The organism is Rhizobium sp. M10 (assembly GCF_002531955.1).
GTDB lineage: Bacteria > Pseudomonadota > Alphaproteobacteria > Rhizobiales > Rhizobiaceae > Rhizobium > Rhizobium etli_C.
In genome coordinates, this window is the sequence record NZ_NWTA01000003.1 from 281,015 (window position 1) to 336,279 (window position 55,265).

At 62.4% G+C, this 55,265-nt stretch carries 57 protein-coding genes and 1 riboswitch (2 of these 58 running past the window's edge); of the genes, 17 read left to right on the forward strand and 40 right to left on the reverse strand.

Going from position 1 to position 55,265, the window contains the following annotated elements:
• The 3 genes from CO671_RS06630 to CO671_RS06640 form a co-directional block, all read right to left on the reverse strand.
• Positions 1–749 carry the 5' portion of a carbohydrate ABC transporter permease gene (locus CO671_RS06630; RefSeq protein ID WP_097605440.1) on the reverse strand. 184 nt of this gene lie to the left of the window's left edge, so the window shows 749 of its 933 coding nt (coding positions 1–749); its start codon is at positions 747–749; its stop codon lies beyond the left edge, outside the window.
• Between the two features lie 4 nt (positions 750–753).
• Complete coding sequence (locus CO671_RS06635; RefSeq protein WP_097605273.1) at positions 754–1,659, reverse strand: sugar ABC transporter permease; 906 nt, start codon at positions 1,657–1,659, stop codon at positions 754–756.
• 208 nt (positions 1,660–1,867) lie between these two features.
• Positions 1,868–3,103 carry an ABC transporter substrate-binding protein gene (locus CO671_RS06640; protein WP_010030972.1) on the reverse strand — a complete coding sequence of 412 codons (1,236 nt, stop codon included), beginning with the start codon at positions 3,101–3,103 and terminating at the stop codon, positions 1,868–1,870.
• A gap of 454 nt (positions 3,104–3,557) precedes the next feature.
• Here CO671_RS06640 and CO671_RS06645 point away from each other — a divergent pair, with 454 nt between their 5' ends.
• The 3 genes from CO671_RS06645 to CO671_RS06655 all read left to right on the forward strand — a co-directional run bounded on the left by CO671_RS06645 (position 3,558) and on the right by CO671_RS06655 (position 6,426).
• On the forward strand, positions 3,558–4,601 hold the full coding sequence (locus CO671_RS06645) for a LacI family transcriptional regulator (protein WP_097605274.1): 1,044 nt from the start codon (positions 3,558–3,560) through the stop codon (positions 4,599–4,601).
• Between the two features lie 101 nt (positions 4,602–4,702).
• Positions 4,703–5,317: a C39 family peptidase gene (locus CO671_RS06650; protein ID WP_097605275.1), complete on the forward strand. Its 615-nt coding sequence runs from the start codon at positions 4,703–4,705 to the stop codon at positions 5,315–5,317.
• A gap of 32 nt (positions 5,318–5,349) precedes the next feature.
• Positions 5,350–6,426: a D-alanine--D-alanine ligase family protein gene (locus tag CO671_RS06655; protein ID WP_097605276.1), complete on the forward strand. Its 1,077-nt coding sequence runs from the start codon at positions 5,350–5,352 to the stop codon at positions 6,424–6,426.
• A 36-nt stretch (positions 6,427–6,462) separates the two neighbouring features.
• Here CO671_RS06655 and CO671_RS06660 read toward each other — a convergent pair whose 3' ends face one another.
• The 3 genes from CO671_RS06660 to CO671_RS06670 all read right to left on the reverse strand — a co-directional run bounded on the left by CO671_RS06660 (position 6,463) and on the right by CO671_RS06670 (position 8,201).
• Positions 6,463–7,080 carry a class I SAM-dependent methyltransferase gene (locus CO671_RS06660; protein ID WP_010029777.1) on the reverse strand — a complete coding sequence of 206 codons (618 nt, stop codon included), beginning with the start codon at positions 7,078–7,080 and terminating at the stop codon, positions 6,463–6,465.
• 93 nt (positions 7,081–7,173) lie between these two features.
• Positions 7,174–7,683, reverse strand: a complete 510-nt coding sequence (locus CO671_RS06665) for a GNAT family N-acetyltransferase (RefSeq protein ID WP_097605277.1) — start codon at positions 7,681–7,683, stop codon at positions 7,174–7,176.
• 23 nt (positions 7,684–7,706) lie between these two features.
• A complete protein-coding gene (locus CO671_RS06670) occupies positions 7,707–8,201 on the reverse strand; it encodes an N-acetyltransferase (protein ID WP_097605278.1) in 495 nt (164 codons plus the stop codon).
• A gap of 236 nt (positions 8,202–8,437) precedes the next feature.
• On the opposite strand from CO671_RS06670, the gene CO671_RS06675 reads away from it, so the two are divergent.
• Complete coding sequence (locus CO671_RS06675) at positions 8,438–8,815, forward strand: VOC family protein (protein WP_010026636.1); 378 nt, start codon at positions 8,438–8,440, stop codon at positions 8,813–8,815.
• 73 nt (positions 8,816–8,888) lie between these two features.
• On the opposite strand, the gene CO671_RS06680 is transcribed toward CO671_RS06675, so the two are convergent.
• Complete coding sequence (locus CO671_RS06680) at positions 8,889–9,653, reverse strand: carbon-nitrogen hydrolase family protein (RefSeq protein WP_097605279.1); 765 nt, start codon at positions 9,651–9,653, stop codon at positions 8,889–8,891.
• Positions 9,654–9,738: 85 nt separating this feature from the next.
• On the reverse strand, positions 9,739–11,190 hold the full coding sequence (gene gndA, locus CO671_RS06685; protein ID WP_170964937.1) for an NADP-dependent phosphogluconate dehydrogenase: 1,452 nt from the start codon (positions 11,188–11,190) through the stop codon (positions 9,739–9,741).
• 209 nt (positions 11,191–11,399) lie between these two features.
• Between gndA and CO671_RS06690 the strand changes: the two genes are divergently transcribed.
• The 3 genes from CO671_RS06690 (at position 11,400) to CO671_RS06700 (ending at position 13,019) form a co-directional block, all read left to right on the forward strand.
• Positions 11,400–12,191 carry a helix-turn-helix domain-containing protein gene (locus CO671_RS06690; protein ID WP_097605281.1) on the forward strand — a complete coding sequence of 264 codons (792 nt, stop codon included), beginning with the start codon at positions 11,400–11,402 and terminating at the stop codon, positions 12,189–12,191.
• Between the two features lie 69 nt (positions 12,192–12,260).
• The gene (locus CO671_RS06695; protein WP_097605282.1) at positions 12,261–12,659 is read left to right on the forward strand and encodes a polyketide cyclase; all 399 of its coding nucleotides are present in this window, start codon (positions 12,261–12,263) and stop codon (positions 12,657–12,659) included.
• A complete protein-coding gene (locus tag CO671_RS06700; protein ID WP_004669769.1) occupies positions 12,660–13,019 on the forward strand; it encodes a VOC family protein in 360 nt (119 codons plus the stop codon).
• A gap of 358 nt (positions 13,020–13,377) precedes the next feature.
• On the opposite strand, the gene CO671_RS06715 is transcribed toward CO671_RS06700, so the two are convergent.
• The 7 genes from CO671_RS06715 to CO671_RS06745 all read right to left on the reverse strand — a co-directional run bounded on the left by CO671_RS06715 (position 13,378) and on the right by CO671_RS06745 (position 19,748).
• A complete protein-coding gene (locus CO671_RS06715) occupies positions 13,378–14,067 on the reverse strand; it encodes a PAS domain-containing protein (RefSeq protein ID WP_170964938.1) in 690 nt (229 codons plus the stop codon).
• 185 nt (positions 14,068–14,252) lie between these two features.
• On the reverse strand, positions 14,253–15,185 hold the full coding sequence (locus CO671_RS06720) for a lipid A biosynthesis lauroyl acyltransferase (RefSeq protein WP_097605284.1): 933 nt from the start codon (positions 15,183–15,185) through the stop codon (positions 14,253–14,255).
• Between the two features lie 6 nt (positions 15,186–15,191).
• Positions 15,192–16,220, reverse strand: coding sequence for a zinc-binding dehydrogenase (locus tag CO671_RS06725; protein ID WP_097605285.1), 1,029 nt, complete (start codon positions 16,218–16,220; stop codon positions 15,192–15,194).
• Positions 16,221–16,371: 151 nt separating this feature from the next.
• On the reverse strand, positions 16,372–17,658 hold the full coding sequence (locus CO671_RS06730) for a beta-ketoacyl-ACP synthase (protein ID WP_097605286.1): 1,287 nt from the start codon (positions 17,656–17,658) through the stop codon (positions 16,372–16,374).
• Between the two features lie 10 nt (positions 17,659–17,668).
• Positions 17,669–18,874, reverse strand: coding sequence for a beta-ketoacyl-ACP synthase (locus CO671_RS06735; RefSeq protein ID WP_097605287.1), 1,206 nt, complete (start codon positions 18,872–18,874; stop codon positions 17,669–17,671).
• A complete protein-coding gene (locus CO671_RS06740; protein ID WP_088673672.1) occupies positions 18,871–19,353 on the reverse strand; it encodes a 3-hydroxyacyl-ACP dehydratase FabZ family protein in 483 nt (160 codons plus the stop codon). The genes CO671_RS06735 and CO671_RS06740 overlap by 4 nt, the downstream gene beginning before the upstream one ends.
• A 116-nt stretch (positions 19,354–19,469) precedes the next feature.
• A complete protein-coding gene (locus CO671_RS06745) occupies positions 19,470–19,748 on the reverse strand; it encodes an acyl carrier protein (protein ID WP_003540486.1) in 279 nt (92 codons plus the stop codon).
• Between the two features lie 367 nt (positions 19,749–20,115).
• Here CO671_RS06745 and CO671_RS06750 point away from each other — a divergent pair, with 367 nt between their 5' ends.
• Positions 20,116–20,835, forward strand: coding sequence for a Crp/Fnr family transcriptional regulator (locus tag CO671_RS06750; protein WP_077989426.1), 720 nt, complete (start codon positions 20,116–20,118; stop codon positions 20,833–20,835).
• Between the two features lie 134 nt (positions 20,836–20,969).
• Here CO671_RS06750 and CO671_RS06755 read toward each other — a convergent pair whose 3' ends face one another.
• The 8 genes from CO671_RS06755 to CO671_RS06790 form a co-directional block, all read right to left on the reverse strand.
• Positions 20,970–21,398, reverse strand: a complete 429-nt coding sequence (locus CO671_RS06755; protein WP_077989320.1) for a L,D-transpeptidase — start codon at positions 21,396–21,398, stop codon at positions 20,970–20,972.
• Positions 21,399–21,547: 149 nt separating this feature from the next.
• Complete coding sequence (locus CO671_RS06760; RefSeq protein WP_077989321.1) at positions 21,548–21,748, reverse strand: hypothetical protein; 201 nt, start codon at positions 21,746–21,748, stop codon at positions 21,548–21,550.
• A gap of 87 nt (positions 21,749–21,835) precedes the next feature.
• A complete protein-coding gene (gene cbiB, locus CO671_RS06765) occupies positions 21,836–22,816 on the reverse strand; it encodes an adenosylcobinamide-phosphate synthase CbiB (RefSeq protein ID WP_077989322.1) in 981 nt (326 codons plus the stop codon).
• Complete coding sequence (locus CO671_RS06770; RefSeq protein ID WP_097605288.1) at positions 22,813–23,898, reverse strand: threonine-phosphate decarboxylase; 1,086 nt, start codon at positions 23,896–23,898, stop codon at positions 22,813–22,815. Before CO671_RS06770 ends, cbiB begins: the two co-directional genes overlap by 4 nt.
• Positions 23,895–25,202, reverse strand: a complete 1,308-nt coding sequence (locus CO671_RS06775) for a cobyrinate a,c-diamide synthase (protein WP_097605289.1) — start codon at positions 25,200–25,202, stop codon at positions 23,895–23,897. The genes CO671_RS06770 and CO671_RS06775 overlap by 4 nt, the downstream gene beginning before the upstream one ends.
• Positions 25,199–26,038, reverse strand: coding sequence for a uroporphyrinogen-III C-methyltransferase (gene cobA / locus CO671_RS06780; protein ID WP_077989325.1), 840 nt, complete (start codon positions 26,036–26,038; stop codon positions 25,199–25,201). The genes CO671_RS06775 and cobA overlap by 4 nt, the downstream gene beginning before the upstream one ends.
• 299 nt (positions 26,039–26,337) lie before the next feature.
• The gene (locus CO671_RS06785) at positions 26,338–27,288 is read right to left on the reverse strand and encodes a nucleoside hydrolase (RefSeq protein ID WP_097605290.1); all 951 of its coding nucleotides are present in this window, start codon (positions 27,286–27,288) and stop codon (positions 26,338–26,340) included.
• Between the two features lie 69 nt (positions 27,289–27,357).
• The gene (locus CO671_RS06790) at positions 27,358–27,777 is read right to left on the reverse strand and encodes a cobalamin biosynthesis protein (RefSeq protein WP_097605291.1); all 420 of its coding nucleotides are present in this window, start codon (positions 27,775–27,777) and stop codon (positions 27,358–27,360) included.
• Between the two features lie 98 nt (positions 27,778–27,875).
• Between CO671_RS06790 and CO671_RS06795 the strand changes: the two genes are divergently transcribed.
• A complete protein-coding gene (locus tag CO671_RS06795; protein WP_097605292.1) occupies positions 27,876–28,661 on the forward strand; it encodes a TSUP family transporter in 786 nt (261 codons plus the stop codon).
• A gap of 21 nt (positions 28,662–28,682) precedes the next feature.
• Here the strand turns inward: CO671_RS06795 and cobO are convergent, their stop codons facing one another.
• From cobO to cobU, 4 genes are read right to left on the reverse strand one after another with little or no spacing between them, the layout of a single operon-like run.
• Positions 28,683–29,318: a cob(I)yrinic acid a,c-diamide adenosyltransferase gene (gene cobO / locus CO671_RS06800; protein WP_097605293.1), complete on the reverse strand. Its 636-nt coding sequence runs from the start codon at positions 29,316–29,318 to the stop codon at positions 28,683–28,685.
• Complete coding sequence (cobN, locus tag CO671_RS06805) at positions 29,315–33,250, reverse strand: cobaltochelatase subunit CobN (RefSeq protein ID WP_097605294.1); 3,936 nt, start codon at positions 33,248–33,250, stop codon at positions 29,315–29,317. Before cobN ends, cobO begins: the two co-directional genes overlap by 4 nt.
• Positions 33,251–33,253: 3 nt before the next feature.
• Entirely contained in the window at positions 33,254–34,300 is a 1,047-nt protein-coding gene (gene cobW, locus CO671_RS06810) for a cobalamin biosynthesis protein CobW (RefSeq protein ID WP_097605295.1), read from the reverse strand.
• Positions 34,301–34,306: 6 nt separating this feature from the next.
• On the reverse strand, positions 34,307–34,831 hold the full coding sequence (gene cobU / locus CO671_RS06815; protein ID WP_097605296.1) for a bifunctional adenosylcobinamide kinase/adenosylcobinamide-phosphate guanylyltransferase: 525 nt from the start codon (positions 34,829–34,831) through the stop codon (positions 34,307–34,309).
• 348 nt (positions 34,832–35,179) lie between these two features.
• A riboswitch (cobalamin riboswitch) is annotated at positions 35,180–35,576 on the reverse strand.
• 251 nt (positions 35,577–35,827) lie between these two features.
• On the opposite strand from cobU, the gene CO671_RS06825 reads away from it, so the two are divergent.
• Positions 35,828–37,618, forward strand: coding sequence for a chloride channel protein (locus CO671_RS06825; protein ID WP_097605297.1), 1,791 nt, complete (start codon positions 35,828–35,830; stop codon positions 37,616–37,618).
• 4 nt (positions 37,619–37,622) lie between these two features.
• On the opposite strand, the gene CO671_RS06830 is transcribed toward CO671_RS06825, so the two are convergent.
• Both CO671_RS06830 and CO671_RS06835 read right to left on the reverse strand, forming a co-directional pair.
• On the reverse strand, positions 37,623–38,858 hold the full coding sequence (locus CO671_RS06830) for an adenylate/guanylate cyclase domain-containing protein (protein WP_245424954.1): 1,236 nt from the start codon (positions 38,856–38,858) through the stop codon (positions 37,623–37,625).
• A 125-nt stretch (positions 38,859–38,983) separates the two neighbouring features.
• Complete coding sequence (locus tag CO671_RS06835) at positions 38,984–40,438, reverse strand: cobyric acid synthase (protein WP_010034670.1); 1,455 nt, start codon at positions 40,436–40,438, stop codon at positions 38,984–38,986.
• Between the two features lie 690 nt (positions 40,439–41,128).
• Here CO671_RS06835 and CO671_RS06840 point away from each other — a divergent pair.
• On the forward strand, positions 41,129–42,133 hold the full coding sequence (locus tag CO671_RS06840) for a glycine betaine ABC transporter substrate-binding protein (RefSeq protein WP_170964939.1): 1,005 nt from the start codon (positions 41,129–41,131) through the stop codon (positions 42,131–42,133).
• A gap of 32 nt (positions 42,134–42,165) precedes the next feature.
• Positions 42,166–42,513, forward strand: coding sequence for a hypothetical protein (locus CO671_RS06845; RefSeq protein WP_010034672.1), 348 nt, complete (start codon positions 42,166–42,168; stop codon positions 42,511–42,513).
• Between the two features lie 122 nt (positions 42,514–42,635).
• On the opposite strand, the gene CO671_RS06850 is transcribed toward CO671_RS06845, so the two are convergent.
• Positions 42,636–42,791: an entericidin A/B family lipoprotein gene (locus tag CO671_RS06850; RefSeq protein ID WP_097605299.1), complete on the reverse strand. Its 156-nt coding sequence runs from the start codon at positions 42,789–42,791 to the stop codon at positions 42,636–42,638.
• Positions 42,792–42,890: 99 nt separating this feature from the next.
• Entirely contained in the window at positions 42,891–43,832 is a 942-nt protein-coding gene (locus CO671_RS06855) for a LysR family transcriptional regulator (RefSeq protein ID WP_170964940.1), read from the reverse strand.
• 71 nt (positions 43,833–43,903) lie between these two features.
• Here CO671_RS06855 and CO671_RS34125 point away from each other — a divergent pair, with 71 nt between their 5' ends.
• Positions 43,904–44,113 carry a hypothetical protein gene (locus tag CO671_RS34125; protein WP_097605300.1) on the forward strand — a complete coding sequence of 70 codons (210 nt, stop codon included), beginning with the start codon at positions 43,904–43,906 and terminating at the stop codon, positions 44,111–44,113.
• Positions 44,114–44,262: 149 nt separating this feature from the next.
• Here the strand turns inward: CO671_RS34125 and CO671_RS06865 are convergent, their stop codons facing one another.
• On the reverse strand, positions 44,263–44,871 hold the full coding sequence (locus CO671_RS06865) for a LysE/ArgO family amino acid transporter (protein WP_097605301.1): 609 nt from the start codon (positions 44,869–44,871) through the stop codon (positions 44,263–44,265).
• A gap of 101 nt (positions 44,872–44,972) precedes the next feature.
• On the opposite strand from CO671_RS06865, the gene CO671_RS06870 reads away from it, so the two are divergent.
• Complete coding sequence (locus tag CO671_RS06870; protein ID WP_097605302.1) at positions 44,973–45,902, forward strand: LysR family transcriptional regulator ArgP; 930 nt, start codon at positions 44,973–44,975, stop codon at positions 45,900–45,902.
• A 26-nt stretch (positions 45,903–45,928) separates the two neighbouring features.
• Here CO671_RS06870 and CO671_RS06875 read toward each other — a convergent pair whose 3' ends face one another.
• Positions 45,929–46,288 (reverse strand): hypothetical protein, encoded by a 360-nt coding sequence (locus CO671_RS06875; protein ID WP_097605303.1) that lies wholly within the window; start codon positions 46,286–46,288, stop codon positions 45,929–45,931.
• Between the two features lie 128 nt (positions 46,289–46,416).
• Positions 46,417–46,899, reverse strand: coding sequence for a transcription elongation factor GreA (greA, locus tag CO671_RS06880; RefSeq protein WP_097605304.1), 483 nt, complete (start codon positions 46,897–46,899; stop codon positions 46,417–46,419).
• Positions 46,900–47,141: 242 nt separating this feature from the next.
• On the opposite strand from greA, the gene CO671_RS06885 reads away from it, so the two are divergent.
• Positions 47,142–47,858: an MgtC/SapB family protein gene (locus tag CO671_RS06885; RefSeq protein WP_097605305.1), complete on the forward strand. Its 717-nt coding sequence runs from the start codon at positions 47,142–47,144 to the stop codon at positions 47,856–47,858.
• A gap of 13 nt (positions 47,859–47,871) precedes the next feature.
• On the opposite strand, the gene CO671_RS06890 is transcribed toward CO671_RS06885, so the two are convergent.
• The 6 genes from CO671_RS06890 to CO671_RS06915 form a co-directional block, all read right to left on the reverse strand.
• Entirely contained in the window at positions 47,872–48,057 is a 186-nt protein-coding gene (locus tag CO671_RS06890; protein ID WP_038689520.1) for a DUF3008 family protein, read from the reverse strand.
• A 32-nt stretch (positions 48,058–48,089) separates the two neighbouring features.
• On the reverse strand, positions 48,090–48,299 hold the full coding sequence (locus CO671_RS06895; protein WP_097605306.1) for a DUF2945 domain-containing protein: 210 nt from the start codon (positions 48,297–48,299) through the stop codon (positions 48,090–48,092).
• A gap of 134 nt (positions 48,300–48,433) precedes the next feature.
• On the reverse strand, positions 48,434–48,667 hold the full coding sequence (locus CO671_RS06900) for a DUF2171 domain-containing protein (RefSeq protein ID WP_010033775.1): 234 nt from the start codon (positions 48,665–48,667) through the stop codon (positions 48,434–48,436).
• A 118-nt stretch (positions 48,668–48,785) separates the two neighbouring features.
• Positions 48,786–49,829 carry a DUF2955 domain-containing protein gene (locus CO671_RS06905; RefSeq protein WP_097605307.1) on the reverse strand — a complete coding sequence of 348 codons (1,044 nt, stop codon included), beginning with the start codon at positions 49,827–49,829 and terminating at the stop codon, positions 48,786–48,788.
• Positions 49,819–50,925, reverse strand: a complete 1,107-nt coding sequence (locus CO671_RS06910; protein ID WP_097605308.1) for an HlyD family secretion protein — start codon at positions 50,923–50,925, stop codon at positions 49,819–49,821. The genes CO671_RS06905 and CO671_RS06910 overlap by 11 nt, the downstream gene beginning before the upstream one ends.
• Positions 50,926–51,072: 147 nt before the next feature.
• Positions 51,073–51,333, reverse strand: a complete 261-nt coding sequence (locus CO671_RS06915) for a hypothetical protein (RefSeq protein ID WP_010033769.1) — start codon at positions 51,331–51,333, stop codon at positions 51,073–51,075.
• A gap of 143 nt (positions 51,334–51,476) precedes the next feature.
• Here CO671_RS06915 and CO671_RS06925 point away from each other — a divergent pair, with 143 nt between their 5' ends.
• On the forward strand, positions 51,477–53,297 hold the full coding sequence (locus CO671_RS06925) for an adenylate cyclase (protein ID WP_097605309.1): 1,821 nt from the start codon (positions 51,477–51,479) through the stop codon (positions 53,295–53,297).
• 160 nt (positions 53,298–53,457) lie between these two features.
• Positions 53,458–55,265: the 5' portion of a mechanosensitive ion channel family protein gene (locus CO671_RS06930; RefSeq protein ID WP_097605310.1), read on the forward strand. Its footprint extends 352 nt past the window's final position; only the first 1,808 of its 2,160 coding nucleotides appear in the window; its start codon is at positions 53,458–53,460; its stop codon lies off the right edge, out of view.

Genomic DNA, 55,265 nt, shown 5'->3' on the forward strand with positions numbered 1-55,265 from the left:
GTGAAGACCACGCCGAACAGGAAGTCGTTCCAGATACCGGTCACCTGCAGGATCATCGCCACGACGAAGATCGGCAGCGACATGGGCAGCATGATCTGCAGGAAAATCTGCCAGAAGCCCGCCCCGTCGACACGCGCCGCCTTGAACAGCTCTTCCGGCAGCGACACGAAGTAGTTGCGGAAGAGCAGCGTCAGGATCGGCATGCCGAAGATCGAATGCACGATGATGAGGCCGGTCAGCGTGCCGTAGATGCCGATTTCGCGCAGGATGATGACGATCGGATAGATCATCACCTGATAGGGAATGAAGGCGCCGATGATGAGGACCGAGAAGAAGAATTCCGATCCCTTGAAGCGCCAGTTCGCCAGCGCATAGCCGTTGACCGAGGCAATTGCGATCGAAACGATGACCGACGGCACCGTAATGCGCACCGAGTTCCAGAAACCGCGCGAAAGACCGTCGCAGTTCAGACCGGTGCAGGCCGTCGCCCAGGCCTTCACCCAGGGTTCGAAGGTGATTTCCATCGGCGGCGAGAAGATGTTGCCGAGCCGGATTTCCGGCATTCCCTTGAGCGAGGTGACGACCATCACGTAAAGCGGGATCAGGTAATAGACGGCGGCCACGAAAAGCGTGCCGTAGATGATGATGTTGCGCGGCGAAATCACCGGCCGCGGCTTCGGTCCGGCCGGACCGGAAACCACCTTGCCTTCGAAGGGGACGCCGCCGCCATCGACCGATTTGAGAGCGATATTGTCAGACACGCTTGCGCCCTCCGCTAAATTCCAGATACGCCCAGGGAATGATGATGATGGCGACCGTGACGAGCATCATGGTCGAGGCGGCAAAGCCCTGGCCGAGATTCTGCGCCTGGAACATGTAGTCGTAGACATATTTCGCCGGCACTTCCGACGAGATGCCCGGACCGCCCGAAGTCTGCGCCACGACGAGGTCGTAGACCTTCACGATGCCGGAGGCGATGATGACGATCGTGGTGATGAAGACCGGCCGCATCATCGGAATGATGACCAGCAGATAGGTCTTCCACATCGGAATGCCGTCGACGCGCGCAGCCTTCCAGATGTCCTCGTCGATGCCGCGCAGGCCGGCAAGCATCAGGCACATGACGAGACCGGTGCCCTGCCAGAGAGCCGCGATCAGAATGCCGTAGATGACGATTTCGGGCGTATAGAGCGGGTTGAAGGTGAAGCTCGTCCAGCCGAGCGATCGCACCACGGATTGCACGCCGAAGTCAGGATTGAGAATCCACTGCCAGACGAGACCGGTGACGATGAAGGACAGCGCGAAAGGATAGAGGAAGATCGTGCGGAAGGTGTTCTCGAAACGGATCTTCTGATCCATGAGAGCCGCCAGCAGGAACCCGATGACCAGGCTGAAGATCAGCGACAGGATGCCGTAGATCGCCAGGTTTTGGATGGACACCACCCAGCGCGGTGCGGCCCAGAGACGCTCATATTGCTCGATGCCTGCGAAGGTTAGTCGCGGCAGAAGCTTGGAATTGGTGAAGGAATAGAACACGGTCCAGATCGTGCCGCCGACGAAGATGACCATGGCGGTGAGGATCATGGGAATGGAGGCAATCTTCGAATTCAGATTGCGCAGCAATTTAAACGGCCGGCCGGCTTTCGCTTGACCTGTCATTGGTTTCCTCCTGAAGCGCGCTCGCTTCGGTGATCGGGACGCCGTCTGAACGGCTGCCCTTCCCGTCCCTATCCGAAGCCGTCACGCACTCCACGCATAAGCGCGCTTGCGGCCGGCTGCGGAAGCTCTCGCCGGGATCAGAGATCCGGCGGCGCAATCCGGCCCTGCCAAGAGCAGGACCGGATCCGATGAGCTTGAGAACCGAGGATCAGTCGGCCGAAGCGATGATATCGGCGAAACGCTTCTGGGCGTCTTCCGGTGTCATCGACGGATTGGCGAAGAATTCGGAGAACAGGTCTTCCTTCTGCTTCTGGCTGTCGGCCGAAAGCAGCTGGTCGGTCCCCTGGATCACGTTGCCCTTCGAAAGGATATCGAGACCTTTCTTCATGCAGTCGTTGGCAGCAGCGAGATCGACGTCGCCGCGAACCGGCAGAGAGCCCTTCTTCAGGTTGAAGGCAACCTGAGTCTTCGGATCGAGCAAGGTCTTGGCGAGCACGGCCTGCGCCTTGGATTTTTCCTCATCCTTCAGCAGCGGGAAGTAAAAGGCATCGCCGCCGGTCGAGATGATCTCGTTGACGCCGAGGCCCGGCAGGCAGGTATAGTCGGTACCGGCCTTCTGACCAGCGAGCGCGAATTCGCCTTGCGCCCAGTCACCCATGATCTGGCCGCCGGCCTTGCCCGTGATGACGAGGTTGGTGGCCTGGTTCCAATCCTGGACATTGGTGCCCTTGGACATACGGCGCGCATCGTCGGCGGCCTTGAAGACCTTAGCGATTTCAGGGCCGGCGGCAGCTTCCGCATCCTTGTCCTTGAAGACCTTGTTGAAGGTGTCCTTGCCGGCAATCGCCACCATCAGCACGTCGAAGGCGCCTGCAGCCTGCCACGGCTGACCGCCGACGGCGAGCGGAAGGATACCGGCCTTTTCCAGAGCCGGAGCGGCGGCAACGAATTCGTCCCAGTTCTTCGGAACCTCGACGCCGGCCTTCTTGAAGGCGGCGTTCGAAAGCCACAGCCACTGCCAGGAGTGGATGTTGACGGGAGCGCAATAGATTTTGCCGTCGATGGTGCAGGAATCGAGCAGGCTCGACGGACGAATGATGTCCTTCCACTTCTCGGCGGTGGCGACATCGGTCAGGTCGCGCATCAGGCCGGCCTGGACGAGCTCCTCAGCCTGACGGCCGTGATTGAACTGGGTGGCGCCCATCGGGTCGCCGCCGGTAATGCGGCTGATCATGATCGGACGGGCGGTGCCGCCGGAACCGGCGATCGCGCCGTCGACCCAGTGGTTGCCGGTGGCGTCGAAAGCCTTCGCCAGCTCGGCGACGGCGGCGGATTCGCCGCCTGAGGTCCACCAATGCGTGACTTCGAGATCGGTGGCACTGGCGGCGCCGAGCGGAAGCGCGACTGAGGCGGCAAGCACGGCCGCCATCATACGGATTTTCATGAGTTCTCCTCCCTCACTGAAACGTTGCCGGAAAAACTTAGATCAATCGATTTCAGCACGCAACTGCCCGCCTCCAAATTTTTCGATGAAGGCCGGAATTGCTATTTCTAGCTGTTCTCGGCTACATCACTACCCTCCTCATATCGCCATTTTATTAAGCGATATCGCATATGCACAATCAATGTATCAAATTGAAATAACAGGATGATTTAAGGAAAACCGGTCTACGGCTCGCTTTACTTTTTTCGCTACTGCGGAAAAACGGGGCACAGATGACGGATTCAACCTGCGGGGATATTGCCGCAATGCACACAAGAAAAAGCCCTCGACATTTCTACTGTATCGTTACAGATTGCATTCCTCAGGGAGGCGCGATTTTGGCAGGCGGCGGGCTTACGGCGCTTGAAAAAGCCTCTATAAGCGACACCAATTCGCGCGAGGCAGGCCTACAGGGATGGAAAACAAGGGAAATTTCGGGCAAGCAGCATCGGTGCCGGCGGCGCGCGAGCGCCCGACATTGAAAACGATCGCCTTCATGACCGGCCTTGGCGTGACAACGGTGTCGCGTGCGCTGAAAGACGCGCCTGACATCGGGGCCGAAACCAAGGAGCGAGTGCGCATGGTCGCCCGCCAGCTCGGCTACCAGCCGAACAGGGCGGGCGTGCGCCTGCGCACCGGCAAGACCAACGTCATCGCCCTCGTCCTCAGCATCGACGAGGAGATCATGGGCTTCTCGAGCCAGATGGTCTTCGGCATCTCCGAGGTCCTGTCCGGCACGCCCTATCATATCGTCGTCACGCCGCACTCCCACAGCAAGGACCCGATGCTGCCGGTGCGCTATATCCTCGAGACCGGCTCGGCCGACGGGGTCATCATCTCGCGCATCGAGCCGGACGATCCGCGCGTGCGGTTGCTGACCGAGCGCGGCATGCCCTTCGCCACGCATGGGCGCACCGACGCCGGCCTGACGCACCCCTTCCACGATTTCGACAACGAAGCCTTCGCCCATCAGGCGGTGGAGCGGCTGGTCAAACGCGGTCGCCGGCGCATTGCCCTGCTACAGCCGCCGAGCAAGCTCACCTATTACGCCCATATCAGGATCGGCTTTCAGACCGGCCTGCACGATTACGGCGCCGAGGAAGTGCCCCTGCGGGTCAACACCGACGCGCCGCTAGCCGATATCCGCGACGTCGTCGAGGTGATGATGCGCGCGGCGAACGCCCCTGACGGCATCGTCTGTTCGGCCGGCAGCGCGGCGATCGCCGTCAATGCCGGCATCGAGGCCGCCGGCAAGGCGCTGGGGCGTGATCTCGACATGGTGTCCAAGCAGTCGGTGCCGATCCTGAACTGGATCCGTCCCGAGATCATCACCGCCCAGGAGGATGTGCGCCAAGCCGGCCGCGAAATGGCCAAAGCCGTCATTGCTCGCATCGACGGCGTCGAACCGGAACTGCTGCAAAGCATCAGCCAGCCGATCTGGCCGGAGAACGGCCGATAGGCGGGAGAATGAACCCTCCCCCAGGATTCGCAAGCAGGCATCGGCTCGAAAAAGCCAAGATTGCCCGTCATCTCACAGCGAGTCACGGGGATATCGACAGAATGCAGCAGAGCGGCGTGCCCTATTTCAGCCAATGGGAAACACCCGGCATGACGCTGCCGGTACTTGCCGAGGGCTCGCAAGCCCTGCTCAGCGATCCGCTCTGGCGTCATTCGGGAGCCGGCACCATTGAGGAATATGCGCGCTGGGCCGTCAATGTCTGCGGCATGGCCTGTCTGAAGATGATCCTTGCCGCCCGTGGCGAAATCCGTCCGACCCTCGAACTTGCCCGTGCCTGCACCGCCTACGGCGGTTATGTCGTCAACGAGGTCGACGCCTCGATCAAGGGGCTGATCTACGCGCCCTTTGTGCGCTTCGCAACCGAACGTTTCGGGCTCGACGCCGAGACGATAACCGGCATCGAAACCTCGGCCTTTCCTGATCTTCTGTCGAAGCGCCGGTTCTTCATTGCCTCGGTGCATTCGGCCATTCGCTGGCCGGAGCGCGAACCGCCATCGAAGGGCGGCCATCTGGTGCTTGTGACGGCAGCCTCGCAGGAAACGGTCCGCTTCCACAATCCATCCGGTCACGACGAGGCGAGCCAGGCCGACGTGACGCTGCCGCTTGCCGTCTTCGGCCGCTTCTTCGCCAACCGCGGCATATCTGTCGACGCCTGACCCTTCAAAACCCGATCCTTCCGGAGGCTTGCATGACCCCTTCCCCCAACAGGCTGCGCATCGCCGTGCTTTTCGGCGGCCGCTCGGCAGAGCACGAGGTGTCCGTGCTCTCGGCAACCAACGTCATGGGTGCGCTCAAGCCTGAAAAGTATGACGCCTTTCCGATTTTCATCACCCGCGAGGGTCGGTGGCTCACGAGCAGCTTCGTGGACGGCGCCTTGGCGACACCTTCATCGGGCACGGAAATCTGCCTCGTGCCGGGCGGCTGCGGCCGGGTGATGGCAATCCCCGCCAATGGCGCACCGCATGAGTTGGCGGCGATCGACATGCTGTTTCCCGTGCTGCACGGCCTCCATGGCGAAGACGGATCGGTACAGGGTGTGGCGCAGGTGGCGCGTGTGCCGCTTGCAGGCTGCGGCATCCTCGGTTCTGCCGCAGCGCTCGATAAAGAGATCGCCAAGCGGCTGCTCAGGGCGGCCGGCCTGCCGGTCGCCCGCGCCGTAACGATCCATGAAGGAACGACCCCGTCGCTCGCAGCGCTCGAGGGCGAACTCGGCCTGCCGCTGTTCATCAAGCCGGTGCGCCAGGGATCGTCGGTCGGCGTCGCCAAGGTCCATGCCAGCCAGGAATTCGCAGGCGCTCTTGCAGAAGCCTTCCGCCACGATCGCACCCTGCTCGCCGAGGAATTCATTGCCGGCCGCGAGATCGAATTCAGCGTGCTGGAGGATGCGGCCGGAAAGCTTTTCGTTTCACGCCCCGGCGAAATCGTCCCGGCGGAAAGCCACGGCTTCTACAGTTACGACGCGAAATACATCGACGAGACGGGCGCGGCGCTGAAGGTGCCGGCCGAGCTGCCGCCCGAGGTCGAGGCCGCCATGCGCGACGCAGCGGCAGAAGCCTTCCGGGCCGTCGGCTGCGATGGGATGGCGCGCGTCGATTTCTTCCTGACCTCGGACATGCGCTTCGTCATCAATGAGCTCAACACCATCCCCGGCTTCACCGATATCAGCATGTATTCCAAGGCGATGGCGGCAAGCGGCGTCAGCTATGCCGAAGTCATCGACCGGCTGGTGGAGCATGGCATGGCGCGCGCCGGCCGGGCTGCCTGAGGCAATGTCGGACAGCGGATGTCGGCGAGGTAAACCTTACCGTCGGCGAAAGACGCACCACTGAAAGGACTGCCGGCCGCCGCCGGGTGTCGTGTGCGCCTCGCGCCAGTCGCGTTCGAGCGCGAAGGCGGAGGAAAATTCGGTCGCAAGCGCTGCCGCGTCGTAACGATGGACCGGCAGGCCACTGCACCGTTCCGGCCCGTCCGGCGCGAAGGTCGCGATGATCACGACGCTGCCCGGCGCCGTGCCGGCTTCGAGCGCATGGCGATAGGCGAGCCGCTGCCCGGGCTCGGTCAAGAAGTGAAAAACGGCCCGGTCGTGCCATACATCGTACCCGCGGTCAGGTTTCCATGCGGTGACGTCGGCAACCAACCAGGTGATTCGAACGGCTTCGCCGCCGAGCCGCGCCTTGGCGACGTCGAGCGCCGGCGCGGCGATATCGAGCACGGTGAGATCGGACCAGCCGCGCTCGACGAGACGGTCGACAAGGCTCGATGCCCCGCCCCCCACATCGATCAGCGAAGCTGTGGCCGGCAGTTGCAGCTCATCGAGCACATGTAACGAAGGCCCCGGCGTCGGCTGATACCAGCTGACGCTGTCGGCCGCTTTCGTGCGATAGACCTCGTCCCAATGTTCCCGTTTCGCGTCTGTCATCCGGCACCCCATCTCTTGCAGAGCCCGATCCTGACCTATCAAGATGTAAGGATTGAGACGTCTGTCAACCGTCTTACGCCTGCGAAACTGATCTCACGAAGCCGAGTGACGATAGACGAGATCGGCAGGATCGGTTCGGGGCGCCGTGGGGTCGAGACGTGCCCCCAGCCGTTCGGCAACGGCAACGGATGCGGCATTGCCGGGAGCGATATAGCTGACGAGCGACGGCAGCTTAAGCGTCGAAAAGGCCCAGTTCCTGAGAGCCAGGGCCGCCTCGGTCGCATAACCCCTGCCCTCATGGCCCTCATAGACGAACCACCCCAGTTCCTTCTCAGGAAAGAGCGGCCCATGATTGATCCCCACCTGACCGACGCACTCGCCGCCCTCGGCAAGGTCGATCATCAAAGCCCCATGCCCGAAAAGCTGCCAGAGCGCCACGTCGTGGCAGAACATCCCCCAGGCGGCCCTGAGATCGAACGAGCCGCCCATTCCGGCGGACCGCGGCGAAGCCATCAGCCGCGCATAGGCTTCGAAATCGTCGATCTCGGGCTTCCGGAGAATCAGCCGCTCGGTTCGGAGAGTGATCGCGCCGGTTCCGGACATGTCATCGCCTTTCTGCTGAACATCTAGCTTTCGAACGCCGGAGCGAACCGCAGCATACCGCTCGGCGCCGGCCCGTGGAGGACAATGTGCTGGACGAGCCGCGTATCGAGATCGTGATAGCTGAGTCTCCCGTCGCTGCTGAAGCCCACGCCGCGATAGACGTCGGGATTGCCGATCAGCGCGCATCCGCTCGCGCCCATCTCCTCCAGCAATTCCAGCCCCCTGGCGATCAGCGCCTTGCCGATACCCTGCCGCTGCCTGTCCGGCTTGACCGATATCGGACCCAGCCCGAACCAACCCGCATGGACGCCGTCGATCGTTACCGGCGAAAACGCCACATGCCCGAGAATCTCGCCGTCCTCTTCGGCAACCAGCGACACCGTCAGATCGCCGCTGGCGCGAAGCCTTCGAATGATCGCCGCTTCCGTGCCGTCGCTGTAAGCCATCGGCTCAAAAGCAATCGATGTCAGATCATGGATCGCGTCGATATCATCAGGCGTCTCGATTCGGATGAGCATCTTTGTCAATTCCCAGGCGTGTTGTCTCGCGCAAGCAGTGTCTTATCCCATTGAAACGAAATGTCGTAGATCCGAGAGAATCCTGCGGGAATCCGTTGCCCTCTTCCGCCGGAGATTTTCCGAGGATATAGACTGAGGCCCGTGGGCACCGTCCTGCTGATCGAAACATCGGAGCGTAACATCTCCGCCGGCACCGTCCGGAGGCTGTGTGCGTCTTCGCAATCAGAGGTTCTGCGATGAATGATATCGCCGATCACGGTGTTCGTTTCGGACGAATTGCCGCCATGCTGCCGGTCAAGGACATGACCAAGGCCTACGACTTTTACGCCAATGTCCTCGGCTTCAAGAAAATATTCGAGAACGGAAATCCTGTCGGCTTTATGATCCTGAAGCGCGATCAGGGCGAGCTGCATCTCACCTTGCAGCCGAACCACAAGGCTGCGGACTTCAATGTCGCGCATTTGATGGTCGACGATGTCGACGCCCTGCATGCGCTTTGCCGACAATATGGGCTGAGGATCATCAAAAGCCTTCAGGACAAGGACTACGGATTGCGGGCCTTTGTGTTTGAAGACCCCGACGGCAACCGCATCGACGTCGGTCAACCGATCTAAGCCAGCCATGAGAAATGGGTGGGGATACCGTCCCCATCCAACTTTCGCAAATTCCCGAATTCCGCAGTGTTCGTCATTTGGGTCGAGCACCTGCCTCTTGTCCACCGCAGGGAAAGTCGAAGAGCAGTAAGCCGGGCTCCTCCAGCGGGAGCTGCGCCACGACCTGCCCTTGCCGGTTCAGCACGGCCGTCGGTCCCCATGCGATGCGCCCGTCGCGCTCGCCCGTTACGTCGGACGATATCAGCCACAGGCCTGTCTCGCGGCATCTTTCACCGCGAACGGCATTATGCAGCCGCTTGAATATATCCGCCTTCTCGCGTGGCATCATGTTGTTGGACAGGCATAAGATCAACGACGCGCCGAGCGCCGCGATCTTTTGCGCCGCTTCTGGAAAGTTGGTGTCGTAGCAGATGTTTATCCCGTAGCGCAGGTCGCCGATCGCAAAATGCGGACTTTCTTTTCCTGCCTCGAAGGCCTGTTCACCGCTCAGCAGGTGCGCCTTCCGATAGCGACCGATGAGAACGCCCTGCTCGACTACGACCGCTGTATTGAACAGTCGCCCCTCCTCGATCTCGATCAGCCCCATGACCAACACAGGTCCCGACTTCGGAAACCGATCGAGAACCGCAGCGAATTCAGCGGACGCAAGGTCGAAGGCAACACGACGCGCCGATGCTTCATCGGTCAGGTAGCCCTGCAAGAACCCTTCAGGAAAGAGCAGCAAGGCCGCGCCGTCGGCCTCAGCACGCGCCGCAACCCCGATGGCATGATCGAGAGCGGCCTCGACATCCTCCCGAAATTCGGGCGTCTGCGCGGCGGCTATCCGAACGCTCCTCACTTTGATCTCCGTGTATCACGCCCGCGAACCACGAAAAAGCCCGACGCAACGGCCGGGCTCTTCCTCGATCTCTTCTCGGCAAACCTCAGAAGGTCGCCGCACCGCTGCCCCAGGGGCCGTGGTGGAAATCCTTGCCGTCCAGGCGGTCGAAGCCGTGGGCGCCGAAGAAATCGCGCTGGGCCTGGATGAGGTTCGCTGTTCCCCTGCCCTGGCGGTAGGCGTCGAAATAGGTGAGTGCCGAGGTCAGCGCCGGCACCGGCAGGCCGGCGGAGATGGCGGCGGCAACGACGCGGCGCAGCGCCGGGATCGATTCCTTGACCATCTCGGAGAAGGCGGGCGTGACGATGAGGTTCGCAGCGTCCGGCGCCTTGGTGAAGGCCGAGGTGATCTCGTCGAGGAACTGCGAACGGATGATGCAGCCGGCGCGCCAGATCCGGGCAATGGTCGGCATCGGCAGCGACCAGTTGAACTCGCGCGAGGCTTCCGCCATCACCGCGAAGCCCTGGGCATAGGCGCCGATCTTGGCGGCAAAGAGCGCCAGCTCCAGATCCTTGTTCAGCTCAGGACCGTAAGCGATCGGGAAAGAAACGGCCTGCGTGCCGAAGATCTTTTCCGCCGCTTCGCGCTGCGACTTCATCGAGGAGAGGCTGCGGGCGGCTACAGCGGCTTCGATCGCCGTTGCCGGAATGCCCATGTTCTGCGCTTCGATCGCCGACCATTTGCCCGTACCCTTCTGGCCGGCCTTGTCGAGGATCATATCGACCATCGGGCCGCCGGAAACCGGATCGGTCGCCGCAAGCACCTTCTCGGAAATCTCGATCAGGTAGGAGTTCAGCCGGCCCTTGTTCCATTCCCCGAAGATGCCGGAGATGTCGGAGGCACTCTTGCCGAGGCCGTCCCGCAGGATGCCGTAGATTTCGGCGATCATCTGCATGTCGGCATATTCGATGCCGTTATGAATGGTTTTGACGAAATGGCCGGCGCCGTCATTGCCGAGCCAGGCGACGCAGGGCTCGTCATTGTAGCGGGCGGCAATCGAGGTCAGCACCTTCTCGACGCGCTTCCAGGATTCCTCGGTGCCGCCGACCATGATCGACGGACCATGACGCGCACCTTCCTCGCCGCCGGAAACACCCATGCCGATGAAGGTGAGTTCGGTATCCTTGAGGCGGTCGAAGCGGGCGACGGTGTCGCGGAAATTGGCGTTGCCGGCATCGATCATGATGTCGCCCTTGGAGAGGTGCGGGCGCAGCGCCTCCATCTGCTGGTCGACGGCATCCCCTGCCTTGATCATGATGATGATCGGCCGCGGCGGCCGGATCGCGTCAACGAACTCTTCGATGGTCTTGCAGGGAATGATCTGCTTTTTCAGATCGCCGGCGCTTTCGTAGAATTCGTCGGTTTTCTCAGGCGTGCGGTTGAACACCGCAATTTTATTGCCTTTCTCCGCGATGTTGAGCGCCAGGTTGGAGCCCATGACCGCAAGGCCGATCAGTCCGATTTCTGCCTTTTCCACGACAAACCTCCGATGTGTCATTTGGACCGGTGTTGTGGCACTGTCTCGCTCAAACGGCAAGTCTGCCAAGGGTCTAATCGGTTCGCAAAAGCCAATGAAATGAAGCTCGCCGTGCCCGCTTGTCCGACAACCTGCCATCTGATCGGCAAGCAGCGATGTGGCGTGACCCGCCCGTAGCGCATCCGCAATGCCCTATCTCATGCTATCATAGGTCTTTCGGGAGATAGTGCGTGGCATCGGAAAAACGAAACGGTGGAATTCTCCTGGCGGCCCGCGCCGGCCGCTATCGCGAATATGCGCCGCCGCCGCCGTTGCGGCGCCATTTCAGTCGGCTCTGGTCGAATTCGCTTCACGACGGTCCACCGGCAACGGTGGCGATCGTGCCGGACGGCTATTGCGATCTGCTCTGGATCGGTGGCCGACTGGTCGTTGCCGGGCCTGACAGAACGGCGGCTTTTCCCCTTATCCGACCGGGCACAACCGTCATTGGTGCGCGGTTTGCACCCGGCGCCGCCGCACCCTGGCTGAAGACGCCGCTCTCGGCGCTGGTCGGCTGCTCGGTGCGGCTCAGCGACATCGGCCGGAAGGGCACGGCCGAGTTTGAGGCGCGGCTGGCAGATTGTCGCGACGCTGCGGACGCGATGGCGTTGTTCGCCCGACTGCTCGAAGAAGCCGCGCGCGAAGAGGAGGAGCCCGCCCCCGACGCCGCGGTGATTTTTGCCGCCGCCGAAAGCGGCTGCTCCCCGTCCAGCCTGCCCCACCGGCTCGACATCAGCGAAAGACAGCTGCGCCGCCGCTGCCACCAGCATTTCGGCTACGGCGCCAAGACGCTGGAACGCATCCGCCGGTTCCAGCGTTTCCTCGATCTCTGCCGCAGATCGCACGCGATGCCGCTGGCCCATCTTGCGCTCGAAGCGGGTTTTGCCGATCAGGCCCACATGACGCGCGAGGTCGGCGAACTCTCATGCCTGACGCCCGCGGTCATTTGCGATCAGCTCAACGCGCGGGAACTGCCGGGCTGACCGTTTTGTTCAAGACGCCTCGGGTCGGGCTGTTACTCTCGCTCGGCCACTATCAAGGACCTGCAAGCCATGTCGACTATGCCCGCAAAAATCATCCACCAATCGATCGAGCGTGACTGGCGCGACGTCTATGACTTCGCCGGCAAGCCGGAAAATATGCCGCTCTGGGCCTCAGGCCTTGCGACCGGTCTCGAGCCCAACGGCGCCGACTGGGTCGCCCATGGCCCTCTCGGCGCCATCAAGGTGAGCTTCGTGCCGGCCAATGAATTCGGCGTGATCGACCATACGGTGACGATCGAATCCGGTCTCAGGGTCTATAATGCGTTGCGCATCGTGCCGAACGGCGATGGTTGCGAGATCATGTTTACGCTGCTGCGTCTGCCCGGCATGACCGACGCGCAGTTTTCCGCCGATGCCGCCCATGTCGAGAAGGACCTCGCCATGCTGAAAGCCCTGATGGAGAGATAGATGGCCGATAAGTCAGAAAACCACGATCGCCGCATCGATTATGTCGAGTTCAACGTCGCCGACATTGCCGCCGCAAAAGCCTTTTACGGCTCGGCCTTCGGCTGGCGTTTCACCGATTACGGGCCAAACTATTGCGAATTCGACGACGGCCGTCTAAAGGGCGGCTTCACCGATTTCGGACCCGTGCGCCCGGGCGGCCCGCTTGTTGTCGTCTATGCCAATGACCTGGAGGAGGTGTTGACGTCGGTGGAAAGGGCCGGCGGCACGATCTGCCGGCCGATCACCGACTTTCCCGGCGGCCGCCGCTTCCATTTCCTTGATCGAGACGGTTATGAGCTCGCCGTCTGGGCGACTGCCTGATCGGATTAGAGCCTTTCCTGGTTAGATTGAAGCATTCTGTTGGCTCAAACGGAGTCGGATGGTCGACCGGCCGGCGCACGTCGTAGCCCAGTTCTACGGCCAAGCCGGCCGGTCGATCAGGCGGCCCGTTTCAGCCAACCTTCCCGCAGATTTGCCAGGCAAATCTGCAAGACTGAAAATCGCCGGACGCACTGATCGCTTCGCCATGGCGAAGCGGTGCGGCCGGTGGGCCGGGCATCTTTCCGTCAGGGCAGAGGCGATCGGCTCGGACGTACCATGAGGTATGCCCTTCGCCAATCGCCTCTGCCCTGACGAAAACCTCCTCCGGCAAAATGCTTCAATCTAACCAGGAAAGGCTCTACTGATCCATCACGATCAGAGCGCCGATCACCGTGCCGCCTGCATCGCGCAGCGGCGACATGCGACAGCGCACCTGCCGCGATGCGTCGCCGGTCGCCCGCTCATAAGTGTAGTCGATCTGCTCGCCGGCAAAGCAGGCATCCAGCTTATGTTTAGCGCATCCGGCAAAGCGTTGTTCGCCGATGAATTCGGAAATATGGCGGCCGATAAGGTCCATCGGCTTTCTGTTAAGATGGGCGCTGTTGGCCGCATTGGAATAGAGATAGCGATAATCCCTGGTCAGCACCGCTACCCGATCCGGCAGGCTTTCGAGGATCGCCGCATTGAGAAACTGGCCGTTGTCGGTGTCGGGCACATAGGCTGCCGGCGGCTCAATGCGCACATCCTGCGGTGAAGGCACGCGCCAGTCCGGCCCATGAGTGCCGAAATACCGGTCAAGCAGGTAGGACAGCACCGTCGCGTGTTCTCGGACGCTGGCGCTGTCGTCGGCATCCCGGGCGATGAGATGGCTGACGAACTGCAGTTGCATATACACTTCCAGCAGATTGGCTGCCTTGCATGCCAGGATCGCCTCGACCAGCGGCTCGACATGCCGGTCGAGCGACATGACGCGCTGATCGTCGCCGAGGCGTATGGCTTCCTCTATTTGCGCGTAACGCAAGGAAAAGGCTCTAAATAGCTCCAGCAAGACGCCTCTCACTCCCATTGTCCCAAGCGGCGTGTCCATAACCGATATGGCTGCATCTGCGAAAATGCGCCTTACGGTAGACTTTACTCGCGCCCTGGTGGTGACGGGTAACATGAAGTGTACTCGGTTTCAATCCGAGAGCACCTGCCGCTTTTCACCGCTGATAAATGGGGGGTGGGACCTTCTTACGCGAGCGTCTTCTTGATCTGCCAGCGGTCGTGATACCAGAGCCACTGTTCCGGATATTCCCTCACCCAGCTCTCCACCTTGTCGTTGAGCAGCTGGGCCGCCGCCGGCAGGTCGAGATTGCCTTTTTCGTCGCGCGGCATATCGAGTCGCGGTTCGATTTCCAGGCGGTAGCGGTTTCCCGGCAGACGAATGCAGCGCGCCGGATAGACCTCGCAATCGAACTGGCGCACCAGCTTCGGCAGCAGCGGATTGGTCTTCACCTCGCGGCCGAAGAACGTGCCCTTCAGCCCCTTGCCGAATTTCTGGTCGACGAGCACGCCCACACCCTGGCCCGCCTCCAGCTGGCGCGCGAGCGCGAAGGAGGAACCGGCATGAGACGGCACCAGCTTGCCCATGCGGGCGCTGCGGAAGTCGAACACCTTCTTGGCGACGTAAGGGTTGTTCGGCGGCCGGAAAAGCACGGTCACCGTCAGCCCGAAGGCCGCACCCGCCACCGGCAGCAGCTCGAAATTGGCGGTATGGCCCGTGAACACGATGAAGGGGCGGGGATTGTCGCGCAGGTCGAGGAAGATCGGAATGCCCGACACCTCCACCCTGCCCGGCTCCGACTTTTCGGGATCATAGTCGAACAGCTGATCGAGGAAGACGTATTCGGCCGCAAGCCTTCCCATATTGCCCCAGCTGGCGAGCGCGATCTCCTCGATCTCGGCCTCGCTCTTCTCGGGAAAGGCGTTGCGCAGATTGGTCAGCATCAGCCTGTGGCGGCGGGTCCGCCGGCCGAGGCGGCGCATCATCCGGTCGGCGAAGCGGATCGCGCCATCGGCAGGGAACAGCTTCAGGAAATTCAGGAAGCCGAACATCACCTGCGCCACCAGCCATTGCTGGAAATTCCTGAGCGCCAGGACGATCCGGGTGATGATCAGCTTCACGTTCGCTCAATCCATCTTCAGGATGATCTTGCCGAAGATCTGGCGCGATTCCATCCGCTCCAGCGCCCGGTCGATATCGATGAAGCCGACTTCGGTGTCGATGACCGGATGGACGAGCCCGCGGCCCATCTTCTGCATCGCATCCGCCATGTTTTCCATGCGGCAGCCGAAGGAGCCGAGCAGCTTCAATTGCTGCTGGAACAGCATCATCAGGTTCATCTCGGTGGAAACGCCGGAGGTCGAGCCGCAGGTGACGAGACGCCCGCCGCGCTTCATGCAGAGCATCGAACCGGCCCAGGTATCCTTGCCCACATGTTCGAAGACGACGTCGACGCCCTTCTTCTTGGTGAGCTTGCGCACGACGCCTTCGAAGCGGTCGGTGCGGTAGTTGATGACGTGATCGGCGCCGAGTGCCTTGGCCTTCTCGATCTTATCGTCGGAGCCGACGGTGGTGATGACGGTGCAGCCGATCTTCTTGGCAAGCTGGATCGCCGCCGTGCCGATGCCGGAGCCGCCGGCATGGACGAGGATCGTTTCGCCGGGCTCGAGCTTGGCATTGTCGAACAACATGTGCTCGACCGTGCCGAAGGTGACGGGCGCAAGCGCCGCACCAATGGCGTCGACGCCGGGAGGAGCCGGAACGAGCAGGCGCGCCGGCAGATTGACCTTCTCCTGCGCGAAACCGTCGAGATGGAAACCGTGCACGCCGGAAACATGTTCGCAGAGATTATCGTGGCCTTCGCGGCACGGGCGGCAGAGGCCGCACGTACGCGCGCCATAGATCGAGACCAGCTGCCCCGGCAGCACGTTGGCGACGCCAGGGCCGATGGCTTCGACGACGCCGGAGGCTTCTGCGCCGATGACGAGCGGCATCTTGCGCTTGGCGAATGCCATGCCGCGCCAGCCCCAGACATCGATGTGATTGAGCGCAACTGCCTTGACGCGCAGCGTCACTTCGCCGGCTGCCGGTGCATCCGGTTCCGGCAGGTCGGTGATCTCAAGCTTGCGGTCATCGATCAGTTGCAGCGCGCGCATGATATATAGTTCTTTCTTCTACGTGGATCGTCGTCATGCTCGGGCTTGTCCCGAGCATCTGCCAACGGTCATTGAGTGACGCAAGTAGATCCTCGGGACAAGCCCGAGGATGACGTCAAAAACCACTTCGTTCCAAAATCAAGGAGGGTCTCTAAGCCGGTTCGAGCGCCATGACAAGGCTGGCATTCTGCCCGCCGAAGCCGAAGGAGTTGGAAAGCACGGCCGAAACCTGGGCTTCCCGCTTCTTGTTCGGCACGACATCGAGCACGATCGACGGATCCGGATTGTTGTAGTTGATCGTCGGCGGCAGCGTGCCGGTCAGCATCGTCTGCAGCGAGAACACGGCCTCGACCGCACCCGCCGCCGTCAGCGTATGGCCGATCATCGATTTGTTGGACGACACCGGAATGCCGATCAGCTTCTCGCCGAAGACGGCGGACATCGAGCCATATTCCATCTTGTCGTTTTCAGGCGTCGATGTGCCGTGCGCGTTGATATAGCCGATATCGGCCTCGCTCATGCCGGCATCGGCAAGGGCCGCGCGGATCGTCGCGATCGCCGGGCCGCCGTCGGGCGACGACCGCGTGCGGTGAAAGCTGTCGGCCTTGTCGCCGGCGCCCTTCATGATGCCGAGCACCTTGGCGCCGCGGGCAACCGCCGATTCCAGCGATTCCAGCACCAGCGTCGCCGCACCCTCGGCGATGACGAAGCCGTCGCGATCCTTGCTGAACGGCTTGGAGGCCTTGGTCGGCGGATCGTTCTGCGTCGAAAGGGCCGACAGCAGCGAGAAGCGGATCAGCGCTTCGGCGCTGAGCGATCCATCCGTCGCGACGGTCAGCGCGCGGTCGGTCCGGCCCTGGCGGATCGCCTCGATGCCGAGCTGGATCGCGGTCACACCGGAAGCACAGGCCGTCGACAAGGTCACCGGCAGGCCGCGCGTGCCGAACCGGTCGGCGAGGCGCTCGGAAATCGCGCCGAAGAGTGCCGCCTCGTGGAACGCCGGGTCGGGCCGCTGGCGCAGCGCCGTCAGGAAGCGCTCATAGGCATCACCGGGATGGTCGGCAGCCGGCGAACGGTCGGCAAGTTCGAAACGGGCGCTCCATTCGGGCTCGATCGGCGGCGCGGCAAGAAACAGCGGGCCGTTGAAATCGCCTGAAATACCGGCATCGGCCAGCGCCTCGATGGTCGTCTCGCGCGCAAAGGCATAGGAGCGCTCGACGGCGTTCGGCACCGGAATTTCTATGAAATCGACCGTGCCGGCGATCCGTGTCGACAGGCCTTCGGTCGGAAAGCGGTTGATCGCGTGGATACCCGAGGTGCCGGAAGAAAGGGCCGCCCAGTTGTCCTTCAGGCCCTGGCCCAGCGACGTGATGATGCCCATGCCCGTCACTGCGACGATCGGCCGGCCGAGATGATCCTTGTAAGCGGAAGCTGTCATATCTCTCTCCTCACGCCTCTGCGGAAAGAACGGCGACGCCCTCGCCGCGCTGGTGTCCGACTGTCGTTACGACGGCGGCTTTCGTGCCCGCCTTCATCGGCGCTTCATGAGCAGCGTCGAAGGGCGGAACCTTGGCCTTGGTATCGATGGCAAGGGCTGCGAGCGCCAGTCCCAGCGGGAAATGCGCCTCGATCGTGTGACCGGAAACGCCGCCGAAACCGCGGATCGCAGCGCCGGGAAGCTGATGTTCCAGCACCGCCTTTTCGCGGGCGGCGATTTCATGCATGCCGGTCGAGCCGGAGAAGATCGCCGTCGCCTCTGGCGGCAGCTCGGCGGCAGGCTTCAGCAGCCGCTCCATGCGCAGTTCGAAATTGCCGCCGCTACGGCTGCCGCGGTCGCCTTCGACAGCGCTGATCGTCGCATAGATATGCGCGCCGCGCTCTTCCGCATGCTTGCGCGATTCCAGCACCAGGAAGGCGCCGGCCGAACCAGTGATCATACCGCCGCCTTCGAGGCCGGAGCGCGACCAGAGCGGCGCCCATTCGTCGCGCGTATGCGCGCCGATCGCTTCAGTGAGCAGGATCATGTCGGGACGTTCGGCAGCAAAGGCGCCGCCGACGAGTGCGTGGGTGGATTCACCGGACCGGATGCGCCAGAAGGCCGTCTCGACGGCGGAAACGCCTGAAGCTTCCTCGCCCATGAAGGTGCGCGAGGAGCCGGTCACCTTGTGAACGATGGAGATGTTGCCGGCCAGCAGGTTGGAAAGCTGCGCCAGGAACAGCGTCGGCCTGAGCTCCGTCGTCAGCTTCTCGTTGAGCAGCAGCTCGCGGTCGTTGCGCTTCAGGCCCTCGTCGACGATCAGCGTATCGACATTGATGTCGCGCTCGCCGCCGCCGGCCGCCACGATCATGTCCATCGTGCCGCAGGCCTCGATATTGTCCTTGAAGCCGGCATCGTCGAGCGCAAGCCCTGCGGCGAAGACGCCGATGCGCTGCCAGTTTTCCATCTGGCGCTGGTCGCCGCGCTTGGCGATCTGCTGCGACCAGTCGATCTCGGGCAGCGGATGCACCGGATAGGGTTTGAACTTCTCGGTCTCGACCACCGTATTCGGCGCGCCTTCGGCCGAAAGCAGCGCGATATGCGCCTCCTTGCCGACGCCCTGACAGGTAACGATGCCGACGCCCGAAATGACGACGTCGTTTGCAGCCTTGCTCATCCAATCACTCCCTGCGCTGCGATCGCTTCGAGAAGCCCGACTTCGCCGGCGCGTTTTTTCACGATATCGCCGAGCGGCACCTCGCTGAAGGGCATAGTGCGCAGTTTCAGCTGCGCATCGCAGACCTTCTTGCCGCCGCTGGTGATCTTGGCCTTGGTGACCGCGAAACCGGAACCGTCGTGCTCCAGCACCGCCTCGATATCGAGCACGGCTTCCGGCTCGACGAAGGTGCGCATCTTGGCGCCGTCAACCGACATCAGGAAGGGCATGGCGGCGAAATTGGTGGCTGCAAGCACCAGCATGCCGGAGGCCTGCGCCATGGTCTCGATCAAAAGCACGCCGGGAACGAGCGGCATGCCGGGAAAATGGCCTTCGAAAACGGGGCTTTTGGCCGGCACGACGGATCGCGCCGCAAGCGTGCCCTTCTTCAGGTCCACCGCTTCGACGCGGTCAATCATCTGGAAATATTCCAGCAGCATTCGGATCCTCCGGCCCGACGGGCAAAATCCGCCCGCCGGTGACGCCTACTTAGGAACGAAACCGCCCGGCCGCCATATCAAGGGCGGCAGGGCGTTCAAAAAAGACTGATATGTGCTCAGGCCTTGGCTGCTTTGAGCTCGTCAATCTTGGCACAGAGGTTCTTCAGCACGAAATATTCTTCGGTGGAAACCTTGCCTTCGTTGACTTCCTGCGTCCACTTTTCGAGCGGGATCTTGATGCCGAATTCCTTGTCGATCGCAAAGACGATGTCGAGGAAATCGAGGCTGTCGATACCGAGGTCGTCGATCGTATGGCTCTCCGGCGTGATCGTGGCACGATCGATCTCGCTGGTTTCTGCAATAATGTCGGCAACTTTATCGAATGTAGCGGTCACGCGCTGTACCTCATGAAATGACGATTTAAACCCCCTCATAGGCAAATCCATTTCAAAAGCCAATGCTTTCGTCCGGGCGTTGCGGCAATTTGGCAATCGGGTGTTGCCTAAACAGCAATGGAGTGCCGGACGCTCCAGCGTGTTGCGCGAATCCCGAAAGGCGATGCAGGGCCCTCCCGGCGCGAGATGGGAGGCTGTCCGAATCAAATAGGTGACGCGCTCGATGCGACCAACATCCGGATCTGAGTTTGATCTGGATCAAATCGCGACGCCGGTCATTTGATAATCATCAAACCGCGCTGGAAGAAATGGAGATCGCGGTCCGGGCATGTCTCGCCATGCGCCGGATTTTCGAAGGGATCAGGACATGGACATCGCACGCAGTGAGGTTTTCGAGGCCGGCACGCCCATCGCGTGCCGCTCCTGCCAGGCGCGGCACGGCGTCGTCTGCGGCGCCTTGTCGAACGCCCAGCTGAAGGAGCTAAACCGCCACTCCCTGCGCCGCAAGGTCGAAGCCGGGTCGGAGATCATTGCCCAAGGCTCGGAGAGCTCATTCTACTCGAACATCATGCGCGGCGTGGTCAAGCTCTGCAAGATGATGCCGGATGGGCGCCAGCAGATTGTCGGCCTGCAGTTCGCTCCCGATTTCGTCGGCAGGCCCTTCGTGCGTGAAAGCACGCTGTCGGCCGAAGCGGCCACCGATGCCGAAATCTGTGTCTTCCCGCGCAACCTGCTCGACCGCATGATAGCGGAGACGCCGGAGCTGCAGCGCAGCCTGCACGATCAGGCACTCAACGAGCTGGATGCGGCGCGCGAATGGATGCTGACGCTCGGCCGCCGCACGGCGGAGGAGAAGGTCGCAAGTCTGCTCCATCTCATCGCCACCCATGCCGAGCCGCAGACCGCCATCAGCGCCGCCTTCGACCTGCCGCTGTCGCGCGCCGAAATCGCCGATTTTCTCGGGCTGACGATCGAAACCGTGAGCCGGCAGATGACCAGACTGCGCAAGCGGGGTGTCATCCTGATCGAGAACTCCAGACATATCGTCGTTCCGGATATGGATGAGCTGGAGAAGATCAGCGCGTAAGGCGATCAGACGCCGAATTCGGGTTCAGGCGCTGATCCGGGATCAGCGCGTAACGGGATCGCGCGCCGATTCGAGGTCAGGCGCAGATCCGGGATCGGCGCGTAACGAGATCGGACGCCGAATTCAGGTTCAGATCAGCGCGTGATGACCACCCGGGTATTGGCGAGACCTGCCTGCCGCGCCAGCGAAAAGAACTCCGCCGCATTGTCGGGATGCAGGCGAACACAGCCATGCGAGGCCGGCCTGCCGAGACGCTTCAGATCGAAGGTGGCGTGAACGGCGTAACCACCGTTGAAAAATACGGCGTAAGGCATCGGCGCGTTGTCGTATTTGCGGGAGCGGTGATCGCGTGACAGCCATTTGGCGCTCCACGAGCCGGTCGGCGTGACATAACCGTTGCGCGCGGTCGAAACCTTCCAGCGATACTTGACGAAACCGTTCTCGGTGACGGTCATCGTCTGCTTGCCGATGCTGATATTGGCAACCAGCGTTGCTGCCTCAGCCACAACCGGAGAAAACTGCAGCAATAAACTTGCGGCCGCGGCCGCAAAAATCGTCTTCATGATAACCCCTCTTCGCACCCGCGCGTTTGATTGCGCCCTCACGACAGAGAGACTACGACGATACTTATTATATAGCTTTAACCCGAATGGTAATCACAATTCTAACGAGCGAAAGCGTGACAGAGACGCCGCAAGGGGGCGGCGCTTGTTCACTGAAGCTTACGCGCCGCCGACGGCCGCTTGAGCTGCTGATAGGCCTTGTTCATCTTCTCGCGGATCGAGGCCATCGTCCCGAGATTATGGCCGCACGCCGCGCAGCTGATGATGTCGGTCTCCCGGATCTCGGGGCGCTCGAATTTCATCTTGGTGCTCTTGCACTTCGGGCACGGCAATTCAACCTGGACTGTCATTGCTCTTTTCCGGTTTGATGGAGATAGGAGGCGCTTCGCATAAACCTTTGCGGCGGGAGTGTCCACTGCGGTGCCTCACGGCACATCCTACAAGAAACATAAAAACAATCCGAAGATCAGACCGGTAAGCACCATGCAGCTGGCATAGAACACCGACACACCGTCCTCGATATCGCCGGCGGTGGCAACGTCCCGGCCGGCGTTGTTGATCATCGGCTCAGTCACGATGACACCGCCATAGATGCGCGGACCGGCGAGCTGGACGTTGAGAGCACCGGCCATTGCCGCCTCCGGCCGGCCGGAATTCGGCGAGCGGTGCAGGCCACCGTCGCGCATCGCCACCCGGATCGCCTCGCGGCAGGGGCTCATGCCGCGCCGGATCCAGGCGCCGGCGGCGATCAATAGGACGGAGAGCCGGGCGGCCGGCCAGTTGGCGATATCGTCCAGCCGAGCCGCGGCCCAGCCGAAATCGATGTATTTTTCCGACCTGTGGCCGATCATCGAATCCGCCGTGTTCAGCATCTTGTAAGCGAGCAGGCCCGGCAACCCGAGGACGGCATACCAAAGGGCCGGCGCCACGACGCCGTCGGAGAAATTTTCTGCAAGGCTTTCGATCGCCGCGCGGCAGACGGCCGGCTCGTCGAGTGTCTCCGGATCGCGCCCGACGATGCGGGAGACGGCGTTCCGGCCGCCGGCAAGCCCCTCGCCGCGCAAGGCCGTAGCGACGGCCGCGACATGATCGGCCAGGCTCTTTTGCGCCAAGAAGATCGCCACCAGCCCGGCCTCCAGCACGAGGCCGGCAAGGCCGAAGAGCGCGAAAAACCGGTCGAACACGAAGCCTGCAGCGATCGACAACACAAGCAGCGCCAGGATCGCCGCAACGCCGTTCATCCGGCGCTGAGAGCCCGTGAGGCTTGAGGGATTGAGCTGCTGATCGGCGTAAGAGATCGCCGCGCCGAAGATGACGACGGGATGCGGCACCCGCGACCACAGCCATTGCGGATCGCCGACGATCCGGTCGAGCAGCAGCGCCAGAAGCAGCACGAGGAGGTTTTCGTCGATCATCATCGCTCAAATCCTTGAAGGGCTGCGCCAAGCCGTCTGTCCGCCGCCGCATCGGGCGTCAACCCGAAACGCAGCCAATCCGGCGCATAATCGAACTTGCGGACGAGAATATGATGCCGGCAAAGATGCGTGTAAATGTCGCTCGCCCTGGGATCGGCGACAAGCGTGAACAACGCCGTTCCCCCCCTGCTCCGCAACCCGGCAGCGCTTAGTGCCGCCTGCAGCGCGCCGCTGCGTTCATCGAGAGAGCGGCGGATCGCAGCCACATCCGAACCAAGCAGCGAGGCGGCAAGCGACAGCGCCGGGCCGGAGACCGCCCAGGGGCCAAGCCAGTCCTCGAACCGCGCGAGAATATCCTCGCGCGCGATTGCAAAACCGAGCCGCAGGCCGGCAAGCCCGAAGAACTTGCCGAACGAACGGAAGATTATCAGGTTGGGAAGGTCTTGCGCGCGGGCTGCGAGGCTCAGCGCCGGATCGGCATCCCCGAAAGCCTCGTCGACAACAAGCAGCCCATTTGCCGATTTCATCCTGTCGTGCAGAGCTGCCAACGCTTCGGCCGGCCATACCCGCCCGTCGGGATTGTTCGGATTGACGACAACGGCAAGCCGATATTGGCCGCCGATCGCAGCGATATCGTCGACCGCGTCGACGGCAAAACCGGCCGAGGCGAAGGCGCGCGCATATTCGCCATAAGTCGGCGACACCACGGCAATCCTATTGTCCGTCACGGCGATTTTATCGTCCGTCACGGCGACTTTGTCGTCCGTCACGGCGACCCTATCATCCGTCACAGCGAACTGGCGTCCCCGTCGAAGCAGGCGCGGCAGAAGCTGAATCACCGATTGCGTGCCCGGCACCGGCAGCGGCAGTATCTCGCCGCTGCCATAGTAATGCCGCGCCGCCCGCCTTGCCTCGTCGACCAGATAGCTGTCCGGCAGACGGTGCCAGGCCCTTGTCGGGATCTCCGGCAGGGCGAGCGGGCATGGATTGATGCCGGTGGAAAGGTCGAGCCAGTTCTCTGGCCTGCCGCCAAAAGCGGCGGCTGCGGCGGTGATGCCGCCGCCATGGGCGATCGGCGCGCTCACCCGGCCGCTCTCGCAAGGTCGATCAGATGCATGTAGGAGCCCGCCACCTGGCCGCGCCGGAGCCCGACAGCACCGAGATCAGTGCCGAGCGCATCTTGCGCTGTAAACAGCCGCTTTCCCTCCCCCTCGGAGACGACTGTTGAATAGTGGAATTCATGCGCCGTCATGGTCCGCGCGAAGAAGGCGCCGTCAAGCGGGGTCACACGGCGATAGCCGAGATGGCGCCGGCGCTTGGCATAGCTGGTGACAACAGGCAGCAGGCCGAGCATTTCGTGGCGCCTGCCCTCCGCATCGATCAGCCCATCGCCCAGCACCATATAGCCGCCGCACTCACCGTAGATCCGGATGCCGCGCGCCGCCGCATCGAGCATGCCGGCGCGAAAATTTTGCGCTTGGGAAAGCCGCCCGGCATGCAGCTCGGGATAACCGCCCGGAAGATAGATCGCATCGGCATCAGCGGCCGGCGCCTCGTCGGCAAGCGGCGAGAAAAAGGAGATATCCGCCCCGCGCCGCCGCCAGCCAAGCAGCATATGCTCATAGGAAAAGGCGAAGGCGACATCGCGCGCCACGGCAACCCGGGCGCCGATCGGCATCAGTCGGTCGATATTGGCCGCCGACGGCCGGTTGAGGCCCTGCCTTGCGATGCGCAGCAGAAATTCGAAATTGCACTCCTCGGAAACGGCGTCCGCCGCATGGTCGATGAAATTCTCGAGGGTGGCATGTTCGCCGGCCTGGACGAGGCCGAGATGGCGTTCCGGCAAGGCCAGCGCCCTGTCGCTGCCGATCACCGCGATAACAGGCATGCGAATCGCCTCGAGCGCCTGACGCAGCATCGCCTCGTGCCGCTCGCTGCCGACCTTGTTGAGAATGACGCCGGCAACGCGGACATCGGCGCGGAAACCGGCAAAACCTGATACCAGCGGCGCCACGGACTGCGACATGCGCGAGGCATCGACGACGAGCACGACGGAAAGACCGAGCTGGGCGGCAAGATCGGCCGCCGTCCCCTTCCCGTCAGCCGCCCCGTCGAACAGCCCCATCATCGCCTCGATCACGAGAATGCGGTCGCCGGAACGGTGCAGCGTGGCATTGGCCGAGATCAGCTCCGGGCGCATCGCCCAGGGGTCGAAATTCAGGCAGGGCGTGCCGTTTGCCGCCGCATGGAAGGCGGGATCGATGTAATCGGGCCCGGCCTTTCCCGGCGCGACCGCGATACCGCGCCGGCGAAGCGCCCTCAGCAGCCCAAGCGTTACCGTCGTCTTGCCGGCGCCGGAGGAAGGGGCTGCGATCAGGAGGCCGCTCATGCCGTCACCTTGCCGGAGCGCCCGAAAGGATCAGGCTGCAGCCGCCTGCCTGCAAGGGCGCCGAGCCAGTCGAGCGAAGCCCGCAGCCGCACCACTTCACCGACCACGACGATCGCCGGTGGCTCGAGCCCGGAGGCTTCAGCTGCATCGGTCGCTTCGCCGAGCGTCGTCTCCAGCACCTGTTGCGCGCCGGTCGCCGCGTTGCAGACGAAAGCCACCGGCTCGGACGCCGGGCGGCCCGACGCCATCAGATTGGCGCTGATCTGGGCGATATGCTTCATCGCCATATACATGACGATGACGGGAGAACCCTTGCCGATCGCTTCCCAATTGATCGCATCGGGCACGATCCCGGAGGAATCATGGCCGGTGAGAAAGGTCACGGCATGATTGATCTCCCGATGCGTCACCGGAATGCCGGCATAGGCAAGCCCGCCGATACCGGCGGTAATGCCCGGTACGATGCGGAAGGGGATGTTGTGCTCGACCAGCGTCAGCGCCTCTTCCCCGCCCCGCCCGAAGACGAAGGGATCGCCGCCCTTCAGCCGCAGCACCCGCTTGCCGGCGCGCGCCAGCTCCACCAGCCGGAGCGAAATATCCCGCTGCTTGGCAGACGGCTTGCCGCCGCGTTTTCCGGCATATTCCAGTTCCGCCCCTGGCCGTGCGAGCTTCAGACAGTCCTCGTTGACCAGCGCGTCGTGCACGACCACATCCGCCTCCGCCAATCCCTTGGCGGCAAGCAGCGTCAACAGCCCGGGATCGCCGGGACCGGCGCCGACGAGCCAGACACTGCCCGGCTCCAGCGCCGGCAAATGTGAGAATGCGCTGTTCATCATTTTGTTGATCTAGGCCCACCAAGGATCAAGGTCAACGCCGCCCGCGCCACCTCACTTGAAGTTGCTGAGTTGACGATGATTCACTTTGCGAGGAGGCGGATTCGAATTCTCGGGAAATCCGGACAAGGCTATGAATGTTATAATGAATAACGCTCACCTCCCGCGCGTCGTCATCCTCGGCCTTGTGCCGAGGATCTGCTGCCCTATCGACCGGAAGCAGATGCTCCGGACAGGCCCGAGCATGACGAAAGAGGCGTTGGCGGCCCTTGTCAGCAGGCTGTAACCGACCTTCTACCGTATCAAGCCCGAAGCAACGTATCGCGGATCAGATCGATCACCTTTTCAGACTCGATTCCCGTAGCGACGATCTGGCTCGGCAGGCCGTCCCAGTCGCCCGGCGGGAAGCGGCGGCCGTCCGGTTTGATCACCGTCTGACCATCGGCGATGCCGCCGCAGACGACGCGCACCGCGCCGGTGATGGTGGTGAAAAGCTCAGGCGCCACGACGTAAACGGCGGCGCAGCTGTCATGCACCATCATGCCGTCATCGACCGCATGGGTGTAGAAATCGATGTAATGCTGCGACAGCCCGTCGAGCAGCTTCACCGCGCCGTCGCCCTTGGCCGCCATTGCGCCGAGATAGCTGCGGCTCATCGTGGTGATCGAGGTGACGTCGAGGCCGATGACGACCACCTTCCAAGGCGCCGTCATGACGATATCTGCCGCCTCGGGATCGCCGTGAATATTGGCTTCGGCGACCGGCGAGACATTGCCCGGCACATAGAAATTGCCGCCCATGATGACAACGTCCTTCACCAGGCCGGCAATCTCGGGGTCTTCCTTCAGCGCCATCGCCAGATTGGTCATCCGGCCGACGGCCACCAGCCTGACCTCGCCGGGATTGGCCCGTACCGTGTCGATGATGAAGCGGTGCGCCGGCCGGGGATCGAGCGGCAGGTCGATCGTGTGCGGCACCTCGATATTGCCGAGGCCGTTGTCCCCATGCACCATGGCCGGCCATTCCCGCTCGGCGCGCGCCGCATCGATGGTGACGCTCGCGCCCTTGGCGACGGGTGCCGGAATATCCCATTCACGCTTGAGGAAAAGCGCATTGCGTGTCGTCGTCTCGACCGAGGCATTGCCGAAAACGGTGGTGATGCCGATCACATCGATCTCGGGATGACGGTGCAGGAAAAGAAGCGCCATGGCGTCGTCAACGCCCGGGTCAGTGTCATAAATGACCTTGTGCATGATTGTCCTCTAGATATAAATCGCTGAGCTGCCGGTTGGCGCCGCGAGTTGCCGCCAACATAACGACCGTCAGGGTTTCTGCAAGCCGATGCGGGCAATCGCCGCTGTCGCATGCGCGGATTTGATCTTGCCGAGCATCAGTTCGGCATCCGCGCCGATCGCCGCAAGCGCCGCCGATTCCGCCACGCCATGGCAGCCGACGCGAGCAAAGACGATGGCCGAGGGATTTTTGAGCCGCGGCGTTTCCTGCTCCAGCCGCAGTGCATCGAAGAAAACGGCAGGCACGCCAAAATGCGCCGCAACGGCAAGGATCGCCGGTTCTTGCCCGCGGCTGTCGATGGAAGCGATGGCAGCAAGCTCCGTCCCGCCGATGCCGGCCGCCTTCAACGCCTCGACGGCAAGCACCAGCACCTCCCCGGACGGCGTCCCGCGCTCGCAGCCGAGCCCGAGCACATGTCGCCTCGCGCTATCGAAAGAAATATCACTCATGGAAGCCGTCGAATGCGCCCGCGCTGTGTCCTCGCAGCCATTGCAGCTTGGAGGGGGAAATGCAACAAGCCGGCTGAAAACCCTTCTGGAATAGCCTCTTGCCTGACATCGCCCTCCATCTGCTTCTGCTGCTCTGCGCTGCTGCCTTCTTTGCCGGTTTCGTCGATGCCATCGCCGGCGGCGGCGGCCTCATCACCGTCCCCGCCATGCTGATTGCCGGCATTCCGCCGCTGCAGACGCTCGGCACCAACAAGGTGCAGTCGATCTTCGGCGCCGCCTCGGCAACGCTCGCCTATGCCCGCAAGGGCCATGTGCAACTGCACGAACAGCTGCCGATGGCGCTGATGGCCGTGATGGGCGGGGCGATCGGCGCAGCCCTTGCAACCATCGTGCCAGGACAGGTGCTGCAGGCGATCATGCCGGTGCTGCTCCTGGCGATCGCGATCTTCTTCGCCGTCAAGCCGAACCTCAATGATCTCGACAAACACCGGATCATCACGCCTTTCGTCTTCGGCCTGACCTTGGTGCCGGCCATCGGCTTTTACGACGGCATCTTCGGCCCCGGCACCGGTTCCTTCTTCATGCTCGCCTTCGTCACGCTGGCCGGCTTCGGCGTGCTGAAGGCGACTGCCCATACCAAGCTTCTCAATCTCGGCTCCAACCTCGGCGCGCTCATCGTCTTTGCGAGCTTCGGCGCCATCCTGTGGAAGATCGGCCTGTTGATGGGTATCTGCCAGTTCCTCGGCGCGCAGCTGGGCTCGCGGCTCGCCATGCGCATCGGCGCCAAGCTGATCAAGCCGCTGCTCGTCATCGTCTGCCTGGCCTTGGCGGTAAAGCTGCTCGCCGATCCCGCGAACCCGCTGCGCGTCTGGCTCGGCGCCTAACCGCCGAACCCTCCAAGCGCCTCAGAACTCGACGCCTGCCTGGCCCTTGATCCCCGAGCGGAAGGGATGCTTGATCAGCTCCATCTCGGTCACGAGATCGGCAATCTCGATCAGCTCATCCTTGGCGTTGCGCCCCGTCAGCACGACATGCGTCATGTGGGGCTTCTCGGTTTTCAGGAACGCCACCACCTCGCTGATATCGAGATAGTCGTAGCGCAGTGCGATGTTGATCTCGTCGAGCAACACCATGGAATGGCGCTCGTCGCGGATCAGCTCCTTGGCCTTTTCCCAGGCGGCCGAGGCGGCTGCAACATCGCGGGCGCGGTCCTGCGTTTCCCAGGTAAAACCCTCGCCCATCGTGTGGAACTGGCAGAGATCGGAGAAATGCTTCTCGATCAGATCGCGTTCGCCGGTCCACATCGCTCCCTTGATGAACTGGACAACGGCCGATGGCTTGCCGTGGGCGATATGGCGGAAGATCATGCCGAAGGCGGCCGACGACTTACCCTTGCCCTTGCCGGTATGGACGATGATTAGGCCCTTGCCGTCCGTCTTTGTCGCCATGATCTTGTCGCGTGCAGCCTTCTTCTTCGCCATCTTCTCGGCGTGGCGTGCATCATCCTTGGCCGCTTCGTTTTCCGGAGTTTCGTCGTTCATCGGTGCACCTCATTCAGTTGCGTGGCGGCCAGGTCAAACCGGGCCGAATTGCTGCGCGGCGTCCAGAGCTCGCGGTCGATCGATTCGCGCAGCCGCTCCTTCATCTCGTCGAATGCCGCAGGGTTCTTCTCGACCATGAAATCGCGCACGGCGGGATCGGCGACGAAAGCCTGATAGACCGCTTCGAAATGGTGCGCGCCGACCGCCCCCGTCGTCGCCGCGAAGGCGAAGAGATAATCGACGGTGGCGGCGATTTCGGCCGCTCCCTTGTAGCCATGGCGCATGACGCCGGATATCCATTTCGGATTGACCACCCGCCCGCGCACCACCCGGCCGATCTCTTCCTCCAGCGAACGGATCACCGGCCGCTCGGGTCTCGAATGATCATTATGATAGATTGCCGGACGCGCGCCGCTCAGCGACTCGGCCGCAGCCGCCATGCCACCCTCGAACTGGTAATAGTCGTCGCTGTCGAGCAGGTCATGCTCGCGGTTGTCCTGGTTCTGAATGACGGCTTGCACCGAGCGCAGCCGCTCCTCGAACAAGCCGCGTTCGGCCTTGCCCTCCTCGCCGGCGCCATAGGCATAGCTGCCCCAGACGAGATAGGCCTCGGCGAGATCGGCGCGCCGCTCCCAGCCCTTTTCGTCGATCAGCGCTTGCAACCCGGCACCGTAAGCGCCGGGTTTCGAGCCGAAGACCCGGTAACCCGCCCGCCGTTTCGCCGAGGCGGCGTCGAGACCGGCGGCAGCAAGCCTTGCCGCTTCGCCGCGCATGCGCGCTGCGACCGGATTGTCGGCATCGTCCTCTTCGAGCGCGCCGACGGCGCGAACCGCCTTGTCGAACAAGGCGATCTGCTCGGGAAAAGCGTCGCGAAAGAAGCCGGAAATTCTCAGCGTCACGTCAACGCGAGGCCGCCCAAGCACCGCCGGCGGTATGATCTCATAACCGGTGACCCGCCGCGAGCTCATATCCCAGAGCGGCTTGACGCCGATCAGCGCCAGCGCCTGGGCGATATCGTCGCCGCCGGTGCGCATATTCGACGTCCCCCAGGCCGTCAGGCCGACGGTATCAGGCCATTCGCCGTGGTCCTGCACATAGCGGCGTACCAGCAGTTCTGCCGATTTCCTGCCAAGTTCGTAAGCCGCCGGCGTCGGCACCGCGCGGCTGTCGACCGAATAAAAATTGCGCCCGGTCGGCAGCACATCAGGCCGCCCACGCGTCGGCGCGCCGGAGGGACCAGGGGCCACGAAGCGGCCGTCGAGGCCGGCAAGCAGGCCGGATATCTCCGCCGGGCCGCAGGCGAGGATCGAGGGTTTAAGACGGGTCTCGATCTCGGAGAGCACCGCCTGCGTCGCCGTCCATTCCGCGGGGCAGGCAATCTCCCCGGAGACCAGCCTGGCCGCCAGCAGCTCGATCCGCTCGACGGTGTCACCATTGGTGCGCCAGGGGGCATCCACGAGGTCGGCCAGGATTGGTGGACGTGGGCCGGCCCAGGCAGCGGCCATGTCGCAGTCGAGAGGGTCAAAAGAAGACCCCTCCCCAACCCCTCCCCACAGGTGGGAGGGGCTTGCTGGGCGCGTTGTCTCGTCATCGACTTTGATCTCAGAGGTAACCGCACGCTCAACGGTAAGTCCCTCCCCCTTGTGGGGAGGGGTTGGGGAGGGGTTTTCCAACACATCCCCCGCAATCGCCCGCTGCAAGCTCGCATCCCCGCCCTCACCCAGCCCGCGCGGCACTCGTGCCAGCGCCACGGTCAGATCCGTCAGCAGCCGCCCTTCCGGCGCCACCCCGAAGACATGCAGCCCGTCGCGGATCTGCATTTCCTTGAGGTCGCAGAGATAGGCGTCGAGCTTCTTCAGCGCCTCGCCCTCGCTTTCGCCGCTGATTATGCCGGCATCCCGGTCGAGGCCGATATCGGTGACAAGATCGAGAATCTGCCGGCTGAGCAGCCGGATGCGGCGCGGGTCGCCACCTGAGGCCTCGTAATATTCGTCGACCAGCGCTTCCAGATCCTTGAGCGGTCCATAGCTCTCGGCCCGCGTCAAAGGCGGCGTCAGATGATCGATGATGACGGCGGCGGCCCGCCGCTTGGCCTGTGTGCCCTCGCCCGGATCGTTGACGATAAAGGGATAAAGATGCGGCAGCGGTCCGAGGATGGCCTCGGGATAACAGTTCTCCGACAGCGCCAGCGCCTTGCCCGGCAGCCATTCGAGATTGCCGTGTTTGCCCATATGGATGACGGCGTCGGCGCCGAACTCGCGGCGCAGGAAAGCGTAGAAGGCAAGATAACCGTGCGGCGGCACGAGGTCCGGCGAATGGTAGCTTTCCTTCGGATCGATATTATAGCCGCGCGCCGGCTGAATGCCGACGAGAACGCCGCCGAAGCGGGCGAAAGGCAGGGCGAAGGCGCCGTCGCGAAAATACGGATCGTTCTCTGGTTCGCCCCAGCGGGCCCTCACCTCATCCTGAATCTGATTGGGAAGAGACGCCAGGAAACTGTTGTAACGACTCAAGGATAACGTCTCGCGGATCACCCGGCCGTCATGCCCTGAATTGGTCGGCCCGTGCATCAGATGCCGGATCAGCGCGTCGCCGTCGGCCGGAATATCGGCGGCCGGATACCCCCCTGCTTCCATCGCACGCAGCACCTCGATGCTGCCGGCCGGCGTATCCAGACCGACCCCGTTGCCGAGCCGGCCGTCGCGATTCGGATAATTCGCCATGACGAGGGCGATGCGCCGGTCACGCGCCGACATGGCGCGCAGCCGCGCCCAATTGGCGGCGAGTTCCGCCGTATAGCGCACCCGGCCGGCGTCCGGTTCGCTGGCAACGATGTTCGTCTCGACCGCCGCATCGTAACGCGCCGCCGTCTTGAAGGAGACCGCCCGCGCCAGCACCCGGCCGTCGACCTCGGGCAGCGCCACGTTCATGCCGAGATCGCGCGCCGACAGGCCTTGCGAGGAGGCCGCCCACGCCTCCCGCGACGAGGCCGACAGGATCGCCTGCAGCACCACCGCGCCGTTCGCCTCCAGCACCGTCGGCTGCCGATCGGCGCCGGGTGCCGAGACCGCAAAACCGGTCGTGTTGATTACGACATCGGGTTTCAGCGCCGAAAATACGCTTTCGAGAATGCCTGTGGAGACAGCATCCTTGAGGCTATAGGCAAATACCGGCAGCGGCCGGAAACCAAGTGCCTGCAAGGCTTCGATTATCGCTTCGATGGGGCGGGTTTCGCCGCTTTGGACGAGGGCGCGGTAGAAGCTGATGGCGACGATGGGGGATGTTGTGGGTTCGAGTTCCACCTTCTCCGTCCCACGCTCGGCGGCCGAAGGTGGCGCAACATGCGAACCGGCAACCTGCCACCACTCCTCCACGCCGATCAGCCCCCGCCCCGGCCACCAGATTCCCGCCTTCATCAGCGGCACCGCCGGTGCCGGCTTCTCTCCTCCCGAAAGCATCGCTCCGGCATAATCGAGAAAGGCGCGTGCATTGGCATCGCCGCCCTCGATCAGATAGGCCCACAGGGCATTGAGATCATCGAGCCCGATGTTGGAAAACGGTGTCAGCCCCGCATCCGGCCTGGCGTCACCCGGCAGCACGGCGATCAGCGCGCCGCTGCGGGCCGCACAGGCATGCAGCGCCTCCAGCGCATAATGGAAATAGCTGGCGCCGCCGAGTGCGCGCACGATGATGAGCTTCGCATGCCGTGCCGTGCGCTCGACATAGGTATCGACCGACATCGGATGTTTCAGGCTCATCAGGCTGGCGAGCCTCAGCGACGGCGCCCCACCCCGCGCGCGATGGGCGGCCGCGATCGCCGCCAGCTCGCTGTCGGCGGCCGACAGGAACAGGATATCGCCCGGCGTCTGCCCGAGGTCGATTGCCTCCTCGCCGTCGCTGATCGTTCCCTGCTGGGCCAGAAGCAGATGCATCGGTTAAGCCAGCGCCTCGATCGCCGTTCTCACGGCGTCCTCATCCATCTCATGCAGGCCGATGACGACGAGGCGCGTGGCGCGCCTTTCACCGGCTGCCCAGGCACGATCGAAATAGTGATCGATGCGGCTGCCGACCGCCTGAAGCTGCAGGCGCATCGGCTTCCCGGAAACGTCGACAAAGCCCTTGAGACGCAACACGTCGTGGGCAGCGATGATCGTCTTCAGCCGCTCGACGAAGCCGGCAACATCGACGATCGGGCCGAGCTCGACGACGAAGCTGTCGAACTCGTCGTGATCGTGCGGCGTGCCGTCCTCATGCTCCAGTTCGTGGTGCGACTTGCGGTTAGCGAGATCATTCTCCGTGCCGATACCGAGGCCGAGCAGGATGCCGGCCGGCACCTCGCCGTTTCTCGCCTCGATCATCACGGGCTTGCGCTGGGTGCGGGAAGCGACCTCGTCGCGCACGCGGCCGAGACCGGCCACATCGATCAGATCGGTCTTGTTGAGCACGATCAGATCGGCGCAGGTGAGCTGATCCTCGAACAGCTCCTCGATCGGGCTTTCGTGATCGAGCGATTCATCCTCGCTGCGCGCCGCCTCGACGGCATCGTGGTCGTCGGCAAAGCGGCCGGCAGCGACAGCCGCGCTGTCGACCACGGTGATGACGCCGTCGACGGTCACCTGGGTGCGGATGTCAGGCCAGTTGAAGGCGGCGACCAGCGGCTGCGGCAAGGCGAGGCCCGAGGTTTCGATGACGATATGGTCGGGCCGCTGTTCGCGCTCGAGCAGCTTTGTCATCGTCGGAATGAAATCGTCGGCAACGGTGCAGCAGATGCAGCCATTGGTCAGCTCGATGATGTCGTCCTCGCTGCAGTTTTCGGCACCGCAGCCCTTCAGCACGTCGCCATCGACGCCGAGATCGCCGAACTCGTTGATGATGAGCGCGATTTTTTTGCCGCCTGCATTGGTCAGCAGGTTGCGGATCATCGTCGTCTTGCCGGCACCGAGAAAGCCGGTGATGACGGTTGCGGGAATCTTCTGGTTCATGAAACTTTAACCCTTCATTTTCAGCGGCAGGCCTGCCGCGATGAAATAGACTTCGGCGGCCTTCGCCGCGATCATCTGGTGGAGACGGCCGGCATGATCGCGAAAATCCCGCGCCATGCGATTTTCCGGCACGATGCCGAGCCCGACTTCGTTGGAGACGAAGACCAGCCGCGCCTTTGCTTGCCCCACGAAATCGACGAGCCCTGCAAATTCCGCTGCCATGTCGCGCTCTTCCATCATCAGGTTGGTGACCCAGAGCGTCAGGCAGTCGATGAGCACCACACGGTCCTCGCCGTCGATGGCCGCAAGCTTGCCGACAAGATCGAGCGGCTCCTCATGCGTTGTCCAGGACGGGCCGCGATCAGCCCTGTGCTGGTCGATACGCGCCTGCATCTCCTCGTCCCATGCCCGGCCGGTCGCGACGTAATGGCACCCGAGGCCGCTCGATGTGACGAGGTTTTCGGCGAAGCGGGATTTCCCAGAGCGCGCGCCACCGAGGACGAGGGTGGAATTGGCGACGAGATCGGTCATGCCGCGACACTCCCGCTACGGAGGGCGGTGCTTCGATTTGCTCCGCGTATACTATAGTTGGCCGACGAGGACGTAATACCCCCCTCTGTCCTGCCGGACATCTCCCCCACAGGTGGGGAGATCGGCAAGTGGCATGACCTTCGCCCAACATCGATCGTTTGGGGAAGCCGGTGCGCCGATCCGATCTCCCCCCTTCTGGGGGAGATGTCCGGCAGGACAGAGGGGGGTGCCACATACTCGACGCAGGAGGCCGAAAGCCCGCCATCTGCCGCACCAGGCCGCGCCGAATTCAAACGTTCAGCCAAAACAACCTCCGTGCTGGCAGCGGGTCTCTTACCCAGGGTGGGCTTTTCGCCCGGCACGGAAGGCAGGTCTCCTGGCTCGCGGTTATCGGCCGCGATCGGGGCGGACCGGAAACCGGTCGCCCCTGATCGTGCCGGCGGATCCGCCTCGCCTTCCCGGCTGCATCGGTGAAAAGGTGGACGATTCGTAGAAATAGAGGCGTCCGACCCCGGTTGATCACCATGCATTTCCAGTGGCTTTTCCGGCACATCACCCGTCCCGCTTGCCTGCACGATTGCAGGCCGCCGGCCGGAAGGGCTCGATGCCGGATGGAAGACCCTGACCGCTCTACAGTCGCGGGGTCGGCTGTGATGAAGGCGCCCGGCTTGGGTCCGCCCCGTCACATTCCCTTTTCATCCGGAAGGGCAACTGCCAATCCGGAACCATCCGTTATGTCAGGATGGTCAGGCGACCATCCGTTGAGGGATGGTTAGGCAAGCCAGAGGATAGAGTCAACCGGCGTTGACGCCCGAGGCGACGGGCGGGGATAGAAAGCTTCCAACAATACGACTTACTCTACCGAAAACATCGTCTTTAATCAGAGACTTACATCATAAAAATTTGTCCCCCGCGCCGGCTTTTCGCCGCAATTGCATCGCAAGCGGACAGCACCGCCGCCCTTGACCGGGCCTCTCCCCGCCTAGTTGTCTAGCCATGCTTATGAAATTGGATCGGCGCCGTTTCCGCGCGCTGCGTGTTTTCTTCGACCCGGGACGGCTGCGCGCGCTGACCCGCCGCAGCGAAGTCGGCCTGTCGCTGGCAGGCGCCGTCGTCGGCATCGCCTCGGGGCTTGCCGTCACCGGCATGAGCTACGTTTCCAATGAGCTGCACCAGTTGGTCTTCGGCATCGCCGACACCGAAAGGCTGAGCGCGTCGGTCATCGAGGACAAGATGCTGCTGCTCACCGCGCCGGTCGTCGGCGGCGTTCTGCTCGGCATGCTGCTCCTGGTGCTCGCCAAACGGCGCAAGAAGCCGATGGTCGATCCGATCGAGGCCAATGCGCTGCATGGTGGCCGTCTCTCCCTGACCGACAGCATCATCGTCGCCGTCCAGAACCTGATCTCCAACGGCTTCGGCGCCTCCGTCGGCCTAGAGGCCGGCTATACCCAGCTTGCCGCCGGCATTGCCTCCAAGTTCGGCCTGAAGCTGCAGCTGCGCCGCTCGGACCTGCGCATTCTCGTCGGCTGCGGTGCGGCCGGCGCCATCGCCGCCGCCTTCAACGCGCCGCTGACCGGCGCGTTCTACGCCTTCGAGCTGATCATCGGCACCTATACGATCGTCTCGCTGACCCCGGTCGTCGTCTCCGCCCTCGTTTCCACCCTCATCGCGAGATTGCTTGCCGAAGGCGATTTCACCATCGATATCGGCAGTTTCGGCTCCGTCGTTCCAGCCGATTATGTCCCGGCGCTGCTGCTCGGCGTCTTCTGCGCCGGCGTTGGCATTCTTCTCATGCAGGGCGTGGCCTTCGTCGAGGAGCTTGCGCGCAAAAGCTCGATCGCCCCGCCCTTTCGCCCGGCGCTCGGCGGCATCATCGTCGGACTTCTCGCGATGATCTCGCCGCAGGTGCTATCGGCCGGTCACGGCGCACTGCACCTCAACCTTTCCCGCGACGTGACGATCCCGGCCCTGATCAGCCTCTTTCTGCTGAAATCGCTGGCCTCGGCAATTTCGATCGGTTCCGGCTTCAGGGGCGGCCTGTTTTTCGCCTCGCTGTTCATGGGCGCCCTGCTCGGCAAGCTCTTTGCCTATTGCGGTCCCTATTTCGCCGATGCCACGCTGACGCCGGTCATCTATGCCGTGGTCGGGATGAGTTCGCTCGCCGTCGCTGTCATCGGCGGACCGCTGACGATGACCTTCCTGGCGCTCGAGATCACCGGCGATTTTCCGATCACGGCGCTGGTGCTTGCCGCCGTCATCACCTCCTCGCTCGTCGTGCGCTCGACCTTCGGCTATTCCTTCGCCACCTGGCGCTTCCATCTGCGCGGCGAAAGCATCCGCAGCGCCCACGACGTCGGCTGGATCCGCAACCTGACGGTGAACAAGCTGATGCGCGCCGACGTCAAGACCGCAAAGGCGGGCATCTCCTTGGAGGAGTTCAAGACGGCCTTCCCGATCGGCTCGACCCAGCGTGTCATTCTCGTCGAGGAGAACGACAAATATGCCGGGCTCGTGCTGGTGCCCGAAATCTACGCCAACCCGACCGATGTCCAGGACGAGGGCCAGACGCTTGCCGATTTCGTCCGCTACCGCAATGATTTCCTGCAGCCGCAGATGAACGCCAGGCAGGCGGCGGCGATCTTCGACAAGAGCGAAAGCGAAGCGCTTGCCGTCGTCAACAATCTGATCGAGCGCAAGGTGGTCGGCCAGCTCAGCGAAAGCCACACGCTGCGCCGCTACAGCGAAGAACTCGATCGCCGCCGCCGCGAGGTATCGGGCGAGATCTGAGCCGCTACGAGGCGGCGCCGGCAAGCCTGAAGACGTCGGCCCTCTTCGAAACGCCGCGCAGCTCGAAAGACCCGAGATAGTCACAGGGCACGGCACAGGTCGCCGCGAAGCTCTCCGACAGCAGCAGGTGCTGCTCAAGCATTCCGCACAGCTTTTCCAGCCGCGAAGCCTCGTTGACGGCTCTGCCGATCACCGTGAAGTCCAGCCTGCCGTGAGCGCCGACATTTCCGTAGAAAACCTCGCCGAGATGCAAGACGACATCGATACCGATATCCGGCCCCCCGTTGCGCGTGCGCTCGCGATTGAGCTCTTCGTTTGCCTTCAGCAGATTTTGGGCCGAAGTCAGCGCCGCCTTGCAGGCCTTCTGCGGGTCATCGGCCTCCGTCGGAAAAATCGCCAGGACGCTGTCACCCATGAATTTCAGAATCTCGCCGGAATTTTCCTCGACATGCCGGTCGATCAGCTCGAAATGCTCGTTGAGAAACCCGACGATCTCCGCAGGCTGATAGATTTCGGTCAGCGCCGTGAAATTGCGCAGGTCGGCGAGCAGGATGGCGGCATCGATGGAGCCGCCCATTCCCCTGCGGGTTTCGCCTGCCAGGATACGCGCACTCGTTCTGGCGCCGGTATAGACCGCGAGGATTTCCGTCGCGGTCTTCGAAACCGCGACACGGTAGGCGGCCAACCCCAGAGCCGGCAGCAGCTCCTGGATGATCGCCAGTTGGTCGTCAGAAAATCCGCCGGGCGCATCGCTGGTGAGCGAAAAGCCCAGTCCGCGTAGCGCGACCTCCTTCGGGAATTCGAAAATGCTGATGACGTGATCCGTGCCGCCGGCAAGCGCGAATTCGTGAAGCTCGGCATACTGGAGCCCCTCGCCTTTCGCCAGGTTCCATCGCCCGGTTTTTTCGCCGCGGCTCAAAAGGTGAAAGATCGGCGTCATCTCGAAGCTGCGTTCCGTCTCGCTGCCATGCTCCGCATTCTCGAGAACGATTGCACCGCCCCGCTCGAAATTGGCGGCGACGCCGCGATACATGGGATGGAGGGAAGGCATTCTGATGCTCGCACGCCAGATCGGAATGCCGGCCGCAATCAGCCGGTCGCATAGACCGGCGACGAGGTCGCCAATATGCTCACAGGTGATTCCCTGCTCGATAAGCCACTGAATATGATCGTTAATTTTTTCAATCTCCGAATGAGGGCGACAAGCTGAAGGAATCTTTCGGACCGTCGAGGCTCGCAGCCTAAATCGCCGGACAGGCGATGAAAGAGCGATATCGCGCGCTTCCCATTCATTAGCCTGCTTCCTGTCGAGATGCTACTCCCGGTCGAGTGAAAGTGATGCGCAATTCGGCCGCACCGCTGCGGCTAACCGAGCAGCCCCGCCAGCCAGTGCGGATCGAGGTGACGTTCCAATTCCCCGGCGATCTCGTCGAGCGCCTGCTCGACGCTGTCACGGTAATTCCGCCGCTCGCCGGATAGGCCAAAGCTCTGAAGCAGCCGAGCGCGGTAGGCGTCGCTGCCGAAGAGCCCATGCAGATAAGTGCCCATGATCCGCCCGTCGGCCGACAGCGCTCCGTCGGGCACGCCGTCGACAATCGCCGAGGGTCGGACGCAATCCGGGCCGCGGGTGACGCCGAGGTGGATCTGGTAGCCGGCGAGCGATACGTCGTATTCGGTCGAACGGGCCTGGCTGTTGCGCACGGTCTTCTCAGGCGCCATCTCGGTCTCGACGTCGAGCAGTGCAAGCCCCGCCGCCTCGATCGTCCCGCCTTCTATGCCGAGCGGATCGTGTACCGTGCGACCTAGCATCTGGTAGCCGCCGCAAATGCCGATCACCCGGCCACCGCGCCGGACATGCGCCGCAAGATCGCGGTCCCAGCCTTGAACCCTGAGATCGGCGAGATCCGAAATCGTCGATTTCGAGCCGGGAAGAATGACCAGGCTCGCATCGACAGGCAGCCGCTCGCCTGATCGCACGAAGACCAGTTCGACATCCGGCTCCGCTCTCAGCGGATCGAGATCGTCGAAATTGGCAATGCGCGGCAGCATCGGCACGGCGATTTTCAGCGCCCCCGTCCCGCTCCTCACCAGCCGTTCGAGCACGACCGAATCTTCGGCCGGCAGGCGCGCGGCATCCGGCAGCCACGGCACGATGCCGAAGCAGGGCCAGCCGGTGAAGCCTTGGATGGCGCGGATGCCATCGTCAAACAGCGAAACATCGCCGCGGAACTTGTTGATGATATAGCCGGCGATCATCGCTCGATCGCCTCCGTCGAGAATCGCATGCGTGCCGACCAGCGAGGCGATGACGCCACCGCGGTCGATATCGCCGACGAGCACGACGGGCACGCCCGCCTTCGTCGCAAAGCCCATATTGGCGATATCGCCGGCTCTGAGATTGATTTCAGCCGGCGAGCCGGCGCCCTCGACGACGACGAGGTCGGCGCCGGCAGCCACTGTTTCGAAGCTCTCGAGCACGGCGCCGAGCAGTCGCGGCTTCAGCCGCTGATAATCCCGCCCCTTCGCCTGTCCGAACACGCTGCCCTGCACGATGATCTGACTGCCGTTTTCCGATTGCGGCTTGAGCAGCACCGGATTCATATGCACCGAGGACGGCGTGCGGGCGGCCAACGACTGCAGCCATTGCGCCCGGCCGATCTCGCCGCCGTCGTCGGCAACCGCCGCATTGTTCGACATGTTCTGAGGCTTGAACGGCCGGACTGCCAGTCCGCGATTGGCCGCCAGCCGACAGAGACCCGCAACCAGCACCGTCTTGCCGACATCCGAGCCGGTTCCCTGCAGCATGATCGCTCTTGCCATGGCCGTCGCCTTTCGTTGAGGCGAGGCCTACAATGGCCGCCGATCCCGGGTCAAGACTGGCCCCGATCAAGGCTTGGCCGCAATCAAGGCTTCAGCGAGATCAAGACTTGGCATGTCCCCGCGAAAACGCGAAAACCGCGCATGGCCTTGGCTCTGCGCGGTTTGCCGAAAACTCAGGCGTCTTCGCCCCTACACGGCGAAGCTCGCTTCCTCCGGTACGCACTACCTGAACCGGAGAAGCAGCGGTTGTTGCCGCCACGACCCAACTGATAGCGGCACATTCTTACCGGAGAGTTATTGAAGGCTTACGCAAATGTTAATTTTGACTTTTTTTGATATTCTCGCCAAGATTTCTGCAGAAGACCCGCCGGCGCTCGCGGACAGCGCGTATTTTCGCTGAAAGCCGCCATTTTCGGGATTGTGACATAAATTCTTCGAATTCAATGATTTAGACACGCAACCATGAGCAGAAGACGGTTGATTTCTACGAGCGAACGCGTAGGCTTCACCAAAATGCGCCACTGTTGAATATGGCCTGCGACGAGCTGTTGGAGCCGCAAGGACGACGGCGCCCGTGAACCGGAAAGCCTGTTGCGGCATCGCCCGGCAGGCATTTCCCTTTCAGGCGCCGGAAAGACCTACCGGCGGATTTTAGATCCGAGAGCGCGTCCACCTAAGAAGAATTTAGGGATGACGATGAAGAGGCTTTTGGTTCCGGCCGTCTTTGCCGCGGCTCTTTTTACCACTGCTGCGCCTGCCGAGGCCGCCGAATGCGGCAAGGTTTCGATTGCCGAGATGAAATGGGCCTCGGCCGGCATTGCGGCCAATTTCGACAAGATCATTCTGGAAAAAGGCTATGGCTGCTCCGTCACCATCGTCGCGGGCGACACCCTTCCGACCTTCGCCTCGATGAACGAGAAAGGCATGCCCGACATCGCCTCCGAATACTGGATCAACTCCGTCAGGGCCTTGCTCGATCAGGCGGTCAACTCCGGCCGTCTGGTGCAGGGCGCCGAAATCCTTGCCGATGGCGCCGTTGAAGGTTGGTGGATCCCGAAATTCATTGCCGACGCCAATCCGGATATCCGCTCGGTCGAAGACGCATTGAAACGTCCCGACCTCTTCCCTGCCGAGGATGATGAATCGAAGGGCGCCGTTTACAACTGCCCTGCCGACTGGAGCTGCCAGATATCGACCACCAACCTCTTCAAGGCGCTTGCCGCCGACAAGAAAGGCTTCGAACTCGTCGAGACCGGCAGCCCCGAACGGCTCGACGCCTCGATCGCCCGAGCTTTCGACAACAAGATCGGCTGGCTCGGCTATTACTGGGCGCCGACCGCCATCCTCGGCAAATACGATATGACGCGGCTGAGCTTCGGCGTCGGACACAGCAAGACCGAATGGGACCGCTGCACGGCGGTTGCCGGCTGTCTCAGACCCCAGCTCAACTCCTATCCGGTCTCGCGCGCCTTCACGCTGATGACCAGGTCTTTCGCCAGCCGCGCCGGACCTGTCACCGCCTATCTCAAGAGCCGCAAATGGGACAATGAGACGATCAATCAGGTGCTCGCCTGGCAGGATGAAAACCGCGAAAGCAACGAGGATGCCGCGATCTATTTCCTGCGTAATTACGAGAGCCTGTGGATGAAATGGGTGCCGGTCGATGTAGCCGAGAAAGTCAAAGCGAGCCTATAACGGCAGATAGCACCAACGACCGGACGATTCGAATGACAGCCAACATTCCCTTCCCCGACCGCGATACCGTCGCGGAAAAGCTCGCCGCGCTGTCAGAAGCCGATAAATCCTATCTGGCCCTGCTCATGGAAAACGCCGCGCAGGACGATAACCTGCTCGACGGTCTGCGGCGCCATCTCGACCTTGCCACGGAATCGCGTTTCCTGAACTCGCTGAAGCTTGAAAATCTTGGATTGTGGCTCGGAACGCAGGCGCCAGATCGGCTGCAGATACGGCTGATGGAGACGGCCCGCTCAAGCCAGCATCCCGCCTACCAAGCCTTCCGAACCGGTCTCAGCCGATCCGGCGGCCTCGAAAAGGCATATCCCCCGGTCACCTGAAAGGTGATCCGGACCCGGCCGTCCGTTAGGACGGTCCGGACCCCGGCCCCGTCCCGGCCACTCGCCAGAGTGGTCCGGTTTTTAAGCCTCAGGGTTATCACGCAGGCAAACCTACCGACTGATCACTTCTTCGCAGCCCGATCGACCGAGCGGCCGGCATCCTGCGTGGCGTTGACGGCGTTCGCCGTATCTTTTCCAATGCCGCGGATCGTGTTGCCGCAGGAGGAAAGCGCGAGAAGAACCATGAAGGCTGCGGCAATTTTGGCCGTTGTCGTCATTTCGAATATCCTTGTTTAAAATCAACCCCGAACGCCACTTATGCCGTTCGCGCCGATAACGCACAAGGGAACAAAAGGTTCAACGGTTGAAAGGCATCCTCAGGCGGCAACAGCCTTCGCTCTTTCGGCAAAAGCGCCGCGGATGCTGTCGGCCACCGTCTCGATCGGGCCTGACACCTGGGCGGCGGTCAGCAGCCGGATATCGAAGGAGCCGAGCTCCGGCAGTCCTTCCTGCAGTCCGAGGATCGCCATGTCCTCGCTGACATAGGAAAGCGGCAGCGGCGCGATGGCGAGATCGGAAAGCACGGCGGCACGCTGGGCCATCGTGTGACCGCTGAGATAGGCGACGCGATAAGGCCGCTTGTTGCGTTCGAGCTGGGAGAGCGCCTCCTGGCGCCAGATGCAGCCGTCCTCCCAGATCGAGATCGGCAAAGGATCGCGGCGATGGGCCGAACCGCAACGGGCGCCGGCCCAGACCAGCCGCTCGCGGAACACCACCTCGCCGCCGGTCGGGAACGGCCGCGTGGCGCAGTTGATCAGCGCCAGGTCGAGCCGCTGCTCCTCCATGCGCTTCTTGAGGCCAACGCTCATGTCGATCGTCACGTCGACCATGATGCCGGGATAGCTTTCGGCAAAGCTCTTCAGAATTCTTGGCAGCAGCCGCTCGCCGATATCCTCGGGAGCGCCCAGTCTCACGACACCGGTCAGCTCCGGCATGATGAAGCGCGATACCGCTTCGTTCGACAGCGCCAGGATGTTGCGGGCGTAAGAAAGCAGCATCTCGCCATGACGCGTCAGCGTCACCGAGCGGGCATCACGCAAAAACAGCGTCGCGCCGAGCTGTTCCTCGAGCTTCTTGATCTGCATGGAGACGGCCGACGGCGTGCGGAAGACGGCCTCGGCGGCAGTGGAAAAATTGCCCGTTTCGGCGATGGCGACGAAAGTGCGCAGCACATCGTTGTCAAGCAAAGGAATGGGACGGCGAAAGGGTAGGCTCATCGTCGCATCTTTCAATTTTTCTGATTTATAACCCAATATCATTTGGTTTGATTGAATGTCAATCGCTCCCCATAGTCTGTGTATCGGAAGCGATACAGCAAAGGAGGCTCGACATGACGCAAGCAAGCACCTGGAATATCCTACAGACCCTTTCCGCATTCAAGTCGCGCCGGCGCAGAGATGCAAACCACGAACATGCCCTCCGGGAATTGAAACGATTCCCATCGCACCTGCTGGCCGATTGCCAGCGCGAGGAGTTGCCTATGCCGAGGGTAGCCGCTCGGCCGAATCGCCACCTGAGGATCGTGGAATCGCGCGCATAATGTGCGCAGCTGAAGTTTTTTCGGATCTTGGCGCAAGGTCACAACGGTTGTCGGAAACATCCGCCCGTCAAAGCTTTCCGCCCCATTGATCCAACCTGACCCTGCCGCCGAGATGTCGCGATCCGGCTGATCGTTCCGTCAAACAGCGATCACATCCCGCCCATGAGCTTGAAGGCGATGATCCACATGGTCGCAGCGACCAGTGTTTCCAGCACCCGCCAGGCCGATGGCTTGGAGAAGATCGGCCGCAGCCAGGTCGCGCCATATCCGAGGGAAAAGAAGAACAGGAAGGAACCGGTCACGGCGCCTGCGGCAAAGGAAGCCTGCTGCCCCGGATAACGCGTCGATATGGTGCCGAGCAGCACGACCGTGTCGAGATAGACGTGCGGATTGAGCCAGGTAAGCGCAAGGCAGGTTGCGAGCGTCTGCCTGAAGCTTGCCGTTTTGGCCCCGGCGGCCGCGAGAGCGGCGTTCGACCGCAAGGCGGAATAGAGGCTTTTTGCGCCATACCAGGCGAGAAACGCGGCTCCTCCGTAACGCATGACCGGGTCGAGCCAGGGCATGAGCCTGGCGATCTGCTGCAGGCTGGTGACGCCGAGCACGATCAGCACGGCGTCGGACAGCGCGCATGCGAGGCAGACGGCAAAGACATGCTCGTTGCGCAGGCCCTGGCGGAGAATGAAGGCATTCTGAGCGCCGATCGCGACAATCAGGCTGAGGCCCACCATCAGGCCGGTAAAATAGATTGAAAAATTCATCGCTTCTGCAATCGCCCTTTCGCTTCGACCAGACTTCGCTATCGCGGCGAAGAGAATTAGGCTACTTAATCTACCTAACCTCAATTAAGCGGCGCTAATCCATGCTTGACTACCCCGCCCTCCGTGCCGTCGCGACCGTTGTCCAGACGGGGAGCTTCGAACGCGCCGCGACCGTGCTGAACGTCACCCCCTCGGCCGTTTCGCAGCGCGTCAAGCAGCTCGAGGAGCGTCTCGGCGTTGTGCTCGTCGTTAGAGGCACGCCGTGCACGGCAACCGAAAAGGGAGAATGGTTGTGCCGCCATATGGAGAATGTCGGCATACTCGAAGCCGAGCTCTTCGGCCATCTGCCCGCGCTCGTTGATCCTGATGAACCGCGCCAGAGGGTGACGCTTCAGATCGCAACCAATGCCGACAGTCTCGGCACCTGGTTCGTGGAAGCGATGTCGGCCTTCGCCAGAAACTCCTCCTATCTGTTGAATATCGCCGTCGACGATCAGGATCACACCGCCGAATGGCTGCAGCGCGGCCGTGTGATCGCGGCCGTCACCAGCCTGGAAAAGCCGATAAGGGGCTGCCGGCGTTTCGCGCTTGGCGTTCTGCGCTATCATGCGACGGCAACGCCCGACTTCGTCGCCCGCAACTTTCCGCAGGGTGTGACCGCCGAGGCGATCCGCAACGCCCCGGCTCTGACCTTCAGCCAGAAGGACAGGCTGCAGAGCACCTGGGTCCGCCAGACCTTCGGACGCGATCTCGACTATCCCACTCATTGGCTCCCCTCGCCGCAAAGCTTTGTCGAGGCAACCCTGTCAGGCATGGGATGGGGAATGAACCCGACTCAACTGACCCGCGAGCATCTCGCGTCGGGACGATTGGTCGAACTGGTTGCCGACACCCCCCTCGATGTTCCCCTGTTCTGGCAGATAAACCGCTTTGCCGCCGATCGACTGGCGGAGCTGACGCGCGAAGTCATCAGCGTGGCAGGGCGCAATCTCGGAAAAGACAGATCGAAAACCGATCCCCCGGGCCTTTGATCGCGCCTGAGAAATATCTGGAGCGATCAGACGTAAGCCGTACGGCTGCCGAATTCGCTGGTTTCATCGAAATTCTTCGTGCCGATGCGCTCACTCTCGCCGGAGAATTCTCCAGGAGCTGCGGCAGCGGGCTTTGACGAGGCCGATGCCTGGCCCTTGCCGCTCTCGGTCGCTTCGATCTTGGCGATCTTCGCTTCCAGCGTCTCGATCGATTTCTCGATTGTCGCCTTCTCTTGCTCGTCCTGCGTCTGCGACAGAGCCGCTTGCTTTTCGGCAAGCTGCGCTTCGAGAGAGGCAAGGTCATCCGACGAACTGGAAGACGAGGTTGAAGCGGCTGAACTCAAAATGGTGGATGCTGAACTGGAAATTGCGCTGACCATGAACATGACTTTCGATGATGGAATATCACCTTCTAAGCCGCGGGTGGTAAAGGCACCATAAATAAAGTACCTGACAGTACTAATTATGCCGACGATTGGCTCCGCTTCCCCGGTGACCGCCTTCTGCATCGTCTCTATGCGATGGCGATGATCTCCAGCTCCTGGCCACCTGCCTCCACGGCATCGCCGGCAGCCTTGCCCATCAAAAGCCGCGCCACCGGCGAGACGTAGGAAATCGATCCGGCCTTGGGCTCGGCCTCGTCCTCTCCGACGATCCGATAAGTCTGCACGCGCCCATCGTCACGGCGGAAGGTCACCGTGCTGCCGAACGCAACCACGTCGGCTGACGTGGGGGCAGGCATCAACTGGGCGGTGCGAAGTCTTGCCGCTAAGTAGCGAAGATCACGCAAAGGATTGGCAGTCTGCCGTCGCCTTTCATTCACATCTTCAATGATGCTCGCCGCATCATAGGCCTCACGCGCCTGCTGGAACTGCAGTTCGAGAGCCTTCAGCCCCGCTTCCGTAACGAGATTCGGATGCGGCGAAACCGGACGGTCGGGCAACAGGGTTTCCGACGCGGTTTCGAAACTCTCTTCTTTGGTAAAGGCGACGGCCAATCAAGAACTCCATGTCAGGCGCAGCGCGCCGATCACTAACAGGGCGCCTGCGCCCCCTATTCGTTGAGACTATACATACACCGACTGCGGACGAACCGCCAATCTTGCCCATCGGCAGCCGCTTTCCCCGCCACGACATCGGGAACGTCCTGCCGCCCATAGCGTTTATCGCCGCATAACGCACAGGAGGATCGAATGCCCGGCGAACGGCGATATGTCTTCGACAAGGACTGGAGCGAAACATGCCTTCGTTCCTGACGGATAGCATGCCGCTGACACCGAGCTGGTGGGATATCGCCGCACGGATCGCACTGACGGTGATCGCCGGCGGCCTTATCGGCCTCGATCGCGAGCGCGGCGGCCATGCGGCCGGCTTCAGGACGACGATCCTGGTGGCGCTTGCCGCCTGCCTGGCAATGGTCCAGGCCAATCTCCTTCTGTCGACCTACGGGAAAACCTTCAGCTACTTCACGCAGATGGACGTATTGCGCTTCCCCCTTGGCGTCCTGACAGGCGTTGGCTTCCTCGGCGGCGGAGCGATCCTCAGACGCGGCGACATGATGACCGGCGTCACCACGGCGGCGACCCTGTGGTTCATGACGGTGGTCGGCCTCTGCTTCGGCGGTGGCCAGATTGTCACCGGAACGGTGGCGACGGCTGTCGCCTTCATCGTCCTGTCGCCGATGAAGCAGCTGGACGCCTGGCTGACCTGCGAACGCAAGGCGACGCTCGTCATCCACAGCTCCGAAGTCGATGTACCCGACTTGTCGGCGGTGCTGAACCCCTTGGGATGCCGTGCCCTCTTTGTTGCATACGGGCCGACGAGCGATGGCCGAACAGGCGTGACGTTCGAGCTCCGATGGATGGCAAAGGACCGCGAGGCGTCATCCCGGGCGATTTTGAACGCACTTTCCGTCCATGATGTCGCAGGTTTCTCGATGCAATCGACGACGAACTGAGATCCCGGACGGCCTATTTGGAGACGTGCTCGGGCTTGCCCTTTCTCTTGGTTGAGGCGAATTCCTCCAGTTGCTTTTCGCTCATGGACTCGACCATCTGTTTCGAAGCGCCCTTCAGTTCCTTTTTGGGCGTCTCGCCGCGCTTGGCCGAGAGTGCGGCGCCTGCCGCCTTCTGCTGGGCCTTGGATTTGGCTGGCATATCGAAACCTCCTTCTGCTTGGGGTGAGGCCCTCAACGCTTGCTGAGTTCGGCGGGCCCGTGCGCGGCCCGCTTTCCCGATTTATCGCTTTCGACGATATATTGCGGCTTCGCCGCCGAGGCCTTCACCTCGTGACCCTTGATCTTCGTCGGGCTGCTCTGCTTCTTGACCACCTTGCCCTCGGTCTTTCCCTGGCTGGTATTCCAGTTTACGGCGTCGCCCTTGTTCAATTGCTTCGGCATGGGCGGGCTCCTTCACAAGCCACGGCCGAGCACAGCGACGCGCGTCTTTTCAGACGCGCGAAGGACGCTGGAGCTCTTTGAATTGCTGCACCTATCCCTCAATCGGTTCCGATCGAAGGGATATGCAGCCACTGTCAGTTGATCGTGGCCCATTGGCTGCGGACATCCCGGGCGTTCTTGGACAAATGAACATGGGCATCCACGTGATCGACCCAATCCAGCGGAATCAGGTGATGCTTGCCGTCTTCGGAGTCGGTCTTGGTCAACTTGATGCGCGTAGGACCGTCGAGATGATCGACCGTGCCGACATGGGTACCATCGGCAGCCCGCACTTCCATATGTTCACGGATCTGATCTGCGGAAATCATTGTTTCCTCCTTTGCATCATTATCAGTTACCAACCGGCAACGACGCGGCGCAGACTTGGTTCCAAAGCTTCTAGCTCCCCATGCGTCGGAAACAGCGGCAGCATGCGTGCCTTCGGCATCACGGCTCAAGAGCCGCCGGTGCACCGGCCTTCTTCCGCTCTGTCCACGGCCACACAATCGCGGACAGCAGCAGCGCATAGATCAAGGCGGCGGCGACATAGACCATGCGGCTGGCGAAGGATTCCGCCGCGCTGCCCGGCAGCGGCGACACGCCGAGACCAAACAGGATCAGGAATATCGTCAGGGCACCGGCAAACATCCGAGCCTCTTTCGAGTGGCCGGCCGCACGCCCACCGATGAGGAGGACGACGACGAGAACGATGAGGAAGATCGACAGGAGATTGGGGCGCAGCGATAGCGCGGCATAAGCAATGGAGGCGAGCACGCCGCCGAGGAAATTGACGAGCACCAGCCCGATCGCCGCCCGCGCGCTTGCGGCGACGTCAAGCTGCCCAAGCAGCGAGGCCACGGTTATGGGAATGACCACCGCGGCGGTCAGGTTGTCGCTCGTCAGGCAGATCACCACGGAGCCCAGAAGGATAAGTGTGTTTGCCAGCGCCCTGGGCAAGGCCGGCGGTCGCTCGTCGATCGCCGCCGCTTTGATCTCTTCGGAAAACGGTTCGGGAAAGACCGCATGGGCAAGCCACATCAGAACTGCACCCGACAACACGCCGGCGACCAGGAGGGACAGGATCGAATTGGCGAGTTCCTCGTTCAGGATGCCGAGCAACGGCACGATGATCGAAACGACGAGCACGAGAAAGATCGCCGGCCCTCCCTTTCCTGTCGACTGCGCGGCGAAGCAAACAAAATAGGTCAGCCCCAGGATCAGAAGAAAGGGCGCCGGACGGTCGCCGAGCACATTTGTCAGAACCATCATCGCCATCCCGGCGATCAGAATGACCATCACCGCGCCGATGGTCTTGCCAAGCGGCATGGGGCGTGAACTGCCGAGCAGAAACTGGGCGGCAAAGAGCGGAGCGAGGAAAGGCACGATAGCCCCGGCATAGACTGCGACGGTGAAGCCGATGGAGACCGCGAAGGCAACCCGCAACCCCTTGCGTTTCTGCGCCGCGACCGCAGAACTGCTCTCAGTTGACATAGGTCAGCACCGATTTGATGCGGATCCAGAGCAATCCCCACGCATTGGTCACCGGGTTGTCGCCCGTATAGATGACGACCGTCGCTTGCGAACCGTAGCGTATGCCGCCCTTGGGCAGCTGCGTCTCCTCGATGACGAGCCGGACAGGAAACCGCTGTGCCTCCTGGACCCAGCCGCTGTCGTTCCGGATCGTCGGCAATCCGGTGTTCGGGTCCGTGTTGCCTTGCGACACGCCAAACCCCACGCTCTCGACGGTCGCCGGAAACAGCCGACCGGGAAGCGCGTCGAAGAGGATGTCCGCCTTATTGCCGACGGCGACCTTCTCCAGACTGTTCTCCTTGAAGGCCGCATTGATCCAGATGGTGCCGGCGTCGATGAAGGTCATGGCCGGCTGGCCGGCCGAGACCACCTTGCCGATGGTGAGCTGAAGGTTGGTGACGACACCGGCTGACGGCGCGTGGACGGTCGTCCGCACAAGATCGAGCTGCGCCTTCTCCAGTCCGGCAAGCGCGGCACGCAGTTGCGGATTGTCGTTGCCGGACGGGCCGAGCTGCTCTTTCGCTTTGGCAAGGTCGGCCTGCGCCCCCGAAACGGAAGCCTCCGCCTGATCATAAGCGGATTTGGCTGCATCGAACCGAGCCTTCGAGAAAACGCCGCGTTTCACCAGTTCGGTCGCCCGGGCATATTGATCGCGCAAATTGTCTCTGTCGGCCTGCATCTGGACAAGCTTGGCCTGCGCCGCATCGACTGATGCAGTCGATGCCCCGATCGATTGGCCCACGCTCGCAAGCGCTGCTTCGGCCTCGCTGACGGCCAGTTCATAGCGCTCGGGATCGATACGAAAGAGAACCTGATCGGCCTCGACACGGGAGTTGTCGGCAACCCCGACTTCCACGACCCGGCCGGTGACTTCGGGCGCGATGCCGACAATATAGGCCTGAACCTGAGCCTGCGAGGTCGATGGCGTCCGCCGCTCCATGAAGATGGAGAGCACGAACAGGGCGAGCGCCAGCAGGACGACGATCAGGGCGATCCTGCGCAGCGGATTGCGCGGCGTCGACGAAATGGCAGGCTCGTCCAAGTTCTCGGAGACCACGACAATATCCTTCCGAAGCGTTGCGTAAAGCGCGGAGAGTTTCAGCGCCGGACGTTTGTCACAATGGTCATGACCGGCAAGATGAAACGCAAGTAGATAACCGTAACATACGCCGTCCGACGGCTTGCCGCCGGCCCGTTGCGCGCATCAGCGAACAGATGGTGGCCGCAAAACCTGGTCGAGCGCGCCCTCTATTTCCTTCGAAAGTTCTGCGATCAGTTCCTGGTACTCGGCAACGCGCTCATTGCGCTTCGGATCGGTTGAGACGGTCCATTTCTTCAGCGCGGATTGGGCGTCGGCGAAATCTCTGCAGATTTCCCGGAAGTCTTCGCTGCGGGCAGAAAGATCGTCGATCGTCTTGATCCTGGCTGGAAACTGCCGACAGACTGCGGCCACCCCTTTGTCCATGGTTCACTCCTTGACCGCATTTGAGAGGCTGCCACTGCAAGATGTGTCGATCCCGATCTTCGTGGACGACGACCGGTTCGTGGAGTATGTTACTGTAAGATACGGTCTGGCTGATGTGACTCAACGGGGGATTGGGGACAGAGATGCAGACGTCGATACCAGCGGAGGGGTCTGCGGGGGCTCCCTCAAAACCTGCGCCTCAGGCCGACGAGATCCGGGCGCAACTTGAACGCGTCATCTCCAGCCCTGAATTTCCCGGCGTGGGTCGTGCCGCAGCGTTTCTCCGCTACGTCGTCTCGGAAACGCTGAACGGTCGGGGCAACCGGATAAAAGCCTATTCGATTGCAATCGAAGTGTTCGGGAGGGATGCCGGCTTCACCCAGGACGATCCGGTCGTCAGGATCGAGGCTGGACGGCTGCGACGGTCTCTCGAGCGTTATTATCTCGTCGCTGGGCAGCATGATCCGGTCAGGATCGACATTCCGAAGGGAGGCTATATCCCAACCTTCACCTGGTCGTCCTCGGCCTCGGCCGACACGCGCACCGAAGAACCTCGCGAAATAATACCCTCCCCGGCCCCGCCCGGGCGCTGGCGGCAGGCACGCCGGCTTTTGCTGCCAAGCGTTGCCGCCCTCGCCGCAGTCGCCATGTCGCTCTATTGGATCGGGACATGGTCGCCCGCGCCGCCGCTCGAACGGCTTGCAAGTCTGTCGCCCGATCGTCCGGCCCTCGTGGTGGCTCCCTTTGCCAATCTCGGAGAAGGCCCGGAGGCGCAGCTCTATGCTGCCGGCCTGACCGAGGAATTGATGACCATCCTGCCACGGTTCAAGGAAATCAAGGTCTTCGGGCGCGAGACCTCCAAGTCCCTTCCCGCCGATATCGGCGCATCGGCAATCCGGGCCGAATTCGGCGCGCGCTATCTCCTTGCCGGCGGGGTGCGCACGTCGGGCAAGCGTCTTCGTGTAACGGCCAGATTGCTCGATACGTCAGACGGCGAGATTCTTTGGTCGCAGGATTATGACAAGGATCTTGCATCGGGAGACCTGTTTGCGATCCAGACCGACGTCGCCAGAAAGGTGGCGACCGCGATCGCTCAGCCATACGGGGTCATGGCGCAGGTCGACGCCGCAAGTCCTCCGCCGGACGATCTCGGCGCCTATGAGTGCACCTTGCGCTTTTATGCGTATCGTTCGGAACTGAGCGTCGAGGCGCATGCGCAAGTCCGCAACTGCCTTGAGACGGCGCTTGCCCGGTTTCCGAACTACGCCACCGCCTGGGCGATGCTGTCGATGGTCTACCTCGATGAAGATCGCTACAAGTTCAATCCAACAGCAAACCAGAACGCAGCCATACACCGCGCACTCGATGCCGCCAGACGCGCAACGCAAATCGATCCGAGCAATACCCGTGGACTTCAAGCACTGATGACGGTGCTGTTCTTCGACAGACAGCTTTCTGAATCGCTTCGCGTCGGAGAACTGGCGCTCGCCACGAATCCCCACGACACCGAACTGATGGGTGAGTTCGGAACGCGGCTCGCGATCGGTGGCCAGTGGCAGCGCGGCGCAGCCCTCCTCGACCAAGCCATCGCCCTCAATCCGGGTGGTGGCGGCTTCTATCATGGAACACGGGCTCTGGCCGCATACATGCTTCACGACAACCAGACCGCGGTGCTGGAGATACGACAGGCCAATATGCAGAAGTTCCCTCTGTTCCATGCTGTCGCCGCCATCATCTATGCCGAGGCCGGCATGACGGACGAGGCCCGCCGGGAGGGAGAGGTTTTCGTCAGCATGCGGCCTGACTTCCTGCCGAACATTCTCGCCGAACTGGCGATGCGTAACATGCAGCCTGGCGATCGCGATCGGCTGATTGAAGGGCTTCGGAAGGCGGGGCTGGCAGTGCCCGATCCGGAAAAAATGGCGTCGACTGCCACGGGCACCTCGGACCCGCAACCCCGCTGATGCCGTCTCCCCGACCGTAACATACCCGATCATACGGGTAAGCCGTCTCATCTTCGCATAGTCTGACCTCGGTGCCGCGTTGAGCGCCGCGGCGGTTAACGCTGCGGGCCTGATCCTTTCCGCTGCGGTTCGGGGACCGGTTCATAGATCAGGGTGGAAAATGACTTTATTCTCCAGGATCCGCATGGTTGTGCCGCTTCCCATGGCGGCTGCCCTGGCTTCCGCTCTCCTTTGGGCTTCGATCGCCGTGGCCCAGGGTACGACACCTGTGAGCCCGCAGCCTGAAAGCGTTCATCGCTTTATCGGCATGCTCGCGGATCCCGACGTCCAGCGCTTCCTCCAGCAGCAGTCGCAAGCCGCCAAGGATGCGACAGAGCCGCCGCCGCCGGAAACGCCGAACCGCGACCCTTCATTTTCCGAATTCGCAACACGCTTCCGCGCGCACGCCGCAGGCCTTCTCGGAGCCGTCAATTCCTTTCCCTCGGAAGCGACCCGGGGCAGGAGTGCACTCGAAGGCGACATTCAGGCAAATGGCGGAACGCGGCCGATCGTCTTGATCATCGCCTTTATCGCCGCCGGATTGGCAGCGCAGTGGCTGTTCCGGTCGATCAGCGCGGGCTGGCGGTCATGGATGGCCCGCGCGCCCTATCGAACGGTTCTCGAAAGAATGACCGCGCTGGCTGCGAGGCTTCTGTGGGCGGCATGCTATGTTCTTTCGTTCGGCCTTGGCAGCATCGGCTTCTTCCTGCTCTTCCAATGGCCGCCGATCATCAGAGAAATCGTCGTCGGATACCTGTTGGCGATCGTCGTCTTCCGTCTGGCGAGCGCGCTTTTCGATGTGTTTCTGGCACCCCGGGCCGAGGCAGAAAACGGCTTTCGTGTCGTCCCGGTTGGAAACGAGGCGGCCCGCCATTGGGCAAAGCGCCTGAGCTATCTCGTCGGTTGGTTTGCCTTTGGCTGGGTGACCATCCGCCTGTTGGGCACGCTCGGCTTTTCCCTCCCGGTCCGGCAGCTGGCCGCCTATTCCCTCGGCCTCGTGCTCCTTGTCATCGGTGTCGAAGCCGTCTGGAGGCGGCCATCGCAACTATCAGCCGGCCCGCCGAGGCGGATCAGTCTGCGGGTGCGGAACTGGCTGTGGACAGTCTATTTCGTCACCCTTTGGCTGCTGTGGGTGGTCGGCGCCATGCGGCTGTTCTGGATTGCGCTGGCCTGCGCGGCGCTGCCCTGCGCCATCGCCCTGACCAACGCGTCGGTCAACAATATCCTTCGCCCTTCCTCAGCCGAAGAGGGCGGCCACAAGACAGGAACGGTCGCCTCGGTGATCGTGGAGCGCGGCATCCGGGCGACACTGATCGTTGGAGCCATCATTCTGCTCGCTGGTGCGCTGGATGTGCGGCTCACTGAGATGACGACGCAGGATTCCCCGCTTCTGCGCCTGGTGCGCGGCCTTCTCAGTGCCGGGATCATTCTCATGATCGTCGATCTTGCCTGGAACATCGTGAAAGTGCTGATCGATCGCAAGCTCGGCGACACCGAGGCGACCCATGAAATGGGCAGCGAACGGGAGCGGCGGCGCCTGCGTCTCAGAACCCTGCTGCCGATCCTGCGCAACTTCGTCATGATCCTTTTTTCGGCCGTCGCCATCATGATGGCCCTGTCGTCGCTCGGCGTTGAAATCGGCCCGCTGATCGCAGGCGCAGGAGTGGTCGGCGTCGCAATCGGCTTCGGGGCGCAGACGGTGGTCAAGGACGTCATCAGCGGCATGTTCTACCTGCTCGACGACGCCTTCCGCGTGGGGGAATATATCCAGAGCGGCAGCTACAAGGGCACCGTCGAGTCGTTCAGCCTGCGCTCCGTCAAACTCAGGCACCACCGCGGCGCCGTCTTCATCGTCCCCTTCAGCGAGCTTGGGGCGATACAGAATATGAGCCGCGACTGGGTGATCGAGAAGATGACGATCGCCGTCAG

What these genes read in the sequence shown, in the direction of transcription:
- CO671_RS06635 (WP_097605273.1), bottom strand. Translation starts at nt 1,659, where the DNA reads ATGACAGGTCAAGCGAAAGCCGGCCGGCCGTTTAAATTGCTGCGCAAT.
- CO671_RS06640 (WP_010030972.1), bottom strand. Translation starts at nt 3,103, where the DNA reads ATGAAAATCCGTATGATGGCGGCCGTGCTTGCCGCCTCAGTCGCGCTT.
- CO671_RS06645 (WP_097605274.1), top strand. Translation starts at nt 3,558, where the DNA reads ATGGAAAACAAGGGAAATTTCGGGCAAGCAGCATCGGTGCCGGCGGCG.
- CO671_RS06650 (WP_097605275.1), top strand. Translation starts at nt 4,703, where the DNA reads ATGCAGCAGAGCGGCGTGCCCTATTTCAGCCAATGGGAAACACCCGGC.
- CO671_RS06655 (WP_097605276.1), top strand. Translation starts at nt 5,350, where the DNA reads ATGACCCCTTCCCCCAACAGGCTGCGCATCGCCGTGCTTTTCGGCGGC.
- CO671_RS06660 (WP_010029777.1), bottom strand. Translation starts at nt 7,080, where the DNA reads ATGACAGACGCGAAACGGGAACATTGGGACGAGGTCTATCGCACGAAA.
- CO671_RS06665 (WP_097605277.1), bottom strand. Translation starts at nt 7,683, where the DNA reads ATGTCCGGAACCGGCGCGATCACTCTCCGAACCGAGCGGCTGATTCTC.
- CO671_RS06670 (WP_097605278.1), bottom strand. Translation starts at nt 8,201, where the DNA reads ATGCTCATCCGAATCGAGACGCCTGATGATATCGACGCGATCCATGAT.
- CO671_RS06675 (WP_010026636.1), top strand. Translation starts at nt 8,438, where the DNA reads ATGAATGATATCGCCGATCACGGTGTTCGTTTCGGACGAATTGCCGCC.
- gndA (WP_170964937.1), bottom strand. Translation starts at nt 11,190, where the DNA reads ATGACACATCGGAGGTTTGTCGTGGAAAAGGCAGAAATCGGACTGATC.
- CO671_RS06695 (WP_097605282.1), top strand. Translation starts at nt 12,261, where the DNA reads ATGTCGACTATGCCCGCAAAAATCATCCACCAATCGATCGAGCGTGAC.
- CO671_RS06700 (WP_004669769.1), top strand. Translation starts at nt 12,660, where the DNA reads ATGGCCGATAAGTCAGAAAACCACGATCGCCGCATCGATTATGTCGAG.
- CO671_RS06725 (WP_097605285.1), bottom strand. Translation starts at nt 16,220, where the DNA reads ATGCGCGCGCTGCAACTGATCGATGACCGCAAGCTTGAGATCACCGAC.
- CO671_RS06730 (WP_097605286.1), bottom strand. Translation starts at nt 17,658, where the DNA reads ATGACAGCTTCCGCTTACAAGGATCATCTCGGCCGGCCGATCGTCGCA.
- CO671_RS06735 (WP_097605287.1), bottom strand. Translation starts at nt 18,874, where the DNA reads ATGAGCAAGGCTGCAAACGACGTCGTCATTTCGGGCGTCGGCATCGTT.
- CO671_RS06740 (WP_088673672.1), bottom strand. Translation starts at nt 19,353, where the DNA reads ATGCTGCTGGAATATTTCCAGATGATTGACCGCGTCGAAGCGGTGGAC.
- CO671_RS06750 (WP_077989426.1), top strand. Translation starts at nt 20,116, where the DNA reads ATGGACATCGCACGCAGTGAGGTTTTCGAGGCCGGCACGCCCATCGCG.
- CO671_RS06755 (WP_077989320.1), bottom strand. Translation starts at nt 21,398, where the DNA reads ATGAAGACGATTTTTGCGGCCGCGGCCGCAAGTTTATTGCTGCAGTTT.
- CO671_RS06760 (WP_077989321.1), bottom strand. Translation starts at nt 21,748, where the DNA reads ATGACAGTCCAGGTTGAATTGCCGTGCCCGAAGTGCAAGAGCACCAAG.
- cbiB (WP_077989322.1), bottom strand. Translation starts at nt 22,816, where the DNA reads ATGATGATCGACGAAAACCTCCTCGTGCTGCTTCTGGCGCTGCTGCTC.
- CO671_RS06775 (WP_097605289.1), bottom strand. Translation starts at nt 25,202, where the DNA reads ATGAGCGGCCTCCTGATCGCAGCCCCTTCCTCCGGCGCCGGCAAGACG.
- cobA (WP_077989325.1), bottom strand. Translation starts at nt 26,038, where the DNA reads ATGATGAACAGCGCATTCTCACATTTGCCGGCGCTGGAGCCGGGCAGT.
- CO671_RS06785 (WP_097605290.1), bottom strand. Translation starts at nt 27,288, where the DNA reads ATGCACAAGGTCATTTATGACACTGACCCGGGCGTTGACGACGCCATG.
- CO671_RS06790 (WP_097605291.1), bottom strand. Translation starts at nt 27,777, where the DNA reads ATGAGTGATATTTCTTTCGATAGCGCGAGGCGACATGTGCTCGGGCTC.
- cobO (WP_097605293.1), bottom strand. Translation starts at nt 29,318, where the DNA reads ATGAACGACGAAACTCCGGAAAACGAAGCGGCCAAGGATGATGCACGC.
- cobN (WP_097605294.1), bottom strand. Translation starts at nt 33,250, where the DNA reads ATGCATCTGCTTCTGGCCCAGCAGGGAACGATCAGCGACGGCGAGGAG.
- cobW (WP_097605295.1), bottom strand. Translation starts at nt 34,300, where the DNA reads ATGAACCAGAAGATTCCCGCAACCGTCATCACCGGCTTTCTCGGTGCC.
- cobU (WP_097605296.1), bottom strand. Translation starts at nt 34,831, where the DNA reads ATGACCGATCTCGTCGCCAATTCCACCCTCGTCCTCGGTGGCGCGCGC.
- CO671_RS06825 (WP_097605297.1), top strand. Translation starts at nt 35,828, where the DNA reads ATGCTTATGAAATTGGATCGGCGCCGTTTCCGCGCGCTGCGTGTTTTC.
- CO671_RS06835 (WP_010034670.1), bottom strand. Translation starts at nt 40,438, where the DNA reads ATGGCAAGAGCGATCATGCTGCAGGGAACCGGCTCGGATGTCGGCAAG.
- CO671_RS06840 (WP_170964939.1), top strand. Translation starts at nt 41,129, where the DNA reads ATGACGATGAAGAGGCTTTTGGTTCCGGCCGTCTTTGCCGCGGCTCTT.
- CO671_RS06845 (WP_010034672.1), top strand. Translation starts at nt 42,166, where the DNA reads ATGACAGCCAACATTCCCTTCCCCGACCGCGATACCGTCGCGGAAAAG.
- CO671_RS06850 (WP_097605299.1), bottom strand. Translation starts at nt 42,791, where the DNA reads ATGACGACAACGGCCAAAATTGCCGCAGCCTTCATGGTTCTTCTCGCG.
- CO671_RS06855 (WP_170964940.1), bottom strand. Translation starts at nt 43,832, where the DNA reads ATGATATTGGGTTATAAATCAGAAAAATTGAAAGATGCGACGATGAGC.
- CO671_RS34125 (WP_097605300.1), top strand. Translation starts at nt 43,904, where the DNA reads ATGACGCAAGCAAGCACCTGGAATATCCTACAGACCCTTTCCGCATTC.
- CO671_RS06865 (WP_097605301.1), bottom strand. Translation starts at nt 44,871, where the DNA reads ATGAATTTTTCAATCTATTTTACCGGCCTGATGGTGGGCCTCAGCCTG.
- CO671_RS06870 (WP_097605302.1), top strand. Translation starts at nt 44,973, where the DNA reads ATGCTTGACTACCCCGCCCTCCGTGCCGTCGCGACCGTTGTCCAGACG.
- CO671_RS06875 (WP_097605303.1), bottom strand. Translation starts at nt 46,288, where the DNA reads ATGTTCATGGTCAGCGCAATTTCCAGTTCAGCATCCACCATTTTGAGT.
- CO671_RS06885 (WP_097605305.1), top strand. Translation starts at nt 47,142, where the DNA reads ATGCCTTCGTTCCTGACGGATAGCATGCCGCTGACACCGAGCTGGTGG.
- CO671_RS06890 (WP_038689520.1), bottom strand. Translation starts at nt 48,057, where the DNA reads ATGCCAGCCAAATCCAAGGCCCAGCAGAAGGCGGCAGGCGCCGCACTC.
- CO671_RS06895 (WP_097605306.1), bottom strand. Translation starts at nt 48,299, where the DNA reads ATGCCGAAGCAATTGAACAAGGGCGACGCCGTAAACTGGAATACCAGC.
- CO671_RS06900 (WP_010033775.1), bottom strand. Translation starts at nt 48,667, where the DNA reads ATGATTTCCGCAGATCAGATCCGTGAACATATGGAAGTGCGGGCTGCC.
- CO671_RS06905 (WP_097605307.1), bottom strand. Translation starts at nt 49,829, where the DNA reads ATGTCAACTGAGAGCAGTTCTGCGGTCGCGGCGCAGAAACGCAAGGGG.
- CO671_RS06915 (WP_010033769.1), bottom strand. Translation starts at nt 51,333, where the DNA reads ATGGACAAAGGGGTGGCCGCAGTCTGTCGGCAGTTTCCAGCCAGGATC.
- CO671_RS06925 (WP_097605309.1), top strand. Translation starts at nt 51,477, where the DNA reads ATGCAGACGTCGATACCAGCGGAGGGGTCTGCGGGGGCTCCCTCAAAA.